At 49.7% G+C, this 57671-nt stretch carries 46 protein-coding genes (2 of these 46 running past the window's edge); 18 read left to right on the top strand and 28 right to left on the bottom strand.

Translation table 11 applies throughout. The features are described from left to right. Both ccsA and Enr17x_RS03360 read left to right on the top strand, forming a co-directional pair. Positions 1-2689, top strand: partial view of a cytochrome c biogenesis protein gene (gene ccsA, locus Enr17x_RS03365; protein WP_198000945.1) — the 3' portion only. 1031 nt of this gene lie to the left of the window's left edge; only the last 2689 of its 3720 coding nucleotides appear in the window; its start codon lies off the left edge, out of view; the stop codon is at positions 2687-2689. Between the two features lie 258 nt (positions 2690-2947). Next, on the top strand, positions 2948-5770 hold the full coding sequence (locus Enr17x_RS03360; protein ID WP_198000944.1) for a beta strand repeat-containing protein: 2823 nt from the start codon (positions 2948-2950) through the stop codon (positions 5768-5770). 143 nt (positions 5771-5913) lie between these two features. On the opposite strand, the gene Enr17x_RS03355 is transcribed toward Enr17x_RS03360, so the two are convergent. The 3 genes from Enr17x_RS03355 to glnA form a co-directional block, all read right to left on the bottom strand. After that, positions 5914-7266 (bottom strand): carbon-nitrogen hydrolase family protein, encoded by a 1353-nt coding sequence (locus Enr17x_RS03355; protein ID WP_145305860.1) that lies wholly within the window; start codon positions 7264-7266, stop codon positions 5914-5916. 254 nt (positions 7267-7520) lie between these two features. Then, positions 7521-7985, bottom strand: coding sequence for a BLUF domain-containing protein (locus Enr17x_RS03350; RefSeq protein WP_145305857.1), 465 nt, complete (start codon positions 7983-7985; stop codon positions 7521-7523). A 317-nt stretch (positions 7986-8302) separates the two neighbouring features. After that, positions 8303-9715, bottom strand: coding sequence for a type I glutamate--ammonia ligase (gene glnA / locus Enr17x_RS03345; protein WP_145305855.1), 1413 nt, complete (start codon positions 9713-9715; stop codon positions 8303-8305). 405 nt (positions 9716-10120) lie between these two features. On the opposite strand from glnA, the gene Enr17x_RS03340 reads away from it, so the two are divergent. The 5 genes from Enr17x_RS03340 (at position 10121) to Enr17x_RS03320 (ending at position 15871) form a co-directional block, all read left to right on the top strand. Further along, on the top strand, positions 10121-11098 hold the full coding sequence (locus Enr17x_RS03340) for a DUF1559 domain-containing protein (protein ID WP_145305853.1): 978 nt from the start codon (positions 10121-10123) through the stop codon (positions 11096-11098). 122 nt (positions 11099-11220) lie between these two features. Further along, complete coding sequence (locus tag Enr17x_RS03335) at positions 11221-11691, top strand: carboxypeptidase-like regulatory domain-containing protein (protein WP_145305851.1); 471 nt, start codon at positions 11221-11223, stop codon at positions 11689-11691. A gap of 771 nt (positions 11692-12462) precedes the next feature. Beyond that, complete coding sequence (locus tag Enr17x_RS03330; protein ID WP_145305849.1) at positions 12463-13383, top strand: DUF1559 domain-containing protein; 921 nt, start codon at positions 12463-12465, stop codon at positions 13381-13383. 93 nt (positions 13384-13476) lie between these two features. Beyond that, positions 13477-13896 carry a carboxypeptidase-like regulatory domain-containing protein gene (locus Enr17x_RS03325; RefSeq protein ID WP_145305847.1) on the top strand — a complete coding sequence of 140 codons (420 nt, stop codon included), beginning with the start codon at positions 13477-13479 and terminating at the stop codon, positions 13894-13896. Between the two features lie 298 nt (positions 13897-14194). Beyond that, positions 14195-15871, top strand: coding sequence for an alkaline phosphatase (locus Enr17x_RS03320; RefSeq protein WP_145305845.1), 1677 nt, complete (start codon positions 14195-14197; stop codon positions 15869-15871). An 11-nt stretch (positions 15872-15882) separates the two neighbouring features. Here Enr17x_RS03320 and Enr17x_RS03315 read toward each other — a convergent pair whose 3' ends face one another. Genes Enr17x_RS03315 through Enr17x_RS03300 form a run of 4 tightly spaced genes read right to left on the bottom strand, consistent with a single transcriptional unit; the run spans position 15883 to position 20769 of the window. Beyond that, positions 15883-18135: a penicillin-binding transpeptidase domain-containing protein gene (locus Enr17x_RS03315; RefSeq protein ID WP_145305844.1), complete on the bottom strand. Its 2253-nt coding sequence runs from the start codon at positions 18133-18135 to the stop codon at positions 15883-15885. Between the two features lie 45 nt (positions 18136-18180). Then, positions 18181-18720 carry a rod shape-determining protein MreD gene (gene mreD / locus Enr17x_RS03310; protein ID WP_145305842.1) on the bottom strand — a complete coding sequence of 180 codons (540 nt, stop codon included), beginning with the start codon at positions 18718-18720 and terminating at the stop codon, positions 18181-18183. Positions 18721-18735: 15 nt separating this feature from the next. Further along, entirely contained in the window at positions 18736-19701 is a 966-nt protein-coding gene (locus Enr17x_RS03305; protein WP_145305840.1) for a rod shape-determining protein MreC, read from the bottom strand. Positions 19702-19719: 18 nt separating this feature from the next. Then, positions 19720-20769, bottom strand: a complete 1050-nt coding sequence (locus Enr17x_RS03300; protein ID WP_145305838.1) for a rod shape-determining protein — start codon at positions 20767-20769, stop codon at positions 19720-19722. Positions 20770-21055: 286 nt separating this feature from the next. Here Enr17x_RS03300 and Enr17x_RS03295 point away from each other — a divergent pair, with 286 nt between their 5' ends. Then, a complete protein-coding gene (locus tag Enr17x_RS03295) occupies positions 21056-21691 on the top strand; it encodes a CPBP family intramembrane glutamic endopeptidase (RefSeq protein WP_145305836.1) in 636 nt (211 codons plus the stop codon). Positions 21692-21710: 19 nt separating this feature from the next. Here Enr17x_RS03295 and Enr17x_RS03290 read toward each other — a convergent pair whose 3' ends face one another. The 3 genes from Enr17x_RS03290 to tyrS form a co-directional block, all read right to left on the bottom strand. Then, positions 21711-22886, bottom strand: a complete 1176-nt coding sequence (locus tag Enr17x_RS03290) for a TlpA family protein disulfide reductase (RefSeq protein WP_145305834.1) — start codon at positions 22884-22886, stop codon at positions 21711-21713. Positions 22887-23068: 182 nt separating this feature from the next. Further along, positions 23069-24154, bottom strand: a complete 1086-nt coding sequence (locus tag Enr17x_RS03285; protein ID WP_145305832.1) for a Gfo/Idh/MocA family protein — start codon at positions 24152-24154, stop codon at positions 23069-23071. 194 nt (positions 24155-24348) lie between these two features. Continuing rightward, complete coding sequence (gene tyrS, locus Enr17x_RS03280; RefSeq protein ID WP_145305830.1) at positions 24349-25572, bottom strand: tyrosine--tRNA ligase; 1224 nt, start codon at positions 25570-25572, stop codon at positions 24349-24351. A 369-nt stretch (positions 25573-25941) separates the two neighbouring features. Between tyrS and Enr17x_RS03275 the strand changes: the two genes are divergently transcribed. Then, positions 25942-26787, top strand: coding sequence for a SirB1 family protein (locus tag Enr17x_RS03275; protein WP_145305828.1), 846 nt, complete (start codon positions 25942-25944; stop codon positions 26785-26787). A gap of 33 nt (positions 26788-26820) precedes the next feature. On the opposite strand, the gene Enr17x_RS03270 is transcribed toward Enr17x_RS03275, so the two are convergent. Both Enr17x_RS03270 and Enr17x_RS03265 read right to left on the bottom strand, forming a co-directional pair. Continuing rightward, complete coding sequence (locus tag Enr17x_RS03270) at positions 26821-27324, bottom strand: hypothetical protein (RefSeq protein WP_145305826.1); 504 nt, start codon at positions 27322-27324, stop codon at positions 26821-26823. 393 nt (positions 27325-27717) lie between these two features. Beyond that, a complete protein-coding gene (locus Enr17x_RS03265) occupies positions 27718-29478 on the bottom strand; it encodes a tetratricopeptide repeat protein (RefSeq protein WP_145305825.1) in 1761 nt (586 codons plus the stop codon). Positions 29479-29626: 148 nt separating this feature from the next. Between Enr17x_RS03265 and Enr17x_RS03260 the strand changes: the two genes are divergently transcribed. Both Enr17x_RS03260 and Enr17x_RS03255 read left to right on the top strand, forming a co-directional pair. Then, positions 29627-30463: a sugar phosphate isomerase/epimerase family protein gene (locus tag Enr17x_RS03260; protein WP_145305823.1), complete on the top strand. Its 837-nt coding sequence runs from the start codon at positions 29627-29629 to the stop codon at positions 30461-30463. Positions 30464-30473: 10 nt separating this feature from the next. After that, entirely contained in the window at positions 30474-30980 is a 507-nt protein-coding gene (locus tag Enr17x_RS03255; RefSeq protein WP_145305821.1) for a DinB family protein, read from the top strand. Positions 30981-30999: 19 nt separating this feature from the next. Here the strand turns inward: Enr17x_RS03255 and Enr17x_RS03250 are convergent, their stop codons facing one another. Next, a complete protein-coding gene (locus tag Enr17x_RS03250; protein ID WP_145305819.1) occupies positions 31000-36225 on the bottom strand; it encodes a PVC-type heme-binding CxxCH protein in 5226 nt (1741 codons plus the stop codon). Positions 36226-36301: 76 nt separating this feature from the next. Further along, the gene (locus tag Enr17x_RS03245; protein WP_145305817.1) at positions 36302-37417 is read right to left on the bottom strand and encodes a Gfo/Idh/MocA family protein; all 1116 of its coding nucleotides are present in this window, start codon (positions 37415-37417) and stop codon (positions 36302-36304) included. A gap of 269 nt (positions 37418-37686) precedes the next feature. Between Enr17x_RS03245 and Enr17x_RS03240 the strand changes: the two genes are divergently transcribed. From Enr17x_RS03240 to Enr17x_RS03230, 3 genes are all read left to right on the top strand, one after another. Beyond that, entirely contained in the window at positions 37687-38847 is a 1161-nt protein-coding gene (locus tag Enr17x_RS03240; RefSeq protein ID WP_145305815.1) for a XylR family transcriptional regulator, read from the top strand. Between the two features lie 129 nt (positions 38848-38976). Next, the gene (locus tag Enr17x_RS03235; RefSeq protein WP_145305813.1) at positions 38977-39315 is read left to right on the top strand and encodes a hypothetical protein; all 339 of its coding nucleotides are present in this window, start codon (positions 38977-38979) and stop codon (positions 39313-39315) included. 117 nt (positions 39316-39432) lie between these two features. Continuing rightward, positions 39433-40662: an acyltransferase family protein gene (locus tag Enr17x_RS03230; protein ID WP_145305811.1), complete on the top strand. Its 1230-nt coding sequence runs from the start codon at positions 39433-39435 to the stop codon at positions 40660-40662. 8 nt (positions 40663-40670) lie between these two features. On the opposite strand, the gene Enr17x_RS03225 is transcribed toward Enr17x_RS03230, so the two are convergent. The 3 genes from Enr17x_RS03225 to purM form a co-directional block, all read right to left on the bottom strand. Beyond that, on the bottom strand, positions 40671-41915 hold the full coding sequence (locus Enr17x_RS03225) for a methyl-accepting chemotaxis protein (RefSeq protein ID WP_145305808.1): 1245 nt from the start codon (positions 41913-41915) through the stop codon (positions 40671-40673). A gap of 67 nt (positions 41916-41982) precedes the next feature. Beyond that, positions 41983-42501 carry a PAS domain-containing protein gene (locus Enr17x_RS03220; protein ID WP_145305806.1) on the bottom strand — a complete coding sequence of 173 codons (519 nt, stop codon included), beginning with the start codon at positions 42499-42501 and terminating at the stop codon, positions 41983-41985. Positions 42502-42963: 462 nt separating this feature from the next. Then, a complete protein-coding gene (gene purM / locus Enr17x_RS03215) occupies positions 42964-44040 on the bottom strand; it encodes a phosphoribosylformylglycinamidine cyclo-ligase (RefSeq protein WP_145305804.1) in 1077 nt (358 codons plus the stop codon). A gap of 298 nt (positions 44041-44338) precedes the next feature. Here purM and Enr17x_RS03210 point away from each other — a divergent pair, with 298 nt between their 5' ends. Beyond that, positions 44339-45211, top strand: coding sequence for a fumarylacetoacetate hydrolase family protein (locus Enr17x_RS03210; RefSeq protein ID WP_145305803.1), 873 nt, complete (start codon positions 44339-44341; stop codon positions 45209-45211). A gap of 10 nt (positions 45212-45221) precedes the next feature. Here Enr17x_RS03210 and Enr17x_RS03205 read toward each other — a convergent pair whose 3' ends face one another. After that, positions 45222-45419, bottom strand: coding sequence for a cold-shock protein (locus Enr17x_RS03205; protein WP_145228069.1), 198 nt, complete (start codon positions 45417-45419; stop codon positions 45222-45224). 659 nt (positions 45420-46078) lie between these two features. On the opposite strand from Enr17x_RS03205, the gene Enr17x_RS03200 reads away from it, so the two are divergent. The 3 genes from Enr17x_RS03200 (at position 46079) to bfr (ending at position 48116) form a co-directional block, all read left to right on the top strand. Continuing rightward, on the top strand, positions 46079-46297 hold the full coding sequence (locus tag Enr17x_RS03200; RefSeq protein ID WP_145305801.1) for a hypothetical protein: 219 nt from the start codon (positions 46079-46081) through the stop codon (positions 46295-46297). Between the two features lie 316 nt (positions 46298-46613). Continuing rightward, entirely contained in the window at positions 46614-47414 is an 801-nt protein-coding gene (locus Enr17x_RS03195; protein WP_232100932.1) for a 3-keto-disaccharide hydrolase, read from the top strand. Between the two features lie 231 nt (positions 47415-47645). Beyond that, a complete protein-coding gene (gene bfr / locus Enr17x_RS03190) occupies positions 47646-48116 on the top strand; it encodes a bacterioferritin (RefSeq protein ID WP_145210602.1) in 471 nt (156 codons plus the stop codon). Positions 48117-48123: 7 nt separating this feature from the next. On the opposite strand, the gene Enr17x_RS03185 is transcribed toward bfr, so the two are convergent. From Enr17x_RS03185 to tuf, 10 genes are all read right to left on the bottom strand, one after another. Beyond that, the gene (locus Enr17x_RS03185; protein WP_145305798.1) at positions 48124-48417 is read right to left on the bottom strand and encodes a (2Fe-2S)-binding protein; all 294 of its coding nucleotides are present in this window, start codon (positions 48415-48417) and stop codon (positions 48124-48126) included. A gap of 397 nt (positions 48418-48814) precedes the next feature. After that, a complete protein-coding gene (locus Enr17x_RS03180; RefSeq protein ID WP_145305796.1) occupies positions 48815-49528 on the bottom strand; it encodes a response regulator in 714 nt (237 codons plus the stop codon). A 32-nt stretch (positions 49529-49560) separates the two neighbouring features. Continuing rightward, a complete protein-coding gene (gene phoU / locus Enr17x_RS03175) occupies positions 49561-50232 on the bottom strand; it encodes a phosphate signaling complex protein PhoU (RefSeq protein WP_145305794.1) in 672 nt (223 codons plus the stop codon). Positions 50233-50236: 4 nt separating this feature from the next. Then, positions 50237-51127: a phosphate ABC transporter ATP-binding protein PstB gene (gene pstB, locus Enr17x_RS03170; protein ID WP_315853036.1), complete on the bottom strand. Its 891-nt coding sequence runs from the start codon at positions 51125-51127 to the stop codon at positions 50237-50239. A gap of 95 nt (positions 51128-51222) precedes the next feature. After that, the gene (gene pstA / locus Enr17x_RS03165) at positions 51223-52104 is read right to left on the bottom strand and encodes a phosphate ABC transporter permease PstA (RefSeq protein WP_145305792.1); all 882 of its coding nucleotides are present in this window, start codon (positions 52102-52104) and stop codon (positions 51223-51225) included. Continuing rightward, complete coding sequence (pstC, locus tag Enr17x_RS03160; RefSeq protein ID WP_232100931.1) at positions 52101-53096, bottom strand: phosphate ABC transporter permease subunit PstC; 996 nt, start codon at positions 53094-53096, stop codon at positions 52101-52103. The genes pstA and pstC overlap by 4 nt, the downstream gene beginning before the upstream one ends. Next, complete coding sequence (locus Enr17x_RS03155) at positions 53093-54088, bottom strand: PstS family phosphate ABC transporter substrate-binding protein (protein ID WP_145305789.1); 996 nt, start codon at positions 54086-54088, stop codon at positions 53093-53095. The genes pstC and Enr17x_RS03155 overlap by 4 nt, the downstream gene beginning before the upstream one ends. A 257-nt stretch (positions 54089-54345) precedes the next feature. Further along, positions 54346-56124, bottom strand: coding sequence for a HAMP domain-containing sensor histidine kinase (locus Enr17x_RS03150; RefSeq protein ID WP_145305787.1), 1779 nt, complete (start codon positions 56122-56124; stop codon positions 54346-54348). Between the two features lie 395 nt (positions 56125-56519). Continuing rightward, positions 56520-56900: a hypothetical protein gene (locus tag Enr17x_RS03145; RefSeq protein WP_145305785.1), complete on the bottom strand. Its 381-nt coding sequence runs from the start codon at positions 56898-56900 to the stop codon at positions 56520-56522. Positions 56901-56950: 50 nt separating this feature from the next. Further along, positions 56951-57671 carry the 3' portion of an elongation factor Tu gene (gene tuf / locus Enr17x_RS03140; protein ID WP_145305783.1) on the bottom strand. 461 nt of this gene lie beyond the right edge of the window, so only the last 721 of its 1182 coding nucleotides appear in the window; its start codon lies off the right edge, out of view; it ends in the stop codon at positions 56951-56953.

The raw sequence follows: 57671 nt of genomic DNA, 5'->3' as shown, positions 1-57671 counted from the left end.
CCCTTTCAACTACGAACTGGTAAAATATTACCCGAACGCTTCCATCCGTAAGGTTTCCTCCTTAACGCCCGAAGAGAAAAAGCTTGCCGAAAACCTGGCGACCGATGGCATCGGCAAGGACTGGATTGCCTTACCCGCCCGCAGTGCGACAGGCACCGACACCGGCGGCGCCGTCGATACCCCCGCCGCTTACATCAAAATCATTGATAAAAAAACAGACGACTCCCTGGGTGTTTATCTCGTCAGTCTCGAGATGGCATTACAGGAAATCGGCGAACAGGTCGAGGTCGATGGGAAACCATACCAGCTCTACCTGCGTTTTAAACGAACTTACAAGCCCTACAGTGTCAAGCTCATCGACGTTCGCAAAGACGACTATGCTGGTACCACTACCGTGATGAACTATTCATCTGATATTCATCTGGTCGATCCCACCACTAACGTCGACCGGGACATCAAAATCTGGATGAACAATCCGCTCCGTTACAGCGGCGAAACATTCTATCAAAGCGGCTATCACGCCGACCCGCGTACCGGCAAGGAATTGACGACCCTGTCGGTTGTCACAAACATGGGCTGGATGATTCCTTACGTCTCCTGCATGATTGTCGCTGTCGGCATGTTGTACCATTTCATGATTACCCTGCTCCGATTTCTGGGGAGGCGTGAAAAACAGAGAATTGAGCCCGCTGCGGTTTCTGAGGTCTCACTTCCCGATGAGTCAGTTGATGCTGCCTCGCAGACCAAACAACGGTTAATCGCGAATCTGAATACCTATCTGATTCCCGCCTTGATCCTGGTCATCTTTGGCGGCTATCTGATGAGTAAAGCCCGCATCCCTAAAACACCGTCGAATCAAATGCACCTGTATGAATTCGGTGAACTCCCGATTTTGTACCAGGGACGCGCCAAGCCCATCGATACCCTGGCCCGCAACAGCCTGCGGATCATTTCCGGTCGACAGGATTTTGAAGTGGAATATGATGCAGATGGCAAAATTGTCACCACTGCAGAAAAAGAGGAAGCAGCAGAAGAGGAAGCGAAAGCAGCAAAAGAATCCAAAGACAAAAAAGACAATTCAGATGCTAAAGTAGCTAAGAAGAAAAAAACGAAGACAAAAAAATATCCTGCGATCAAATGGCTGCTGGATACGATTGCCAAACCGCAAGAAGCTTATTCATACAATGTGTTTCGTATTGAAAATCCCGATCTGCTCCATACACTCGGACTCAAAAAACGACCGGGCTTCCGCTACTCCCTGGAAGACTTTATCGAAAAGCTTCCGGAACTCACGAAACAGGCAGAACTGGCACGCCAGGCGGGGCAGGGAAAAGCCAGCTTGTATCAATCACGGGTCCTGGATCTGGAAAAGAAAATCGGCATCGTCGACTTACTCATCCAGTCATTTACCCCTCCCAATATTCGCGCGGAATCGGCCCGCGAAGACTTAATTGAAGCCATCCGCCGTCATGGCATGCTCGACCGCCGCAACCCTCCCCGCGTCATTCCGCCGGGAGGTGCAGCCGAAGAAGAAGCCGAATGGCAAACCTATTCCTATGCCTGGACCCGCGATCTGGTCAAAGCCAGTTTTTCCAAGGACAAAGAAAACGAAGCCACCCAGGCCTGGACTAAAATTCTGGTCGCCTATTCGCAAGGCAATACCGAAGAGTTCAATAAAGAAGTCCGCAACTATCAAACCTGGTTGAAAAAACATCAGGCCGATCTGACAGATGTGAGTCTATCCAAAATTGATTACGAAGCATTCTTCAATCACTTTGAGCCGTTTTACTATTGCTCGGTTCTCTACCTGATTGCCTTCATTCTGGTCTGTGTTTCATTTCTGATCGGAGAGAAAACGTTAGGGAGCGCCGCCTTCTGGCTGATCGTCCTTACTTTTGTTGTACATACCTTTGCTCTGATTTCTCGAATCTATATCTCGGGACGTCCTCCGGTCACCAACCTCTACTCCTCGGCCGTCTTTATTGGCTGGGGCGCTGTGCTGGCGGGCATCGTGATCGAACGCATGAACCGGATGGGCATCGGTAACCTGCTGGCTGGAGTTTCCGGTTTTTCCACCTTGCTCATCGCCCACATGCTGGCCGGTGATGGTGATACGATGGCCGTGCTGCAGGCGGTTCTCGATACCCAGTTCTGGCTCGCCACTCACGTGGTCTGTATTACGCTTGGATACGCCGCCACCTTTGTCGCGGGACTGCTCGGCCTGTTTTACATTCTGTGGGGAACGTGTACTCCACGCATGACCGCGAATGCCGGCAAAGAGATCATTCGCATGCTGTACGGCGTGCTCTGCTTTGCCATTTTCCTGAGCTTTGTGGGTACGGTACTCGGCGGTCTCTGGGCCGACGATTCCTGGGGCCGTTTCTGGGGCTGGGACCCGAAAGAAAACGGGGCACTGATTATCGTTCTCTGGAACGCATTGGTTCTGCACGCTCGCTGGGGAGGCATGGTCAAAGATCGGGGTCTGGCAATTCTTTCGATCGGCGGAAACATCGTCACCAGCTGGTCCTGGTTTGGCGTCAATGAACTCGGCGTAGGACTGCACTCCTATGGATTTACAGAAGGAGTCCTGATGGCATTGGGCCTGTTTATGCTGTCACAGCTGGCCGTGATGGCGATCGCGATGATACCTCAAAACCAGTGGTGGAGCTTTAAGAACCGTGACGCCTGATGGAAGGTGAAAGCTGCAAAGTATTACGTTTGCTGCAGTTCTTTAAGTCAAATGAGATTTGCGACAACCCAAGCATACCCTTATGTTCAGGTGCCAGGGAAGAATAACCTCACACACAGCAGGCAGAAAAGTCACCCCATTTTATTCGACTAGAACTACTGATACGATTGGTGGCTCTTATCGAGAGAACCGCTTTAGCCCTGCATTCCGTTCTGACGAAAGATCTTATAACTTTACGTCTTCTACGGAATGGATTCCATGAAACGCTTCTATCTGGCTTTACTGATTGCCTTTTGCGTACCGGGTACGCTGCTCGCCCAGCCTGTTGACCCGGCCTATGAAGAGCCTGGTTTTGAGAATGAAAACTACGGCGGCGATGTTTCAGCGCTCTTTGGCGATTCCGCCTGGTTCGGCCGCTATCGGCCTCACTTCGGTTACCGCTACGAAGCGGGTGACACGATCGGACGCATCGGCGGACTCTCCTCCTTTGATGCCTTCTTCCCACTGCTGGAAGGGGAAGACAGCGACTGGCTGACCTTCATCGATGCGCGGTTGCTTCTAGGGGACGACAATCATAATCTGGGTTCGAATGTCGGTGTTGGCGCCCGCCAGTTTATTCCCGAAATTCAGCGCACGATCGGGGCTTACATTTACTACGACACCCGCGACGCAGGTTATGCGACCTTCGATCAGGTTTCCGGGGGGGTTGAAACCCTGGGTGATATCTGGGACGCCCGTCTTAACTGGTATGTCCCGACGGGGCAAACCCGCAATCAATATGCTACCACTCATACCAGCGGTGGTGGCTACTCATTCGTCGGGCATTATCTGACGGGCGGCACGTTTACCCGTTACTACCAGGCTGCGATGAAAGGCCTTGATATGGAAGCGGGAGCCAAATTCTATACCAACGATTTCATGGACCTTCGCGCCTACGCGGGATGGTATCACTTTCAGGCCAAAGGCAGTAAACAGGCCTGGGGCTGGAAATCGCGCATCGAAAGCCGGATATCAGATGTCGTTTCGCTCAATCTCAGTGTGCAGAATGACCGCGTGTTCGACACCACCGTCAACTTTGCTGTCGGCATCCAGTGGCCCAGCATTACGGGTTTACGAGGAGGCCCTCGTGCAGACCTGAAAGCCTGGGATCGACTCGGTGAAACTCCCGAACGACTCCGCAGTATCGTTGTCGACAATCAGGAAATCCAGGACCCGAATGGCGGCCTTGTCATTGATCCTACCACGGGACTGCCCTTTTACTTTATGCACGTAGCGACCGGCGGCAATAGTGACGGTTCTTACGAAGACCCGTATGCGACACTCGCCGCCGCCTTTGCTGATCCGCGGACACAACAGGGGAATGTGGTTGTCTATGATCACCGCAACGGCATGGAAACAGGCGACTTTACACTCGCAGGCAATACACAGGTCCTTTCAGCAGGACCGACACAGTTCATCACTTCCACTATCGGACCGATCCAACTGCCCGACTCCAATACCGGCGTGAATCCACAAATCACGGGTAGCTTCACGCTGAATAACCGCAGTGTACTTTCCGGCTTTGATATCACCACAACCGGTGCCGGTTCTTCAATTCTCGCTAACGGCGTCGGTAACCTGATGGTCTCTAATAATACGATTAATCATACCGGAGCCGGTACCGCCATCAGCCTGACAAATTTAACAGGCCCCGCCTCCTTCAGCCAGACACCTCTCACAAAATCAGGTGGCCTGGGTGTGTTGATTTCCGGGGGTAGCGGGAACGTGACCTTTACCAACAGTTCGATTACAAATACCAACGGCGATGGCATCGATATCCAGAATGCCGGCGGGACGATTCAATTTGGTCAGGTCACAACGACCAATGGCACAACATCTGTCAATGTCAGCAACAGCACAGCGAATATTACCATTAACAATCTGAGCAGCACCAATGCCGCCGCTGATTCGGTTCTGATCAATAACCTGACGGGTAGCTTTACTCTCAACGGGGGAACGCTCACGAATAGTGGCGCGACCGGCGTGACAGCAACCAATTCACAAAATATTACGATCCAAAACGTGACCATCGACACGCCCACGACGGAAGGTATCTTCGCTCAGAACGTGACGAATTTTAATTTCTCGTCCAATACAATCGACGATTCCGGCATTGACGCGATCGCGGTTCTGAATGGCTCCGGCAACGGTACGATCAGCGGAAACACCATCCGCAGTATTCTGACCGCCTTCGACGACGCCATCGATGTCGAAATTGGTGGAGATGCGACACTCGACATCGACAATAACATCATTAGCAGTGTGCTCGCGCTGGCCGGTACGGGAATCGAAGTCTCGACCACCGCCGGTAATGTGACAACACGTATTCGAGGCAACCAGATTAACAGCATCCTGAATGCCTTTGGCGACGGGATTACTTTCACAGGCGACTCGACCGGCGCCATGACCACAACCATTACCGGCAATACGATCCAAAATACGGCTGGCGTCTTCGGCAACGGAATTGGTGTTGTCTATAACAACGGTTCCGCCACCACGACCATCGCGATGAACACCATCGACTCGGACGACTTGGTCAACCTGTTCGGCTCAGGAGTTTATCTCAATCTGAATACGACCGGGGTGACAGATACCACGATCAATCAAAACACCATTTCTGATGATAACCTGGCCGCCTTGTTTAACGATGGTATCGCCATTGACATTGACCGCGGGACCGACCACGACGTCTTCATCACAAGCAACTCGATTGCCCAGACCGGCGGTATCTTCGACGATGGAATTGAAATCCTGATGAATGGTGGGGTCGGTGCTAATGCCAGAATCCGGGTCAATTCGAATACACTAAACGGTAGTGCCGGCATCGGTGGCAGAGGACTGGATGTCGCGGTCTTCTCACCTGATTTACTCTGCCTGGAGGTCATGGGTAATAATTCCAGTACCGCACTCGACTTCTTTGCAGCCGTCGGGGGAACTATCAATGTGGAAGATCTGCCTAATCTCTCCGTCGATAATAATGGAGCCACCATCAACCTGCTGGGCGGCGGAACCATCCAGAATATCGCCGACTGCTTCCCGTAAACCCGCTAATAAATCGCATCGGTTGAGTTGTAGTCAATTCAACGCGATTTACTCAGTAGGAATCACTCAACGGGTTCCATCCCAGACGGCAATACAGAGTTGAATCCCGCCAAGTGGGCAGACACGCGGGTACTGCCTCTACGCTACGGTTTCGTATCGACAACCGGACGATGACGTTCGATCTGCGACTTAAAATCTCCCAGGCTCTGCCAATAGAAGGGTTGATTCAAGTCGACTTCGGTGATGGCAACGGTTCCCCAGTCCTTCGCCTGCGCCAGCGGCTTGCCATCCTGACCATAAATCGCAGAGATCATCCAGTTGGCCGACGTGTCTGTGTAAGTACTGCTTATAACATAAACGTGGTTTTCACAGGCACGCGCTGCACCCAGCATCGGGTTACAGCCCCAGACCGGCCAGGCAATTACCTCAGCACCGTTTTTACTCAATTCGCGAGCCACCTCGGGAAAGAAGCCGTCGTAGCAAATCATCATGCCGACTTTTCCAAAGCGGGTCTCAAACACCGGATACTCGTGCCCCGGCGTCACGCCTCCTTCAATCTCACCGCGCGGCAGTGTCACTTTGCGATACTTACCGACAATGTCTCCGTCAGGACCAATCAACACTGCCACGTTGTAAACCAGATGCTCTGCCCGTTCGTAAAGTCCGACTACGATATACAGGTCATGTTTCTTTGCCAATTGACCGAAGTACTTTGTGGAAGGACCGGGAATCGGCTCCGCACACTCCGCATAAGGCAGCTTGGTTCCGTAGACTGTAATGGACTCGGGCAACACGACCAGATCGGCTTTCTGCTTGGCTGCCTGCGCAATCAACTTCGCAAACTGGGCCGGCTTGTCACTTGGTTTGTTCCCTTCCCGGGGCCGATGATGGATCGTCGCCAGGCGTACAATGCGCGGCTTGATATCATCGGTTTGCTTGAAGCTGATATTGCTCCACTGAATTTGTGAATGCGGCGGTCCCCAGCGAAAATGTAACTCGATCTGAACCTGCGCCGCCTCTGAAGGAGCACGGTAGACGCCCGCGACCTCCGTCCAGCCAGACTTGGTTTCCTGATCGCCTGGAAATTCCGGTTCTGCCCGCGGACGCTCACCAGGGCGATAAGAGGCAAATGATGGTTTATCCCGCGTTACACGTTTCCCGTTTTGATCAAGCCAGATCAATCGGGCTGTCCCGGCGCGACGAACCAGATCAATGCCTTTCGTTTTTCGTTGCGCTAGGAACGCGTAAGTCTTCCCCCCTTTGACAGGGAACGTCTTTTGAATGTGTCCCATCAAGCCTTCTCGCTTATCTGCCTGAATGAGAAAGGCCCCCTGTTGATTCGGGCCACCATCCGCATCCCATGAAATTTCTGGACGCAGTTCTTCACGAGGTGTCATCGCACGCCACCCATCGTGCAATTTTGGATCACCTGCGTAACCAACTTGAGAGGAGAGTAGAATCACTATCAAATAGAAAATGCCGCGTGCATTTTTCATGAAGACGCCTCCGGGAAACAATGTGAGTTTCTGAAGCGGTTATCAACTAACGGGACAATAACCGGCAAGCAATTATTGTAGCACCGCAGACATGACAAGGCATCTGAAAACTCAGTTTTGATTCAGATTCATTGGAAGCACGCAAACGCCATCAACGGCAGATCTGCAGAGAGGGCCAGGCGTAAACCCCAGGCGTTGACAAACAGCCGCCATATTTCCATCCCGAGATAAAGCAGGCAATGGTTGCTCTCTGCTTAAACAATCTCAATCAAGTCTTCAGGCTGTTCGGTTGACTTCTCTTTCAGTTCGATAAAGATTTTCAAAGCGTATTTCGCCAAACTTCGCTTTTCGCTTACTGAAGTCAACTCGTGAAGCGATTTCATGCACTTTTTCAGTTTATAGAAATCGAACTCCGTTGAATCTTCCAGATTATACAGGCCCATCCTCCAATGGGGAAAAAGGCGTTCCTGAATCGGATAGGAAATGATCCGGTTAACGCGGCAGTGTCGCTTATCTTTTTGAATCCGGGCAAACACGGACTCAACATCGTTGTAGCTCCCCTCTAGAACCTGAAAAAAATGACCGCGATCATAGACCAGAATCCCAGTGATCCCCTGCTGAGGATTGTTTCGACAGGCAGACTTCAAGATCTGTTTCAACCCAACCTTTGACATCGGAGCAAGACTCTTACTGACATAGATAAGTTGGTATAGCTTCATTTTGTGTGAACCAGAGAAACCAATGTGATACAAGAATGGGAACCTTCAAATTCCAATTCATCTATCATTGCTTATCGGTTCGATGGGGAGGGAAATACATTAATATCGGTGGAGATTAATCAGTTTAAAGCGAAATGGTCTTCTGCTGTCCTGAGCGAATTCTCCCTGAGAAACCACCTGTCTACCAAGGAAATCCACCTAGGCAATAGAGTGTTTGTGATTTTCAGATCAGCTCATTCCGGAAAATGGCTTTTTGAATTGAATGCGTCTACGCACTCCGACACTGAGCACAAACGACGGCTGCCTGCATCCACGATTTAAATATCGTAATACATGGCGAATTCATAAGGATGGGGACGCTCGCGCAAGGCGGCGACTTCCTGACTGGTTTTATACCAGATCCAGGTATCGATCACATCTTCAGTAAACACATCGCCGACCAGCAAAAACTTATGGTCGTCGCGCAATGCCTGTAACGCATCCTCTAACGAACCAGGTACAGCAGGCAGCTCGGCCAGTTCATCCGGCTTCAGATCATAGATATCTTTTTCCAGAGGATGACCGGGATCGATTTTATTTTGAATCCCATCCAGCATCGCCATCAACACAGCCGACATGGCCAGATAGGGATTCGAAGAGGAATCGGGACAACGGAATTCAAATCGTTTGTTTTCAGGATGCGGACTGTGGACCGGGATACGAATCGCCGCTGAACGATTCCGGTAACTGTAAGTCAAATTGATTGGCGCCTCATACCCGGCAATCAGACGTTTGTAACTGTTAGTAGTCGGACAGCAGAATGCAAACAAAGCCGCCGAATGCTTAAGGATGCCCCCCATGGCATACATGCCCATTTCGCTGAGCCCGCCATAACGGGAACCGGCAAACAATGGCTTGCCTTCTTTCCAGAGGGACATATGCAAATGCAAACCGGAGCCATTATCATTCCAGAGAGGCTTGGGCATAAACGTTGCTGTTTTACCATGCTTCGCAGCGACGTTTTTGACGATGTACTTATAGCGTAACAGGTTGTCAGCCGTCTTTAACAGTGGCGCATATTTCATATCGATTTCACATTGACCACCGGTTGCCACTTCGTGGTGCTGTGCCTCGACGTCGACGCCACAATCCATGAGTGACAGCATCATCTCCGTCCGGACTTCCTGTAACGTATCAGCAGGAGGAACGGGGAAATACCCCTCCTTATAGCGAATTTTATATCCCGCATTGGAACCGCTCCCCGCCTTGCCCCGGTTCCATTGTCCCTCGATACTGTCGACATGATAGTAGCATTCGTGCTCGTTCTGATCGAATCGAACATCATCAAAAATAAAGAACTCGGCTTCGGGACCAAAATTAGCGACATCCGCGATTTTTGTAGACCGCATGTAGCTTTCTGCTTTTCGGGCAACATTGCGCGGATCTTTGGCATAGTCTTCCCGGGTAATGGGATCTTGTATATTACAGGTCATTACCAGCGTATTCGACATAAAGGGGTCGACAAATGCTGTCTCGGGCTGGGGAACGACCAGCATGTCACTTTCGTTTATCGCCTTCCAGCCGCGCATCGAAGAGCCGTCAAATCCGAAACCATCTTCGAAACTCTTTTCTACTAATATCTTAGCAGGAATAGTGAAATGTTTTTGTGTACCGGGAAAATCCATAAACCGCAGGTCAATGGCTTGGATTTCACGTTCACGACAGAGGGCGAGCACTTCCCGAGGGGTCATCTTATTTTCCTGATTTAAGGATGTCATTCATCGAAGATTCTAGCTGAATACAGAATATCTTAATAATGCAAAACATATACCATTTCAGAAAATTGCTCAATTATCAGGCAATATTATTCATACATTCAGGTAGCTTAAATGCACAGAAAAGGCACTGGGAGGTAAAAATCACTTGGAATGGTTCGATAAAATAACTCATCCTGAAGGTCGTTTATATTTGCTTTTTATGCATAAATTATGATAGCGTGTTAGTTAGAGTCAGTTCATCAGTCATCTCTAATGCTAGTAAAACTAAGCAAGCACTCTTAACAGTTTCTCTATTCCCAAGAAGTTTAAGTTTCCTGAAAGGTATTTTACTTATAGAGTCAGGCAATATATTATATATAATTCTTAAGGAGAAAGTTCATGAAATCATTCCAGCGCTCGGTACGAAAAAGTGGTTTTACTCTAATTGAGTTACTCGTGGTGATTGCGATCATCGCCATCTTGATTGCGTTACTTCTACCCGCCGTTCAACAGGCACGTGAAGCAGCCCGACGATCAAACTGCAAAAACAACCTCAAGCAAATCGGCCTTGCCCACCACAACTATCATGATAACTATAAGTGCTTTCCTCTCGGTGGAAGAAGAGATGTGGCAGGCGGCTGGGGACCATCCTGGTGGGTTGGTGTCCTGCCTTATATGGACCAGGCACCTCTCTATAATAAATTAAATCTGGAAGTGCTTCATTCCGGTTATGTTGGAAACGGAGCGGTTGCCAATCGCGTCACAGTTCCTCTGATGGTCTGCCCTTCCAGCCCAATGACAACGTTCACACATGATACAGGCGGCGGCTGGACCCTCCGACCTCACTATGTCGGAATTTCAGGGGCCACCAATGGGAATGGATTCACCAATGCATCCATTCACAACGAATATGCCTATACCGGATGTTGTACTTCCGTGACTGCCGGTGGCATCAAAGCACGCGGCGGAGTGTTGCTTCAGAATCGATGTATTTCGATCAAAGACATTATTGATGGTACGACAAACGTCATCGTGGTCAGTGAATGCTCTAATTTCTTCCGTGATGCTTCCGATAACCCGATTCAGGTCAACAGTAACCATGGCTGGATGATGGGAACGGCTGATGGTGGTGAAACCGGACAAAACCGGACCTTCAACCTGACAACCATTCGTTATCCCCCCAATACGATTGATAACAGCCTGCCGGGAACCGGAAACAATGATGGCCCCAACAACGGCATCTACTCTCCTCATGTCGGCGGCGTGCATGCATTACTGGGTGATGGCTCTGTTCGATTCCTCAGTGAAAATATCGATATGCTGACGTTACGACGTTTAGCAACGCGTGACGATGGACAGCCAATCGGCGAATTCTAATCATAATCTTGCAGGCGGACCATCTATGTCCGCCTGCAATTTTTTCATGCGTTATGACTCACTTCTTTGATTTCTCATTCAAACCGCATTGGTCTACATACACCGAAAAGATAAGGGAAGAAATGCACAATTTATTCATGATGAATCAACCAAAACAGGTTTTCATGAGTGGCCTGATCGTAGCTGTCATGTGTCTTGTTGGCTGTGGTGGTGGAAGCAATCTGCCCAAGGGAGAAACGGGAACGGTAACAGGAAAAGTCACCTTTAATGGAAAACCGGTCCCGGAAGGCGCATCCATTGTCTTCCTGCACAAAGACAAAGGCATTACTGCCTCAAGTGTGATTGCCGCTGATGGATCATACGCACTTCGTATGCGGCGTGAGCCTGCAATCCTGACTGGCAAATATCAAATTGGCATTACACCGCCAACTGTTGAATTAACACCAGAAGAGGCGCAAGCGGTCAATGAAGGTAAAGAGCTTCCCCCCAAAGAATGGCCCGAGATTCCTGAAAAATATCGGAATCCTGAATCGAGCGGTGTGCTCTACACAGTCAATGCGGGTGAAAACACATTCGACTTGGATATGAAATAGACCACCCATCAAACGTAAATCACCAGACTGAGTCAGTCAGTGTGATCCCCCAAGGGATCTGTTGCGTGCATTCTCGCTGTGAAACATTACAGTGAAGCATTGAGGGCTTATCCCAATGCTTCACACTTTTCTTTCCCCCGTTGCCGGTAATAAACGAAATGCCTTGCAGCGTTTACGACCTCTGCCTTGCCTCTCTCCCTTTCCTGCAAGTTGACGGAGCTCACCGCGCCAACCTCACTCACTTCATATCTGAAATAAACGTGAGTGTTCTCAAAATTTCACACGTTTAGCAAACTGTGATACCTGCAGCATTCTGCCGATCAACATCACCCCAGGAGCAACATCGGCATTGAGACCAATCCCATTTCATTCAATGTGCAAGCGCGTTCCAAAAACGGTTCTAGAGGTTTCTGACTGATCCCCCCGAAAATTTGACATCGAGTCTTGACCAATTGCTTTAAAGGCAAATGATATAAGATTGACTTTCTTACTTACTCCGAAAATAGAAATTCAGAAAACCGTACATTTATCAACTGAATTCATTGGCAGCATAAACCAAACTACGGTAAACTTGATCAAAACATCAACAAATCAACATAGTTCAACACATTGATACGTGGGACTTTTTTAGTCCCTGAACTGAATCGCAAATCTATTTCAGTTCCACTTCAGATTGCTTTTCGACAGCAGTCAGTTCGTCATCTCGATGGTGAACTATACTCGCTTTTTGTCCTTAATTTATTCTTAATGACCAAGGAGAGAAACGTGCCAATGAGTCAATTTTCGAGACGCGCTTTTACGTTAATTGAACTACTGGTGGTCATCGCCATCATCGCAATTCTTATCGCTCTACTACTCCCCGCCGTACAACAGGCCCGTGAGGCAGCCCGCCGCAGCACCTGTAAAAACAACATGAAACAGATCGGACTGGGACTGCATAATTATCATGAGACTCACAGTATGTTTCCCATGAGCTACAAGCATAGAGATGATGGTTATAACGCGACGCAGCGAGGCATGAGCTGGATTTCCTACATACTCCCCTTTATCGATCAGGCGAATGTTTATAATAAAATCAATCACGGGCAATATCTGACTGATCCTACCAATACGGAAGTCTCACGAACAATTCTCACAGTGATGCTCTGCCCAACTGACCCAGGAGTGGAGAATGGCCTTTTAACAGGCCGCGCGAATGTGAATGACACGAGAGCAGTCACCAGCTACAAGGCGGTTGCCGGAAATAATTGGGCCTGGGGACCATTTACGCATTCCGATCCAAAAGGACGGAACCCCGGAAGTACAAATGGACTGGATTTTGGAAATGGATTTATGTGCCGGAATGGAGATGCCACGGGCAAGGTCAACACGACCAAAGTGCGCGATGTCACTGATGGACTAAGCACCACTTTTGTTGTGGGAGAAGCCCTTCCCAGAGAATGCAATCATTCCTGGTGGTACTGGTTCAATGGAAGTACGGCAACATGTTCTGTCCCTTTGAATCATTATGTTCATAACACTTATACTCCAAGCAACTGGCCCTACAATTATTCCTTTGCCAGTCAGCATGTCGGGGGTGCTCATTTCTTAATGGGAGATGGCGCTGTCCGTTTTGTCAGTGAAAACATCGATACCGGAACCTATCGCGCCCTGGCGTCTATTCAAGGTGGCGAAACGCTTGGCGAATTCTAAGCCGATAAGGAATGTTCTGTTGTATCTGATTTAATATTCAATGCAGCCTGTTTGGTGCAAATTAAACAGGCTGCATTTTCTCAAGGGTCTGACATGCGAAATTATAGTTTGTTACTGTTACCTCTAATCACGTTACTCATTTCTGGTTGTGGCGGTGGTCCTGACGACGCTCCTAAGACAGTAGAAGTCACCGGAACGGTCACTATGAAAGGCAATCCGGTCGCAGACGCCACCATCGTCTTCATTCCCAAATCAGGTCCGTCTGCAGTTGGCTCTACAGATGCGTCCGGGAAATACTCTCTCAAAACAGGAAAGGAACCAGGGGCCATTCCGGGATCACACGTCGTCACAATTACTTCTGGGGGCGAAATCCCCATGCCGGGAACAGAAGCAGCCAAAAAAGATCAATCGAAACCGGAGATTCCTCCCGAATATGGAGACCCCAAAAAATCGGGGCTCACTGCTGACGTTAAAGCCACGGGTGAGAATGTCATCGACTTCAAGCTGAATTAAGTCAGCTGATTGAATTCATTTTCAGTGAGCCAAAATCCTGGCCGGCGCATGCGTTGGACCAGGATTTTTTTATCGATAGACGCCAGCAAAAACACCATTTTCTCGCATGTACTCTGCTCTGTTTCGATCTGTTTTCAACATATTTCAGCAAAAAAGCTCAAAGCATATCACAAACTTTTAAACTTAACACAGGCTTCACATCGGGACTATTTACAAACCCCAGTTGATTCTGCCTATAATGGAGCCTGACCTTCCTGTTTACCTCCCATTACTGATGACTAAATTCTTAGAGGATCAAATGAACCGCGCTGTTTCTTCCAGCCTGTTAGCGCTGATATTACTGGCAATCGTGACACCTGTTTCAGCAGAAAAACCGAGCCAGGATCATATCCGAAACATCCAGGCCGCTGCGATCAAAAACAAGAAAAGCCCCGTCGCACACTGGGGCTTCGATCCTGAAAACTACACCCAGTGGTCCACACATTCGTTACGTCTGATTCCTGTATATACATTCGGCACTAAAGGGAATCCTCAAGGAATCGATCTGAATTCCTATTCCGGCAAGAACAGCCCTTATCGCAACAAAAAATCATTGGAAACCATTTACGGTTTCCTGCCGGAGAACAGTTTGAATCCGGAAGCCGAATATCTGGACCAGACCAATCTCTATGATCTACAGCAGGCGGCACTCAAAGCAGGTAAGAAAAACATCATCCTGTTTGTCTTTGACGGCATGGACTGGCAAACCACGAAAGCAGCCGCCCTGTATTACACAGGTAAAGACAATTACCAAAGCGGACGCGGCACCGGATTCCACTTCCAGGACTACCCGGCCGCAGGCACGACCCAGTTTGGTTACATGGTGACAGCACCGCACAATGCTGGCTCAAACGTCGACGTCAATCAACAACATGTGACGAATCCCGGAGGCAAAATTCGTGGCGGTTATAACGCCAAAAAAGGCGGCCCCAACCCATGGACCCCCGGTAACGATAAAAAATATTTAATTGGGAGCGCGAGTAATAATTACGGCGAACATGCTTATCCCGATTCCGCGAACACCGCCACCTCGATGACGGCAGGAATCAAATCTTATAACAACGCCATCAACGTCGATCCCACGGGCGCACCTGTCACAACCATCGCCCATCAGGCACAACAAAAAGGCTACTCGGTCGGCGTTGTCACCAGCGTTCCCATTACGCACGCCACTCCTGCAGCCGCCTACGCGCATAACGTCAGCCGCAATGATTATCAGGATCTGGCCCGCGATCTGGTGGGGCAAACTTCGATTTCGCATCCCGCAGACCCGCTCCCAGGTCTCGACGTCGTCCTCGGTGGTGGCTTTGGAACCATTGAAAAACCGACAGGGGCCAAATCACATGGAAAAAATTTCGCCCCCGGCTGGAAATACATTACCGAAGAAACGTTGAAAAAAGCAGACGTCAAAAACGGAGGCAAATATACGGTCGCCGTACGGACTCCCAATGTCAAAGGCAACGAGGGACTGAAACAGGCAACCGAAGAGGCCGTCAAGAATCACACCCGGCTGCTGGGCGTTTATGGAGTCCCCAAGTATTCTGCTCATCTCCCGTTCCAGACCGCCAACGGTGACTACCAACCTGCTGTGGGATTAAAAAACAGCGCCGAAGTTTATTCCGAAGCAGATCAACTGGAAAATCCTACTCTGGCAGAAATGACCGATTCCGCGCTGCAAGTGCTCGGTCAAAACAAACAAGGCTTCTGGCTGCTGGTCGAAGCAGGCGACGTCGACTGGGCTAACCACGATAACAATCTGGACAACTCGATTGGGGCTGTCAAAAGTGGAGATGCCGCGTTCAAAGTAATTACGGACTGGGTCGAGAAAAACAGCAACTGGGACGAAACCATCGTGATTCTCACCGCCGATCACGGCCACTATCTGCACATCGATCAACCGCAGACCTTGATCCCTCCGAAGCAGGAAAAGAAATAGATCTGAGAGACTCAGTTTGCCTGCAGTTTGCCGGCTGTGGGAGCCAACAAGCCGGCATCCAACATTAGCCGAACCAGTTTTTGCGCCACGGGACCCGCTACGCGACTGCCTGAGCCGCCGTGTTCAATCACCACCGCAAAGGCGTACTTCGGTCGCTCTGCAGGTACAAAACCCGCAAACCAGGCATGGTCATTTTTTCCGCCACCGGTTTCCGCCGTTCCCGTCTTACCGGCAATGCTGATTTCTTTCATCCTCACGGTTTTGTAACCTGTTCCGCGTGGATGAGCGACCACATCGATTAACCCTTCACGAACCCGCTCCAATGTCCCGGGATGAATGCCACTTACATAGCGACGCGGATGTGAAATCATCTGCCGCGTGGTCGTGGATGATTCTGCGGAAGGCACAATACTGTGCCCCAGATGTGGCACAATCAGTTCTCCGTCATTCGCCACCACCGCCATCAGGCGGGCAATCTGTAACGGAGTTACCGTCAAACGCGACTGACCAATGGCGATTCCCAGCGTATCGCCGGGATACCAGGGCGAACTCCCTTTTTTCTTTTTGGTGGAAGGATCAGGCAAGTGCCCGCCTCGTTCGCCTGGAATGTCGATGCCCGTCGGTTTGCCAAAGCCCAGTTGACTGGCCCAATGACAAATCAGTTCCGGTCCCATTGTACGGGCGGCCTGAAAGAAATACACGTTACACGATTGGCATAACGCCTGCGTCAAATTAATATCGTTGTGCCCAACACCATAGTGCCGATAAATATAATCGCGGTGCCGATCAGGACGATCCAGATAGCCGCGACAGGCATAATATTCATCCGGATCAATCTTGCCACTTTCCAGCAGTGCGATTGAAGTCAGCGTCTTGAATGTCGAACCGGGAGGCAGCATCATCTGAGTCGCCCGCGGAAACAAGGGACGCTTGGGATTATTCAGCACAGCCTGCCACTCTTCAGGCGAAGGACTCAGTAACAGGTTTAAATCGTAGCGCGGTGCAGACGCGGTCGCGACAATCGCACCAGTTCGCACATCCAATACCACCACACAACCGCCCGAGGAAACATCAAGCGTAGTCTCCGTTTTCTCATCTGCCGGCCGTTGTAAATCGGCCAAAGTCTGATCCAGCAACTCCTGAGTCTGCCCCTGAATCTGTGTATTCAAAGTCAGTACAACATCATCGCCCGACTTGGGCTCGCGAATTACCTCGGTACGAATGATCTCTCCCTGCCGATTTTTGACGACCCGTTTCAACCCGCGCAACCCACGTAAATAACGGTCGTATGTTCGCTCAACCCCCATCTTGCCGATCCGATCTCCCTCACGGTAATCGAGCGGATCTCCTTCCGGGAACCGTTGCTTACGAGCAGCCAGCATCTTTTCATCAATGCGATGACGAATGCCGATTTCATGCGGGGCGATCGTCTTCTGCGGATATTCACGCAATGTCGCGATTTGAATATTGATTCCTGGAAATCGCTCCGGATGTGCCGAAATGGCCAACGCAATTTCGCGTGGGATACCTGATGTAATCGTGTGATAATCAAGTTCCTCGCGCACCACGATCCGATCGCGTTGCGGACGACGGGGAGGCCGCGTCAGTGTCTCTTTCAAAAAGTTCCAGAATGAAGTCAGGCGATCTTGGGCATCGGCCGTATTAGATTCCGTAGACGTGTTCACAGATTGCGATGTCATTTGTTTGCTCAACGCACGCTGATTTACGCTTTCAATGATTGTCTCCACCCGTTGTTGAATTTGCTGGCGCGACTCTGTTAACTCATCTGAGGTCGAATGCATCACCAGTGCCAACTCATCCCAGAGTTGCTGACGGCGCGCCAGCACCTGTTCTTTGGCAGCGTCGACCTTATCTTGTTTACGACGATCGACGGGTTCCAGAAGCATCAATGCCTGCTGTTTTAACCAGCGTTTGTTTGGCGGTTCTTCCAGCCAGCGATAATGCGCCTGCAGATCAAAACGCTCGACATCCATCGCTAATACACGGCCATCAATGGATACAATCCGCCCATCGCGACTGGGAATTATTTCAAACGATTCGGTCGTGCGACCAAATTGAGAATAAAAATGCTCTGCATTCATCAACTGAATAAACAGCAGACGCCCACTCACCGCCAAAAACGGAGCAATCAGGATCAAACCCAGCAGGAAGACCCGCACGCCGGGTAGACGATCCACCTGAAACGACTGCCCTCTTGCATCGTTTTCTGAACTCAGATGATCATTACCGGGCCGATTTCGCATGGGAATAAAAAGTTACTCTGAGGAAGATCTGGAAGGGAAACACAATCAGTGGGAGTAGCGGCTTTCATACCCGGTCCCCTGATGCAGATTCTGCTCAAAATCAAAGGGAACCAGCCGCAGAACGAGTTTGAACGAGATGAGAAGAGTAAGCCCTGCCACCGCTGTATACAGGGCATTGCCTGCTGCCTGCTGTATCAATGTCGTCAGCTCGGGTAAGACGTTCGTTTCGAGGTGATTCAAGATTTGAAACAAACTATCAAAGGTAAATGCAAATACCGCCATTAGCACAAAGCGACTGAACAGCGAACGGATCTGAAAATGAATCTGGATACGGTACGCCAGCCAGATTAACCCCGTCAGTAATAAAATGCCCGTACCCGGAATCGCCGCATCGAAGGTTTCACAGATGAGTCCGGTCACAATCGCCCAGACAAACCCCCGCGCATCACGGTACCAGAACAAAGCAAAGCACAATACCAACAGCAGCAGGTTGGGATGACTCCCTGCAATGGTTGCACTGGGCACAAAGCTGATTTGAACGATCAACATGAGATAACCAAAGATCAATAAACTGAAAAATTTCACGGGTTCGTTCCTTCCTCAGTTCGTTAACATTCGTCGCGGGTTCACAATCTGCCGGAGTACACTCACCTGTTTGACATCCGAAAGTGTGACCGCCGGCTCAACGATAATTTTCCAGTAAGGGGCGCCTCGGGGAAGTTCGGCTTCAATCACACGGCCGTAATACATCGGCTGCCCCAAAGTCGATTGCATATTCAGTGGCAGTTCCCGATCGACTTCTCCCGTATACACTTCCTGTCCCACCTGAATTGATTCGGTGGGAGGAATCTGCATTAACTGGCATTTCCCTTCCCCCAGACCAACGAGAATTCCATCAGTGCCCCACTGCAGTCCCTGGTCCGTCTTGCGGGCAATCCGCGCCGATCCGCGATACTTCACCGACGTGATCGGGATCAGACTGCTCGTCCAGCGTCCGACTTCGCTGATTTTTCCAATCACCGTCTTACCGGCGTAGAGTGAATATCCGACTTTCACCCCCTGCATCGCCCCTTGATCAATCAACGGCAAATCGGACTGCAGCACGAACGAAGACTCCAGGACTCCCTGCACACGCCCTTGATTCAGTAGTTGCCCCTCTCTTAACAGGGCGATTGATGATTCTCCTAAAATATGAGCAGAGATCAGATCAGGCACCAGCAGACGTTCGCCCGCCTGCGATTGATAGTCGGGAGCCCCTGTTTGCTTCAGTTGCTCAAGTTCTTCAGACAACTGCAGTGTCTGTAACTCAAGCCGCCGGTTTGCCTGCTCCGCTTCCGACAATTTCGCTTCGAGCTGTTGAACCAGAGACGCTTGCTGTGTTTCTTTCGCAGCAGGAAACTCCCAGTCTTTGATCTGTTGAACCAGAACCAGCCCCGGTTTGGCAGCATCACGAACCAGATTGTAGACGCGGCTCGAATAAGCAGACGGCACCAGATACAGGCCGATCCCGGTCAGTATCGACAGCAATACCAGCTTGATCTCCGATGAGCGCGTCTCGCGTTTCATAAACTACGGCCCGTCCCTTTAAAAGTCGCCTTCACCATTATCGAAGGCGTGTCGCCACTGACTCAGGTGTTCCAGGCAAATCGCAGTTCCCCGCGCCACAGTCCGCAACGGATCTTCATCTACGCGTACCGGAATTCCCAATTGCTCGGTCATGTAATGATCAAGCCCCCGCAGCAAAGAGCCGCCGCCAGTCAGCACCATTCCGTTATCCGCCAGATCCGCCACCAGCTCCGGCTTACATTGTTCAATGGTCTGCTTACAACAATTCAAAATTGCTTCCAAAGGTCCGTGCAGCGCGTCCCGAAGTTCTTCGCTGGTCACGATGGCTTTCCGGGGAATACTGCTGATGATATCCAGGCCTTTGACTTCGCCCGTCAATTCCTGCTCCAGCGGATACGCGCTTCCCAGTTCCAATTTGAGTTCTTCTGCTGTCTGCACGCCCATCCGCAATGAAAAATGCTGTTTCATATATTCCACAATGGCTTCATCGCATTTATCGCCGCCAATCCGAACCGAATTGCTGACGACGGTATCGCCCAGACTCATGATGGCAACTTCACTGGTCCCGCCACCAATGTCACAGACCATACTGGCCATCGGTTCGGAAATCGGTAAACCGGCACCAATTCCGGCCGCCTTCGATTCTTCAATCAGATAGACACGTCCCGCGCCTGCGCGTTCCGCGCTATTGAAGACAGCGCGTTTTTCTACCGGTGTAATACTGCCTGGTACCGCAATCACCACACGTGGTCTCAGTCCGCGCGAATGATGGCGGGCCTTGTGAATGAAATAACGCAGCATCGACTCGCAGAGTTCGAAGTCGGTGATCACACCCTCTTTGAGAGGACGGACGGCAATGATGCTGTCGGGTGTGCGGCCCAGCATCTGCTTAGCCAGTTTTCCGACTGCAGTTCCTTTTCCCAGAATCTTCCGGCTTCCCTTATGCAGCGCCACCACCGAGGGTTCGTCCAGCGCAATCCCCTCGCCCTGGATCGCGACGATGGTATTCGCCGTTCCCAGATCGATCGCCAAGTCAGGGCAGAGCCATTGACGTAAACGGTGCAGCATCCTTGCACTACCGCTTCATGAAGAAAAGAGTAAACTGCGGAAACAGAAACCAGCGGCAATCTCAGACACTGACTGCTGAGAAGCCTGCTATTCACAAAACATCCTGTTAAGATTGGGAAAATGTATTCGAGATGGTGAGTTTCTGCAAGATGCAGTTTTGAAACAGTAGCCCACCAGATAAAACAGGAAAACCTGGCAACCCTGGTTAGGCCTGCCAGATTTGGATTCCCCCCATTCAGTGCTATAATTAAGAAAATTCCATTGATAGAGAGTGAACTGCCCCCTCATGTATGATTCGGATGATGAAGAAGAAATTGAAGACACGATCGCACAAGAACAACAATTCTTCATCCTCGGCGGCTCCCTGTTCTCAATCGGTTTCATCGTCATTGCCTTTGGCGTAGGCTGGGTCCTGGGAGTCGATCCGCTGCAAAACCTGAACTGGAGCTGGCCTGACCTCGGCATCGGAGTCGCAGCAGCGGTGCCGATGTTCCTCTTTTTTCTGTTCGCCGTCCGCACGCGCATTGCTGCATTTCAAAAGATCAAACAGTTCCTGCTGGATGAGCTCGGCCCGCGGATTGAACACGGCTCGATTCTGGAACTGTTCATTCTCTGCATTTTTATCGGCTTGGGAGAAGAGATGCTGTTTCGCGGCGTCCTGCAGTCATGGGCGACTCAATACGGCGTTGTCTTCGCCATCGTCTTCACGAACATGTTATTTGGGATTGTCCACTCCATCACACGTCTGTACGTCATCGTCGCCACGCTGATGGGCGTTTACTTGAGCCTGCTGCTCGTCTTTTTCTCACCCCAGAACCTGCTGATCCCGATCACCACGCACACCATCTACGACTTCCTCTGCTTTATCACCATCATGCGTCTCTACCGACAGCAGGTGATCGCCGCGCATCCTGAAGGCTAGACCGGCAGAGCGCAGCCTCTTATTTTACTTCCAGAAGTGATCTCAGTTTCTCACGGCCTGCTTTTTCCCTCAAGTCCACTTTCCCGATAACGTTGCCATTACGATCAATCACGATGGAACTCGGAAAGCCATTGATTCCGTAATTGACACTCATTTTCGAATTCGCAACCGGCTCTCCCCCCGGAGAGTAGGGTAATTTTCGCAGGCGGGTGAGTGCAACCGGGAACGTAATCTCTCTCCCCTTCCAGATATTCTTTCGTATCTTGGTTAGCTTCTCATCCATCGCTTTGATCGAAGTCACCTCGTCATCTTCACCATACGGTGTGTGGATGCCGATAATCGCCAGGTCTTCATTTGCAAACTCGTCTTGTAATTTGAAGAGTTCCGGAATCCCGGAGTAAACGCAAGGACCGCACCACCAGCCCCAGAACTCCAGAATAACGACTTTGCCGCGTAACTCTGATAGCTTAACCGGCGGTCCATTTTTCCATTCCACGACATCGACTATTTCTGGAGCGGGCTTGCCTTCAAGCATAATCCACTTTTTAGCATCAGCATCAGCTGTTCCTGCATCGAATTCTGTTTGCCCCAGCTTGATCACGATTGATTTTTCAACCGGACTAATATGCGCCCCATGGCCCACAATCGTAAACGCTCCTGGTGGCAGAAAGAAATGAAGTGTCGAATCCGGCCCATTACACCATTGGCACATCAGATTCTCCGAAGCACTGACTCCCCGAATCCGGCCGAGCTTTTTCCCTTTCGATTTCAGCTGGCTACATTTGATCTGCCAGGTCACATGACATTCGGGATACATCTTCAGGACCAATGGCGACTGTTTGTCCTGAATGAGATCCGTACGCTTGACGGCAACAAGTCCCCGCCCGGCATGGCGTGCATAGACCATACCGCGATATTTGTCTGGATTGAAAAATTGAAGCATTCCATTGGAATCCGATTCAAGCTCGAAATGCCCAAAATTCCAGTCGGCGACATGCGCGGCATTAAAGCCTTTGAAAATAGAAAACATCCCCGTCTGTGCGCCCGCAACTGGTTTGCCCTGTTCGTCGACCAACTGCACTGTCAGAAACGGTTTGGCTTCGGATTTCGCCTCTTTGTTCTCATCGTCTGCATGCAGGATGCCTGTAAAAAATAACCCGGTGACCAACATGAAATACTTGAAGCCGAGTCGCATAGCATTCTCCCCAAAGTGTCCCGTTGGTATTGAAACCCTCTCTTCAGACAGTCATTCAAGCAACTTTTGTCTATCATATCAATTTTTTTACAAATCCCATCGTACCAGAGAAGAGAACCCATAAAAAAACAGGACGAGCATGAAGAGCTCGTCCTGTTTTCGGTTTGACGTCTGTTTCAGTTTTACTTTTTCTTTGAGGTCTTCGGGATTTTTGGATCTCGTTTCAAAGGGAGTGAAACCTGCTTTCCGGTCCAGGAAGACTGGTAAATCGCCAGAATGATTTCCACACTCTTACGACCATCGTTACCGTCAACCAGAGGTTTCTTGCCCGTTTTGATCGACTTGATTAAGTCTTTCAACTGTTCCATATGTCCTGCATAGGAAATCGCCGAGGGGTCACTCGCGCCGCCGGTGTTGCCGCTCTTTTTTGCCAACTCGGTACGAATTTTCTCGTCGCGGGTATTCTCTTTCGCGAACTCCCAGTGCAAGACATCGTCCTGCTCGATAATCACAGTTCCCTCGGTACCGGAGATTTCTGTTTTCTTGAGCAGACCAGGATAGACGCTGGTTGTCGCTTCAATCACACCAAGTGCACCATTTTTGAAGCGAATCGTCGCAACGCCTGTGTCTTCCACTTCGATGCGTTTATGTGCCAATGTGCCGGTCATACCGTTCACATCGGCGACGTCACCCATGAACCAGTATAACAGGTCGACGTTATGGATCGCCTGATTCATATAAGCGCCGCCCCCATCCAATTGCCAGGTGCCACGCCATCCGCCGCTGTCGTAATATTCTTGAGTTCGCCACCATTTGACGTAGGTATCACCCAACGTCAGTTTGCCGAAGCGACCTTTCTCGATCGCTTTTTTCAATTCTTTATTCGCGGCTCCGAAGCGGGACGGCATGATGGTTGCCAGTTTGACTTTATTTTTCTTGCAGGCGTCGATAATCGCATCGCAACGCTTCAGCGTAATCTCCAGCGGCTTTTCGACAACCACGTGCTTGCCGGCATTGGCTGCGGCGACTGCCGGGTCCATATGCGCACCGCTGGGAGTGCAGATACTGACGACGTCCACTGCGGGATCTGCCAGCATTTCATCTAAATCATGATAGGCCGTGCAACCATTCGCTTCTGCAAATTTATCAGCCGATCCTGCAAATCGATCAAAGCAGGCGACCAGCTTGGCGCCCCGAATCTCTTCGAGGGCCTTTGCATGAAAATTCGAAATCATGCCACAGCCGACAATTCCAAAACCTGTTGCCATAACTGTTGCTTCCTGTAGTGCGTCAATAAAAGTGAATGTCTCTCCCGATATTAAACATGGGATCCGAGAACATAAAGTATCTTAACAAAGCAGCTCAACCAACGTTTTACGAAGAATTGTCGGCGAATGCAATGCGCGCGGAATCATTTCCCCTGTTTGCCCCCTAAACCGGGCAGGCACAGCACAAAACAATCTTAATCTACCAGTTCGACCTGACAGAATCGTTTTTTACCCACCCACAGCAGAAGCCCGTTTTCGACCGGAATTGCCTGATCATGGGTTTCGATTTTTTGTTTCTCTTCGCCCATCTTGGCTCCACCCTGTTGGATCGAACGCCGGGCATTACTGGTCGAATCACACAACCCCGCCTGTTTCAATAAATTCGCCGCTGGCAATGTCCCATCATCATTTAATTCCGACTTTGAAATCTGCGCGACCGGAATCTCAGAAGGCATCCCGCCCGAACCGATCTCTCGCTGCCAGCGTTCGGCCGCTTCGTCAGCAGCACTGGCATCGTGGTACTCGGTGATAATCGTTTTCGCCAGTCGAACCTTGGCCTCTTTGGGGTGCCCTTGCAGAATGGTCTTCACATCCTCAAGAGGAAAATCCGTTAAGAGTTCGTAAAACATCGGCATACTGTCATCCGAAAGCTGCATGAATTTTTTCATCTTCTCATAGGGAGCTTCGCTGATACCGATGTAATTCCCCAGGCTCTTGCCCATCCGGCGTACACCATCGGTGCCGACCAGGATCGGTGACATCACACTCACCTGCTGCTTCAGCCCTTGATCTTTCTGCAGATCGCGGGCCAGCATGAATGAGTAGAGCTGCTCAGTGCCCCCCAGTTCAATGTCTGCTTTAATTTCAACCGAATCCCAGGCCTGCATGATCGGGTACAGACATTCGTGCAGATAAATGGCCGCTTCTTCACGATATCGCTTGGAAAAATCATCACGGGTCAACAACTGCGCGATGGTGACTTTGCTGCAGAGCTCCAAAATTTCGGCAAAATTCATTTTGCTGAACCAGTCGCCGTTGCGAACAACCTCGGCATGTTCCAGATCTATGACTTTGCCAACCTGATTGAGATAATCAATCGCATTTGCTTCCACCTGCTCGGCGGTGAGACGCGCCCGGGTTTCGTCCCGGCCACTGGGATCTCCTACGAGGGCTGTGTAATTTCCGATAATAATGACGGCCTGATGCCCCAGTTCCTGAAACTGGCGCATCTTTCTCATGGGAACTGTATGTCCTAGATGGAGGTCTATCCCTGTGGGGTCAATCCCGTATTTCACCCGCAGAGGGGTTTCGGTGTCCCGACTCCATTTCAATTTTTCCGCCAGTTCCTGTTCAGGAACGATCTTCTCAACACCACGACGGATGACAGCCAATTGCTCTTCCACAGGCAAAAATTGCATTGAACGTACCAGACTCTTCTCGTATATAAATGGTTCTGAAAAAGGGGTTTCGCCCATTTTGTCGACTCATGCCACGAGCGTCAATCTATGCAGCCGACTCGAAGTTGTTAATTTGGCAACGATTTGAACAATCAATGTCCGTCCTGAGAAGCCCTGGTTGATGCGAACAGTAAATCATGCTGTAGAGCAAATCGATGACGTAATCTTGTGGTATTTACAAAATGCCGGAAATTTCCCCTGTACACAGAAATAATGACATTGATACAACTCCTTTAAATCAGTTACAAGAATCGTATTATAAACGCGCCTCTGATTGATTTTACTTCCGACACGCCCTCCCCTTGACCTCGAAACTAAGCCTGTCTTTCAATGGACATCTCACACATTTTACAATTCAAACAGGATCAGGAATTTTCAAAACTCCTGCACCATGATAATTACATCGATCTGACGATCGCCGCCCTCGAACTGGCCCGCGATGATCAGCCTGACCTGCAGTTTGAACCCACTCTGATCTGGATTCGCTCACGGGCCTGCGAACTTTCCGGCCGTGTTGCACTGGCTAACGATGATCGAACACTTGTGCAAAATTTTGTCGACTGCCTGGCAAAACAGTATGGACTCAAGGGGAACGCTACCTGCTATCATCAGCCGGAAGGCAGCTACCTGAACCATGTCCTCGAAACAAAACAGGGACTGCCAATTTCACTTTCCCTCATTTATATGGCAGTAGGAAAAGAACTGGGGATTGAGATTCATGGAGTCGCTGCGCCCATCCAGTTCCTTGTGCGATACGAAACTCATGCGGGTCCCTTATTCGTTGATCCTTATGCCAAAGGAGCCATCTATAACGAACAGGAGTGCGTCGAGCGATTGGCTGAACTGGGAGATTTTCCCCACAACCAGCTTCTCAGGCTCTTAAAGCCAGCCAGTCATCGGGAAATAATCGTTCGCATACTGATTAATCTCAAACGCATCCACGAAGAACGCCAGGATTATCAGAAAGCCTGGAATGTACAACGACGTCTGTTTGCACTCAGCCCGCTGTCGAACAAACACAAAAAAGATCTGGCAGCGCTGAGTTTTAAAACCAAACAACTGAGTCTGGCTGTGGAACTGCTTGAAAGCTGCTTGAAGAGCTGTCCCATTTCCGAACAGGACGATATCAAACTGATGCTGCAAAAAGTTCATGCAGAACTGGCGAAATGGAACTGATATCGGACAAATTGAATTCAGTCTATCAACTGCTTAACCGACCTTCAGTTTCGTCTGATACAGGAATTTGCCCCCACTCTGAAACGTCTGATTTTCAGAAAAGCGACTCCAGGCCAGACGGACAACGAGAAATTCCTTCACCGATTTTTTCAAATCAAAGGTTACGGCAACTTCACGTGAATAGATGGGGGAATGATGTGAAAAGGAAATCCCCTCGATCGAAAGGTTGCGGCCTTCCACAACTTCGATATCGGATTCCAGTTTTCGGGTTTTGGAATTGACCATCGCCAGACCAATCGAACGCTCCAGAGGAATGCGATGCCATTTACGGCTACTGATGGTAGCAGGCTCCAGATACCAGCTGGCGACAATCGTATCGGCCAGTTTATTCAACTCGGGAATCCGTCGCAAACAGGGGAATTTTTTTGTTTCGCGCAAGAACGCTTCGCGTTTGTCAAATTTAAACCCTGGTGCTCTGACCTCTTCCAGATCGCGTGTCGTGACTTCTCTCTCGCATGCACTTAAGATTTGCCCCATGGAACTTGCTCTTTTTAAACGTACTAAAATAGAAAACTGATCGAAGCTGCCAGGAATTCATAAAGTGAAATCCTAACATCTTTGCAGAATAGCGATGACTCAAGAAATGCTGCCGGGGAGTTTCAGGGAAAGAGATAACTTAAATTTAGCCTCAAAAGAATTCATCGTCAAATTACGATACGAAGTGACTCCCGAGTGGCCAGTATGACATCAGATACAATCACCCCAAACGGAATAACCGATTACTTCTCATCGCAGTTTCAGACAAAATGCAAACACGAAAGCCCAGGCCAGATAATGCCTTAGATTGATAGGGGGAACTTGCTGAACAGAAGCAGAGGTTTAGTCCTCCTTTTAAGATTCAAGCAGAATTGCCGGCACAAAACCGATGACTCATGCCTCCAGAGCCGCTTTCACTTCTAAAATCGCAGGCTCCCATTCTCCCAGGTCTGCCTGACGAAACAATCGGGCCGTTGGGTACCAGGGACTGTCTGTTCGGTCGAGCAACCACCGCCATTCAGGAAGCTGAGAGACCAGAATCCAGACCGGGACACCTAAACAACCTGCCAGATGTGCTACCGCCGTATCGCTGGTAATCACAAGGTCCAAATTTTGAATCAAAGCCGCGACCTCCGTAAAGTTACCAGTTTCTGCCTCGTACTCTGCTCCTGGTTGCAATAGATTCCAAGATGTCTGTAAAGGTGCAATCTGATCCAGTCCGTTGACCTGCTGCAGACTGACAAGTTGTATGCCCGGGACTTTACCCAGGGGCAAAAACGTCTCTAATGGTATCGAGCGAAACTCATCCTTGGGAAAATTGAGATTGCCGCTCCAGTTCAAACCGATCTTCTTGCCTTCATATTCAGACAGGACGTCATGCCAATATTGCCGCCGTTCAGCTGGGGGAACAAAAAAGGGCACATCGACGGGGATGGTTTCCTGACTGGTTTCCAGATAACGGGGAATGCTTAGTAACGCCGACTGATAGTCGTATTCGGGAATTTCATTTCCCTCAATCAGAATCTGGTCAATCTCGGGAATCGATTGCAGCAGCGCCGCCAGTTCGGTCTGACAGAGCAACAGAACCTGCGCGGCTCCCTGCCGCTTCAATTCAATTGCAAACCGCACAAACAAAAACGTGTCTCCAAATCCCTGTTCGCACCAGAGGAAAATCGATTTGCCGGCTAAAGGCTCTCCCTGCCAACTTGGTCCCGCATAAACCACGCGCGGTGCCGGGCCAATATCGGCGCGCCGTTCATAGCCCCGCCAGCCTGCTGCCAGATCTCCATCCAGCATATAAGTGGTCGCCAGATTGAACTCGGCCATCGCAAAATCGGGACGCAGGCTAATCGCTTTCTTGAAATTCTCGCAGGCTCCTGCAATATCATGCTTCAATTTGAGCGCATTTCCCAGATTGTTATATCCTTCGGGCTGGACGGGCGCCACTTGAATCGAACGTTCCGCAGACTGAATGGCCGCTTGGATATTTCCCATCGATTCATACACGTAACTCAAACTCACCAGAATCTGATAATGTTCCGGATGCGTCTTTAACATCGACTCATATAATTGAATCGCGTCGTGATACTGTCGTTGCAATACCAGCACGTATGCCAGTTTCATCGCCAGATTAAAATCATCAGGATGTATTCCCAACAGTTCTCGATAGATTGCTCCCGCCTCAGCCCAGTCGCCTGCCAACTTGAGCACATCAGCCAGCTTCTGATAGGTTTCCAGATTCTCTTTGTTTAAGTCGTATGATTTCCGATAGCACTTCGCTGCTTCCGTAAATAAACTGCGGCTTTCCAACAATGACCCCAGGTTGAAATAAGCACGTTCATAGTGAGGATTAATCCGCAGTGCCTGCTCAAACGACTGGCCCGACTCCTGCCACTTGCCGGCAGCATGGTAGGCAACGCCTAAATTATTGTGCACGTCTGGCAACTCAGGCTGTAACTGGGTCACTTTGAGAAAATTGGTAATGCTCTGATCCAGTTCCCCACGTTGCAATTGCAACGTCCCCAGATAATACATGGCTTCCCAATGCTGGGCATCAGACTTCAGCACGCTCAGGTAGATCTGTTCTGCCTGATCCAGTTCGCCCGATTGATGGTGCGATAATGCCGTTTTCAGTTGTTCCTGGGTCTCAACCATGAGAAAACCTCTTCCATGCCTCTAAAGAGGCAGCCCGGATCAGGGACTTTGGCCAAGTGGCTTTGAATTTGATGCTGGGTCAAAGTAACATTCTAATAGCAGTACTGCAATAACTGTTTGAAGTTCCTTGTTAGAGAAAGTAAAACGCATGGCCGCTCTTGTCTCCTGTTTGACAAATTCCTATGGTCGCTTTGGTCCCATCGCTGCAATCGAACACATCCATGATGCCGGGCTGTCCCACCTGGAACTGAATATCAAAAACCATGGTGTTCCTTCGTTCTTCAAAGAAACGCCCCTGCTCACCAATGCGTCCACAGCCGACAACGTGGAGCAAGTGAAAGACCTCCTGAAAAAACATCACGTCAAACTTTCCAGCTGTAACATTACCAGTGGAAATCCGCTCGACCCCGAGATTGTCTCAATCACAAAACAGAAACTCGACCTGGCACATCTGCTGGGAGTCAAACTGGTCGTTGGCGGTGCCGGAGAAATTGAGCAGGAATCACAGAGAGAGGATCTCTACAAAAACTTGCGTGAGATCGGAGATTATTCCGCCTCGAAAGGAATCACTTACTGCTTCGAAACCCACCCGGGAATTTGCGTGAATGCAGCCGGCATGCTTCGCGCGATGCAGGATCTGGATCATCCCCACTTAAGGCTTAACTTTGATACGGGCAACATCAACTATTACAACAAACATGCCAACGTTCTGGAATCGCTGCATGAAGTGGTCCACTATGTGAAACACGTCCATCTGAAAGATTCCTACTGCAAATACAAAGACTGGAATTTCACGACACTCGGCGAAGCGGGGGGCGTCGATTTTCTCAAAGTCCGTTTCATTCTGGAAGATCATAATTTTGAAGGCCCCTACAGCCTGGAGATCGAAGGCATCGAAGGGGAGCCTGAACTCACACTGGAAGAACATCACAATCGCGTGAAACAGAGCGTGCTGTATTTAAGAGAGTGCGGTTTCTTTGAGTAAGGAAGGTTCCATGCTTGAATACATTAAGACCAGCATTACAGGACAGTTTGAAGCGGCGCTCAGTATGTTGAATGAATGCATTCAGAGTTGCCCGCCTGATCGCTGGGAAAATCGCATAGCCAACATGGAATTCGGACATGTTGCCTATCATACGCTCTGTTACGTAGACCTGTACCTCTCTCCCGACAACGACAGTTTTCAGCTGAGAGAGTTTCACAACGAGTTCAATGAGAACTGGTTTAAACCGAAAACGAATCACCCCATCACACAGGCACTCGTTTCCGACTATTTGCAGGCCTGTCTTCAGAAAATGCGTGAGACGATTGCCGCAGAGAATGAAGCGTCGCTCAAACAGTCTGCCGGTTTCTACTGGCTGTCCCAACTCACGCGGGGAGAACTGCACATCTACAATCTACGACACGTGCAGCATCACGCAGGACAACTCAGTGCCTATCTGCGGCGCATCAATGTCGATACCAGGTGGAATTCCACAGGCTGGTCCCCCACAGCACCCTGAGAACCAGCCTGCTCGTTCGTTAATCGGCAATCGGCCCGAGTTGTAATTCCAGATCTTTGAACCGCACTTCCATCGGGCCGCCGGAATGAATCTGGAATGCGATGATTCCCGCTTTCGCCCCTTGCGGATCATTCAGGTCGGTACAGAGCTTTCCATTGATATAGGTCCGAATCCGAGGACCAACGGCGACAATCCGATACTCGTTCCATTCCCCTTCCTGCACATGTTCCTCACCTGATTTCTCAAACAGCAGGCCGCGACCATGTTCTTCGTACAGCTTGCCCCACCAGCCTTTGCCGACGTCCGCCTGATACCCTTTGACGTGCCCGCCCGATTCCAGACTGCTGCGGAACTGAATTCCACTGTTGCCTGCATTCGGAGTCAGTTTGACTTTGGCCTTCAACTCAAAATCGCCGACACGCAGATCACTCACCAGAAACTCGTTCCGCTTGATGCCCGGTGAACGACCCACAATCTCGCCATTTTCAACAGACCAGAGCTGGCTGTCCCCCGTCCAGCCCGTCAGATTCTGACCGTTAAAGAACAGTTTCAAATTATCTTTGGTCGCCTGCATCGGCACCTGTTGCGAACTCGCCAGATAAGCAACCAGCGATCGCACTTCAACCCGGCTCAACTGCTTCCACAAATTGTCGGGCATCATCGATTTATCACTCAGGCTCATTTCATCGATTTCATCACGGGGAATGATCACCGTTTCATTGGCAGTCGCGACCGTCACCGCATTCTTATCTTCTTTCTTGATGATCCCGGTTACAATCCGCCCGGACTCTGTCACAATCACCACCGGCTGATAATCCTTCGCCATCACGGCACTCGGATCAATCACATTGGATAACAGATAATCCATGTTGGCCCGGTTGGAACCAGTTAGTTCCGGACCAATCGATTCACCCGTTCCAAATAACTTATGACACTGCTGGCAGGTCTTCGCAAACACAGCCCGTCCTAAATGCAGATCAGGCGTTGGATGCGGTCGTGAAAGCATGTTTTTATAGCTGGCGATCAGTTTTTTCTTATCCGCCGCCGACTCGCGCACGATGCCCCAGACCTTACCAATTTTCTCGTTCAGACTTTTATCTTTCAGGTTACCTAACTGACGAATAATTTCCGCCGACAGATCTTTCGATGGAATCTCTTTCGCTTCCACAGCCGCCACGAGCTGATGTGCATAATCGGATCGACTGGCGAGCGTATTGAGTGCATCCCGCTTTTCGTTCAAATCGAACTGCGGATAGCGTTTCAGAATCGCAGGCGCTGTTTCTGCATCCGCATAACCGGCCAGACCCCGCAGTGCTTCGCGGCGTAAATTCTTTTCATCCAAAAGACCAATTAAAATCGGGACCAGTTGAGGGTCTTGTGCTCCCAGCAGAGAAGCCAAAGCCGCCTTGCGGCCTGCCAAATCACTCTTTTGGTCCACTGCGATTTCTCTCAAACGTTGCATCGCCGCTGGATCGCCAAAAGTCACGGCCAATGATAATGACCGTGATCGGACCAAAGGGTCCTGACTATTGATCAACTTCTTACCGACCGCTGTCCACGGTTCAGGCATTGGAAATTTACGGCGTCCACGCAGAGCGCTGTTAATTGAATCCAGAAAGACTCTCTGGCGGTCGGCTGTCTTTGCCTCTCCCAGTTGTTGAACCAGGAATGCAACCGCCTCTTCTGTTCCGATGTCGGCAATCCGCCGTAATGTATAAGATTCAATTAACGGAATCCGGGAGTTTTTCGCCAATGCAAATGACCGCTGCATATTATGCGGTGCCAGAGGCTCAATCGCATACCAGTATAGTAGAGGCAGATTGTGATCGCTCTGATCTTCTGCATGGCTGACCAGCCCCGTCAAAATGTCCCAACGCTGATCCAGGGGCAATCGATTCGCGGCGGAACCCAGATACAACCGCACGACGGGAGAAGGATCTTTCACCGCAAGCTCTGCCAACTGTGACAGAACCGCACTGGAAGGAGTTCCGGTTTCAAGTGCCAGCTGAATCGCCCAGCCTCGCATAAATTCATTCGGATCTTTCAGTGCCTGCAGAACTTTCTGTTCCGAGAGGCCGCCCGTCACATGCAGCGTCCACAACGCACGCAACCTTCGTGTTACATCATCATTGTTGAATGCCATCTCAGCCAACTGAGCGTGGACTTCCGGGTCTGCCCCCCGTTCCTGGAGAATGCGACGCGACTGTCGGACATACCAGTCATTCTTGTGTAACTGCAGCTTGACCAGTTCATCGCTGGAAAGTTTCTGCAGATCCACTTGAGCCGGTTTCGCATTTTTATAAGCCACCCGGAAGATCCGTCCGTTTGAACGATCGTGTTTTTGGAATTCTCGATGATGACACTGATTCGTATCGTACCAGTCAATAAAATAAACCTGCCCGTCAGGTCCCGTTCGCAGGTACAGAATTTGTGACGAACGGTCATTCGCTAACAGAAAGTCGGGGGCGAAATTCCCTTCATAGCCCGATCCCTTGCGTGCCAATACATCCTGATTCAATCGGGCACCATGAATATTATTCATGAATAACTGATTGCGATATTTTTCCGGCCAGCTGCCACCGAGATAAATCATGGCACCTGCATGGGCGTGTCCACCACCGACCAGATCGGAAGCCACGCGGTCAGACTGGTTCCATTGACCGCCGGTCCAGTGCCGGTGCTTGGCGATGGTCTTGATGTCGTTATAGGTATAAGGATTAAAGTGCTGCCCCGCCTGTCTGCGATAGCGGGCATTCTGTACCACATGAAACAGGTGCGGAATCACACAACAAGTCAGAAAACATTGTCCCTGATCATTAAAGTCAACGCCCCAGGGATTACTGGTTCCGTGCGCAAAAACTTCGAACACATGACGTGTGGGATGATACCGCCAGATACCGGCGTTGATCGGCTGCCGCTGATCATCGGGAGTTCCCGGCTTGCCAACCCGAGAATGAGTAAACACGCCGTGACAACCATAGAGCCAGCCATCAGGCCCCCAGATAAAGGAATTCAATGTCTCGTGCGTATCTTCGTAATGCCAGCCATCCAGTAAAACCTGTGGCTCGGCATCCGGCTTGTCATCGCCGTTTTTATCAGGAATGAATAACAGATACGGCGCCTGACCCACCCAGACACCACCAAAGCCGACTTCCAGGCCGCTGACCAGATTCAGCTTGTCTTTGAAAATTTTTCGAGTCTCAAATTTGCCGTCGGCGTCTTTGTCTTCAAAAATTAGAATCCGATCTTTGCCTTTCCCCTCCGGCTGCTTGCTCGGATACGCATAGGACTCCGCCACCCACAGACGCCCGCGATCATCAATGGTCATCGCGATCGGTTGCTGCACATCGGGCTCGGCGGCAATCAGATTGACTGAAAACCCTTCCGGTACCGTCATTACCTCGGCGGCTTTCTTTCCGGGGAGACCATCGTATTTCTGAGTATGCGTCTTGGGAGGCGCACCACTGTTGACAACCGCTAATCGCGCAGGCTTCTTGTCATGAAAACGAAAATGGTCGAAATTGATATGCCCCCAGCCACCCCGATGTTGATCGACCAGACGAATAAAAATTTCCTTCCCCTGGTACTTGGAAAGATCGACCAGCACCTGATGCATCCGCTCATTGTTGCGGCCGCTGGCTTTCGTAATCACCTTATTGGTCGCTTGATCCACAATTTCAACACGCGTGGAATCATCTGCCCCGCCACCCACATAAAAGGAAGCATAAGGATGATTCACTTTAATCGAAGCCGACGTCAACGTTCCCATCGGCTTGTCTTCCAGGAATTCATACGTTCCGACCCAGAACTGCCCCTGGTGATTGCTCCGCATATCACTCCGGCGGGCATGCACCGTATCCCCTTTGGCAGGTTGCCCCTGAAATGCAATCCCATCGGAAATCCAGTCATTCAGATTGCCCAGTTCGAAATCCACATTCACGCGTTTGCCTTTGGAATTCGTAGCGTAAAACTCGCCTGGTTTCAATTCATTTTTCGTGGAGACCTTCGGAGGCACATACTTTTTAGGCTGAGCCTTCTCCCAGGTTTCCTTGTCAACTTTCTGTTGCTTATGGACCAGCAGATAGGTGCCTGATTTATTTCCCACTACCAGATCAGGCAGTTTGTCTCCCGTGACATCACCGGCAACCACCTGCGTTCCGACGCCCGATTTGTCATTGATGAGAAAAGGGAGAAAATCAACACCGTCTTTGTTACGGACAATTTTAAACCAGTAATTGACAGACGGATCTTTCGCACCGGGATCATGTCCCTGATGCGCCCAGAAGCGTTTTCCGGTCACGATATCTTTAATGCCATCGCCGTCCATATCGATCAGATCAACGGCGTGCAATTGAGAAAACACGACGCCATATTTATTCTCTTCAGGACGACTCCCCATAATGACATGTTCAACAAACGTGATCTCATCATCCTGCTTTTGATTCTCAAACCAGGAGAGTCCATACGCGTGGGCCGCTTTGCTGGTGATCACATCCTGATCGCCGTCCCCGTCCACATCGTAGGCATACATCTGGGCGCCGCCGGCTCCGGTGAATTTGAAAGGATGTCGAACCCAGAAGCCCGGCTTCTTAAAATCAGCCGGTTGCTCCCACCAGCCATTTTTTTCAAGGATGTCGGCCCTTCCATCGCCGTTCACATCCCCCACACCAAAACCGTGTGTAAAGCGACCGTACTTCAGGTTGGGAGAAATGGGATGAAACTGCCAGGGCTTTGTCGGATCTTTCCCAGGCCCCGCGTATCCCAGCTGACCTGCCGTATGAAACACCAGCTCCGGTTCGCCGTCTCCTGTCAGATCGATATAGGTCGGCGACTCATTATCGACCACCGAATGGGCCAGATGCTTCTTCCAGTGTCCCGGTTTCCCCTGTGGATTCGCATACCAGAATGCCGCCTTACCGGGAAAACCGATGATCACGATATCCTGCCAGTTGTCCTTATTGACATCATGTACGTAAGCGAAAAAGTTATCGGAATATCCATTCACATTCCATTCTTTGACCGGATAGAATTCGTGCTTCGTTTCGAATTTGGGTCCTGCATACCAGTAGGGCCCCGCGATCACATCCTGATGACCATCGTTGTTTAAATCACCGAAGGTTGCGCCCTCGGAATAGAATTTGGTCCCCAGTTGCATCCGGTCAAACTGATGAACGGTATAATCCTCAGCAGCACAAAGAGGCGCTACACATGCTAGTAGCATCAAAAACAGGGAGTAACGAGCCATAACCATTCCCCTCGGTAATATGTTTGAATTGGGTCGATCAGATCAAGTGAAAGAACTTCGTATTTCAAGACGCCGCTTATTCCAGCGTAAACTCAGGCAGTTTTTTCAGTTCCCCCCCCGCCACCGCGGATTCATGTGCCAGAATGCCGACGCTGGTCCAGTTGGCTGACAAAGGAGCGTTCGGCCAGGGTTCACTGTCTATTACCAGTGATTTCAGAAACGCATTCACCAGATGCGGATGCGAACCTCCGTGCCCTGCCCCTTGTAAGAAGGAAAGATGGTCGGCATCGTGAATTGCCCGCGTAAATTTCTGAATTTCCGGTGGCAATAAATGAGCATAGTCGGGCACTTCCACACGCTCCGGAATTTCAGGTTCTGGCTTCTTGGCGGTATGCAGAACCGGGTTTTCCCCTTCAATTAAAGGCCACTCAAACGATTTTTTCGTGCCATACACGTCGACCGATTCCCGATACTGTCGTGCTGTGTCAAACAGGAACCGCCAAATGTGAGCCGCGATATCAGAATCTTTGATTTTGATATGACAGGTTTCAACCGCAAACTTGTTGCCCGACTTCTCGGCGATGTCGTCATTCACTGTACCGGAACCAAAACAGCTGACATACTCGGCGCGACCATTGACCATCCCTAACACAGGGCTCACCACATGCGTCGCGTAGTGCATCGGAATCATACGTTCCCAGTATTCCGGCCAACCTTCCATGTCTTGCGGGTGACTGGCTTGCATGTATTGAATCTTGCCAAGTTCCCCTTTGTCATACATCTCCTTGATGAATAAAAACTCGCGGCTGTAAACCACGGTCTCCATCATCATGTATTTCAAACCGGTCTCTTTGACCGTGTTCACAATCTGCTCGCACTCTTCCACGGTCGTCGCCATCGGCACCGTACAGGCAACATGCTTTCCCGCTTTCAACGCTTTGATCGACTGAGGCGCATGATCGGGAATCGGCGTATTAATGTGGACGGCATCCACATCCGGATCAGCCAGCAATTCATCGTAAGACGTATAACGTTTCTCTATATTAAATGTATTGCCGATTTTATTCAGATGCTCCTCGGACCGCTGACAGATGGCATACATATTGGCGTTGGGATGTGCCTGGTAAATGGGAATGAATTCTGCCCCGAAACCGAGCCCGACAAGCGCGACATTGATTTTTTTCTCACTCATGACTTTCCTTCTACGCTGCGAATATCCCTGTTGTTTGTTGCGATCCCGAATTCACCAGTGGATCAAAGTTCATTTATTCATTGTAAAACGTCTCATATCAAGTACCATGTAAACTTGCGCATAATAAATTGAGGTTTTTCACCGAAATGGAATTCGCGATTCGCTATCTATACAGGCAGGAATGATGTCTCCGCCTGAATACGTTCTCTCATCCCCTTAAGAATATTACATTTACGTCAACAAAACACGGAACATTCCACAAACAGACCATGAAACAACGCCCCTCGATCGCACTCCTGATAGAATCGTCGAATTCCTACGCACGGGGGTTATTACGCGGCGTGATGTCCTATATCCACGAACATCATCCCTGGTCGATTTATCTGCCCGAACATGGCAGAGGCTCCGTGCCCGTCAACTGGCTCAACAGCTGGCACGGCGACGGAATTATCGCCCGCATTGAAAATGAAAAAATCGCCGAAGCCGTCGTCAACAGTGGCGTGCCCGCCGTGGATGTGAGTGCCGCCCGCCTCGCGCCGTCTCTACCCTGGGTCGAAACCGATGATCGCGCGATTGCCTCCCTGGCGGCGCAACACTTAGTCGAACGTGGCTTCCAGCATTATGCCTTTTGTGGTGACGACCGTTTCAACTGGTCCCGCTGGCGCGAAGACCATTTTCAATCCTGTATCAAAGACGCAGGCTTCACCTGTCATATTTATCCTCAAGCAAAGGGACGCAAAAAAACGATCCCCTGGGAACAGGAACAGAAACGGCTTTCTGAATGGATTCGTCAGCTCCCCAAACCAGTTGGCATCATGGCCTGTTATGACATCAAAGCGCAACAGCTGCTCGACGTTTGTCGTACCATCAATGTTTCTGTCCCCGAAGAAGTCGCCATCATCGGGGTCGATAACGACGAGATCCTCTGCAATCTTTCCGAACCACCTCTCTCCAGTGTCATTCCCAATACACGACTCACCGGTTACGAAGCAGCCGCCCTCTTAGACCGAATGATCGCCGGCCAGACTGTCTCTTCAGAATGCCATCTTATCAAACCGCTGGGTATCGAAACGCGTCAATCCACCGACATCCAGGCCATTGATGACAAATTCATTTCCGACGCCGTCTGCTTTATCCGTCAGTATGCCTGTGATGGCATCAATGTGCAGGATGTACTCAAATCGGTTCCCCTCTCCCGTCGCGTACTTGAGAGCCGCTTTCAAAAATTTATCGGCCGCTCTCCTCACGAAGAAATCATGCGAATTCGTCTCGATCGAGTTAAACAACTACTTGAAGAGACCGATCTCTCTCTGATCGAAATTGCAGAACGGACCGGATTTCGCCATCCCGAATATCTGAATGTCGCGTTTAAAAAACAGACCGGTATCACCCCCGGCACATTCCGTCGCGAGCAGAAACAGACTCGTTGAACTGCGTTCTTAAAAAATTCCAGATCCGCGCGTGATCTTTCCCCACTTCTCCCGCCTGAATCAGAGAACCGGTCGCACAACCGGTGCGCCGTCCCTCAAATTTCAGCATTCAGATGAGAGGTCACTACGATGCAACAACTTCATGACCCCCGCTTTAAACGATTCCACCTTCTGGCTTACTCTCTATTCTGGGGCGGAGAATTTCTAATCATGTTACTGGCCTATCTCGCAAAACAGGTTTTGAACATCAACCCACATGGAATGGATCTCCTGATGATAGGACCCATGTTCGTGGGAGCAGTTCTATTATTGATTGGAAACTTTCATCTGAATCTCATCGGGAATAGAATCACCGATCTGATCCTGGGCCTGATCAGTGCTATCATTCAGGCAAGTGTCAATTTTGGAGTCTGGCTCGTCATCTGGTTCATCTTTCTCACCGAAGTTCTTGACATTATTATCTGTTGAGGGATCAGCAAATTCAGAACTACTCTGTTTCAATTCGTCCAGCAAACCGTATATTAGTAGAGATTAATACCAGCTCTCTTCGCTTTTTCCTTAATCTCTGCGAATCGACGGAACAACATGACAGACACCGCTTCCCCTGCACCGGCTGAGAAGATCAGGAAACGTATTGTCTCCCTGGACCAGTTTCGCGGTTACACGGTCGCCGGCATGTTTCTTGTCAACTACATGGGTTTCTTTGTTGTCTGCCCGGTCGTGCTGAAGCATCACAATACCTACTGCAGTTATGCTGACACGATCATGCCGCACTTTATGTTCGCGGTCGGCTTTGCCTTTCGGCTGACCTTTGGACGACGGGTGCAAACCGAAGGCGCTGTCTCAGCATATATGCGCGTGGTCCGACGATTACTGGGACTGGTACTCGTCTCCTTAATCATCTATCGCGTTTCTCCGATTGCCAAAACATGGAGCGAACTCCAGTCCATCGGCATGTGGGATGCCATCTCAGGTCCGCTCAAACGAAACTGGTTTCAAACGCTGATGCACATCGCGGTCACCTCACTCTGGATCGTACCCGTCATTCGCACGCGGGCCAGTATCCGGATTGCATATATGGTTTTCTCTGCGGCTGCGCATGTGGTGCTGTCTTATTACTTTTACTTTACCTGGGTCAATTCCCCGCCGAACGGCATCGATGGCGGACCACTCGGTTTTCTGACCTGGAGCATTCCCGCTATCATCGGCACCCTCGCCTGCGACTGGATCGTGGAAGCGGAAGGTTTGCCGCGCATCAAACCATTTCTGTTCTGGTCGGCGGTATTGATGCTGCTGGGCTGGGGCATTTCATGCGGCACACGCTTTTATGATGTTCCGGTCGCAGATCAGACCAATCCAGAGATACAAACACACAAGCTCGCCCCCCACCCTGTGATTCCCGATGCAGCACAAATCAAAGCCAAACAGGGAGAACCATTCACGGCGTATCTGGCTGAACCGCCATTCGTCAAACCTCCGGCACAAGAGCAACGACAATGGAACTACTGGATGATGAGTCAGCGGGCAGGCACCATATCCTACCTGGTCTTTTCTGCGGGCCTGTCTCTGTTTGTTTATCTGCTGTTCCATCTGGCCTGCGATCGAGGCAACTGGCATCTGCCCCTGTTTCGAACACTGGGTACGAACGCGCTGGTCGCTTATATTCTACACGACCTCGTGATGGAATCCGTTAAGCCGTTTGCAACAAAAGACTGCCCCGCATGGTATGCCTGGGGCAGCTTCATTCTGTTCTTCTGGATTACCTGGCTGCTGGTTCGCCATCTGGAAAAGAACAACATCCACTTGAAGCTCTGAACCAATTCTTAACTCGAACGAATCGTCGCCAGAAACTGATTAACCGCGCTGTTCAAACTTTCGGACTGCTGGGAAATATCGTTTGCTGCAGCTAACAGATCGCGCGTCGAGTGACTGGTCTCATCGGCCGTCACAGCAACCCGCTGGATACTTTCCTTCGTTTGCACTGTCTTCTCGGCTGCGTCTTCCACGTTCTGGTGAATGGTCGCGATGGACTCGCTTTGTTCTGAAATCGATGAGGAAATCGATTCACTGATTTCATCCACTTTGCGAATCGTATTGCTCACAGTGGAAATGTTCGAAACCGCGTCATTCACCACATCTTGAATGATACGAATCTGATCGGTAATCTGATTCGTGGCTTTCGCAGTATCCTGCGCCAGATTTTTCACCTCAGACGCGACCACAGCAAAACCGGCTCCCGCCTCACCCGCACGGGCTGCTTCAATCGTGGCATTCAATGCCAGCAGGTTTGTCTGCTTGGCGATGTCGGCAATCATTTTCGCTACCGAACCAATGTCATTGGTCGCTTCCACCAACCCGGACATAAATTCTTTGGCATGCTCACTTTCATTGACCGCTTGCTGGACAATTTCTGTTGACTCTTTGACGCGGGAATCAATTTGCTGAATCGACTGATTTAGCTGCACCGTGGATTCCGCTACGACATCCACGTTCTGGCTGGTTTGATTCACAAACTCGACAGAATCTGATGTTTCCCGGCTGGCTCTTTCCGTTACTGCTGTCAGTGATTGTACCGTGGCATGCAGTTGTGTGGCTGCTGCGGAAACAATTGTGGAAATCCCCTGGACTTGTTTTTCAAAATCATCCGCCATTTCCAGACGCTTGCTCTCTGCCTCTTCGATCTCTTCCGACTGGTGCTTCATTTTCTCACCAGCAGAATTAATCACTTCGGAAGCCTGCTTGAAACTTCCCCGCATCCCTTTCAACAGAACCTTGCGATAAAACTTTCCATTGGCTGCAGCTGTCAATGATGCTTTTGACTCTCTCACAAATGCATCGGTATAATCCAGGAGACTATTCACAGAACGAATCGCACGCTCCATGTCGCCATCAATGTCAACGTTCAATAGCCGTGCTTCCAGATTTCCCCGCGCAGCAGCTTCACAGACATCCGCTAATTTTTTGATCCAGTGCCGATAACGCTCCAACTCAACGCGTTCCTCTGCAGAGATTGAATCACTTGGCTTGCTGTCTGCAGTATTCGGTTTCGCTGTTTCCAGTTCTAACATCTGTCACCTTTGTTATTTCAAACTGAAAGTTTCGGTTTGATAAATCGATTAACGCGGTCTAAGTCTCCTAGAGGGCAAACACATATTCGTCGTATTGAATTCCCGCTTCTTCCAATTGGGATACCAGAGCAGCTGTTGCCTGCTGCATTCCCATACGCCAGTCAGAGCTGGAATCTTCAATGCGTTTGAGGGATTGATAAAGCGCTTCTACTTTTGAAACAGCCGTCCGGTCGGGAACGCGTCGGCTGGAATGATATCCAATGATCTTCCCGGAATAGTCAAAGCTGGGGGTCACATGTGCCAGCACCCAGTAATGGTCACCGTTTTTACAAAGATTAACGACATACGCAAAAATCTCATTTCCTGATTCGATGGTATCCCAGAGCAATTTGAACACGCAACGCGGCATATCCGGATGCCGAATCAAATTGTGAGGCTTTCCCAGCAACTCTTCTTCAGTGTAACCAGCGACTTCAATAAACGTGTGATTTGCATAGGTAATCAGGCCCTTCAAATCCGTTTTACTGACAATGATGTCGTCATCGTCAAACGTTCTCTCAAAACCGGTGGGAGCGGGGCGTTCCATTTGATTCTTTTCCTGCATTTCAAAAAAAGCATTCGATGAGCCAAAACGGGGAGCAACAGCTCAAAAGGCACATAGGTACAGACATCAAGATATCGATATCACTTAATAGTTTTCGAACCAAACCATGCCCGGTGATTACAAAAGAAAATGCTTAGAGTCATTTGAGCTTAAAAAATCTGGGAATTGCCGTTTCAGATGAATGAAATCGCCCCCAAAACCAGCAAAAAGGATACAAATGTAAACCCATCATGCAATTTACTGCCACCTGCCTGAGAACTTGATCGCGCACCACGAATTTCGGAGATTTCAGTAAACGACAAAGCGTTTACGAGGCACCGTAAAGACGTTCCGGACGAAGGGAAAAAGACTCTATCGCTGAAATAGAAGCACAGGCAAAGCGACCTGGTTTTAAGAGGGAAACGACAGCAGGACAGAACTTTAGAACAGGGTCGAAAGTGACTCTCAGACCAGAGTCACTTCTTTATCCCCCTCAGTCACTTTACCGAGCACGTGTGCAGGGCACTGGATGGATTGCAGTTTCTCCTGGACTTCACTGGCTTGTTCCGCTCGCACGATGGCAACCATCCCGATTCCCATGTTGAAGACGCGGAACATCTCATCTTCGTCAATATTGCCCAGAGCTTGTAACCACTTAAAGGCTGCAGGCACCTCCCAGGATGACTTTTTCATCTCGATACGTCGGTTCGGCGGCAGAATGCGTTCGACGTTTTCAACCAGCCCTCCACCGGTGATATGGGCCAGACCGCTAAAGATGATTTGATCAGGATAATTTTGGGAAATCGTTTCGATCGCGCCGGCGTAGATGCGAGTTGGCTCTAATAACAGACTTCCGACAGTTCGCTGGTTCAGTTCTTCAATCGGATCATCAATTCCCAGACCCGCCATTTCAAACACAACCTTACGAATCAGGCTGTAACCATTAGAATGAAATCCACTCGACTCCAGCCCCAGCACAACATCACCGGCCTGAATCGCATGGCCATCCAGGATCTGATTCCGCTCGACCACACCAACGCAAAACCCGGCCATGTCAAAGTCGCCATCGCCGTATAAATCAGGCATAATGGCGGTCTCTCCTCCCAGCAGAGCAGCCTTGGAGAGGACACAGCCTTTCGTGACACCTTCCATCAACTCAACCAGTCGTTCCGGATCATCTTTTCCCAGCGCGATGTAATCCAGAAAGAACAGTGGTTCCGCTCCCAGGCACAGGCAATCATTCACGCACATCGCAACCAGGTCGATGCCGATTGTATTATAGGATTCCGCTTCAATTGCCACCTTGATCTTGGTTCCCACACCATCAGTTCCGGAAACCATGACCGGATCTTCATAATTCCGTGCAGCTGCTCCTGATCCCGGATTATTCAAACGAAACAGTCCGGCAAAACCTCCCGGTAAATCCATCACACGCGATTTTTGAGCAGCATGCGTTTTCGCTACTAAAGGATGAATGGAAGACATCGCTTTCTGATAGAGATCCAGATCAACGCCGGCATCTTTATAAGTCGCTTTGGTCATGAGGTCATCCGAATTTGAAAGAATGGAACCAGAAATCGTTCGATCGCGCGCCTCGTTTCAGAACAGGCGGCTAACTGCCCACAGCATAACATTCCCTGGTTAAGAAGAAAATCAACCATCTTGGTTATTTGAAAGCCCAATCGGGAAAACCTGCGCAAATACCAATTCTTCATAAATCTCACAGATATGATCCTGACGTTCACTACATCCACAACTGACTGCAGCATAAGATTCCTGCAATTCAATAGATGCTTGTTTATGTTTTACACTCATATCTGCGCTGAGGAGAAACCCTGCAATGAAGTTAGCTACTTTGCAAACAGAACAAGGCACCACAGTTGTCTCTGTTGTTGACCAGTCAAACGAACTGACATTTTTCGATCTGCGTTCCTTCGACGAGAGCCTGCCACGATCGCTCAAAGGCATTCTCAGTCTGGAAGATGGACTGGAACGTGCCAGAAAAGCCGCCGCGCAGGCAGAAGAAACGAATCAACAAGTGACAGGAACTCTGTTGGCACCAATTCCCCAACCAGGAAAAGTACTCTGCATAGGCTTAAACTATCGGGACCATGCAGAAGAGACAGGAATGCCTTTTCCCGATGAGCCCGTCTGTTTCAGCAAGTTCTCCAGCGCAGTCACCGGACCAGAGCATCCGATCCGCATCCCGGCTATCGCCAAAGAAGTTGATTATGAAGCAGAGTTGGTGGCTGTCATCGGTAAGACCTGCCGCAACGTCAGCCAGGCAGACGCTCCTCAACACATCGCAGGCTACATGAACGGCCACGATGTTTCGGCGCGCGACTGGCAAATAGGCCGACCGGGCGGACAGTGGCTGTTAGGAAAAACAGCGGACACGTTCGCTCCGACTGGCCCTTACCTGGTAACGGCAGATGAAATTAATGACGCCAACAACCTACCCATCAAATTGACTTTGAACGGAGAGGTATTGCAGAATTCCAGCACCGATAAATTCATCTTTACCATCGAAGAGGTAATCCAGTTCGTGTCTCAATTCATGACACTCGAACCAGGCGATATCATCTTTACCGGCACACCTCCTGGAGTTGGAATGGCTCGCAAACCACCTGTGTACCTTAAGCCTGGAGACCAAGCCGTAGTTGAAATACAGGGGCTGGGAGTATTACAAAATCCGGTCGAGATGTGGAATTGAAATGTGTTGTCTACTCGGAAGTAGTAACTCGAACTGCACGCAGGCCTCGATCACTCTTCTCGGTTTCAAACTCGACAGTTTGACCTTCAACCAGTTGATCGAATGTGATGCCATCCAGTGAAGAGAGATGAAAAAAGATATCCTGTTGACCATCGTTGATGAAGCCAAACCCTTTTTCAGTAATTTTTTTGATTGTTCCAGTGGCCATAAAGCCCATCCTCTAACTTAAAAGTCGCTCGACAATAAAACGGAGTCTATTGTCACTCTGTAACTGATCACCATGATAAGCAAATTGGCCCTCACATGATGACACTCTGAAAAAAATACGCACAGCGTATTATAACGCAAAAATAAGGAAATAATCGCAGGTAAAAAGAAAAGCCAACAGTCGCCAAAAACAGGTTTCTAAATCGACTTGATTCCCTTAACCTGAGATAAGTGTGACAAACACTTATTGAATTAGCAAACTGTTATATCAAAGTTTCTCATAAAAATTTTGAGAATTCTAAAAAATGCTTTTCGGCACATTCTCCCATAAATCCCGGGTTTCTCAAAATTTAATCTTGACCTTTGCCACTTTTTTTGGCACCCCACCTAAACAGGATTTTCACCCCGAACAAACCATACAACGACATCCACCCCAGCCTGCGCGATCGACACAACTGCCAGCGCGAATACAGTATTATCACTCCCTAAAAAGAAAAACCTCTTCACTTCTGACGATTTCAAACTGAATTATGACTTTAAAACCTGCATGACGCTTGAAATCTACAGTGCTGCATTTTTTAATGCTCTTAGACTCCTGTCGAAATACAGGAAACAAGTGACTCATTTTTTTTACAACAACGATTCGGAAGGGACACTACCATGTCTTTCACAAAATTAAGCCGGCTCTGCGCCCTGCTTCTGACTGTCAGTCTTTCAGCCTGGACCGTAGGTTGCGGCACCCCCGCTTCAAACACTCCAGAAAAACCCGCTGCAGATGCTCCCGCAGCAGATGCACCTGCCGAAGCAGGATCATCAACCGGTGACGCCGGCGCAGAAGTACCAGAAGGTGGCGAAGAGCCAGCTAAAAAAGCTGAGTAAGCTTCCTGGTATGTAGACTGATTTGAAAAACGCCCGTTCTTAAAAACGGGCGTTTTTTATTTAAGTCAACGAGGCCTGAACTGAACCAGCGACAAGCACTCCCTTACCTGCCACACCACAGATATCCCATTCCAATTCGCGAAAGATCATTTAATAAAACCGTGCTATTTCCTGAACGATGAATTATAATGAACTCACTTTCTCTTGAGAGGACACTATTTCCTTTCATCTTCTGTGCCATTACTTTCTCCTGCAAAGAATCATCGAGAGTCTTGGGACTCCCCGGTTCATACTTCAATGTCAAAGGAACACTTTTGTGAAATCAGCATCCGTCCTGCTACTTTGTTCGTGTCTGTTTCTGAATCTCTGCCTGCAGGATGCACTGTCAGCAGAAAAAACCAAAGCACAAGGTAAATGGATCACCTTGTTCAACGGAAAAGATCTCGACGACTGGACCGTCAAAATTCGCGGCTACGATGCAGGAGACAATTTCGGCAACACGTTTCGCGTAGAAGATGGTCTTCTGAAAGTCGGCTACGACCAATACGATGAGTTCGCCGAAAAGTTCGGGCACCTGTTCTATAAAGACTCCTTTTCCAATTACATCATCCGCGTTGAATATCGCTTCACAGGAGAACAATCAAAGGGCGGTCCCGGCTGGGCATTTCGTAACAGCGGAATCATGGTCCATGGACAAAGCCCCGAAAGCATGTCAAAAGATCAGAAGTTTCCCGTTTCTATTGAAGTCCAGTTACTGGGAGGCAAAGGCACCGGAAAACGCCCCACAGCAAACCTGTGTACTCCAGGCACACATGTCGTAATGGACGGAAAACTGTTTAAGCCACACTGCATCAACTCCAGCTCCAAAACATATCATGGCGACCAGTGGGTAACCGCCGAGGTCGAAGTGCGTGGAAACAAAATCATCAAACACATCATCGATGGGGAAACCGTACTCTCATATACGAAACCACAACTGGACGATCAGGATGCAGACGCCAAAAAGCTCATCGAAAAGGGATCACCAATCATGTTGGACAAAGGAACGATTTCCCTCCAGTCCGAAAGCCATCCGATCGAATTTCGCAAAGTAGAACTCATGAAGCTGGCACCTTGATCAGGTCAGCTGCTGCTATTGAGAATCGGTTTCAAAGAACGGACGCCTGGACTCTGGAACGGGAGAGATCTTGTTTCAATACAGGAAAATAGGCGATTTTGATCAGTTTCAGTCTGGAACAAATCCATCGATTTACGAATACTACCTGTAGTATATCAGACTGAAATTGATCTTGTCCGGCTCTATTAAACGTCGGCAGAACTAAGCAACTACGAAAGAAAGCAAAACCAAATGAAGGGTAGCCAGAAAATCATCGATGCCTTGAACGATGGACTCACTATCGAACTGACGGCAATCAACCTGTATTTCATCTCATCAAAGATGTGCAAAGACTGGGGCTTCGACAAACTGGCCAAGCATTTCTACGATGAATCCATTGAAGAAATGAAACACGCAGAGCAAGTCATTGACCGGATCCTCTACCTGGATGGCGTCCCGGAAATTGCCCGTTATGATGTGATTCAAGTCGGAAAAACCGCAGAAGAACAAATCCGCAACAGCCTCGCTTTGGAAACCAAAGGGGTCGCCACCTATAACGGAGCTATCGAACTCTGCCATCAGGAAAAAGACGCCGGCAGCCGGGAATTGATGGACCAGATGGTTGTAGAATCCGAAGAAAGCATTGACTGGTGTGAATCACAGCTTGAACTGATTACCCAGGTCGGTATCCAGAACTACCTCGCTGAGCAGATCAGAGAGTAAGTTCTGCTTAACCAAGCGAACCGGTAGCGGCACAGAGACAACGCCGCTTGGATTGACCGCAATCATCGCACAATCCAGCCAGCAAGTCTTTAATGCGACAGTGGCAAGCGGTGCAACCTTTTCCAGCACCGCAGCCACGCGTTACTTCATGAACTGATTCTGCACTGGAATCAGTGATGCACTGTTGCACTTCTTCTGGTGTCACTTTCAAACAGTGACACAGAAAACGGCGACGCGGAGCAACTTCAGTAGTCTGAACTGCAGAAGCGTGCTCTAACTTGCTCTCAGTAACAGTTGACATATCTCGTTATACCCAAGCGTCTGTTGCATCCAATGTGACAGACGCTTTTTTATTCAGAGTGTATCGCGTGGTAATAATAACAGGGTTCCACAGGTGGGAAACGCTTTAACCCTGTTTTCAGGTTTGACCTCACGGCAAGTCGAGTATGAGACTCAGTCTCAACTAGAACTAGTATATCGGTATTTGCAGAACTGTCAACTACTCGGAAAAAAGATTTTTCACCTCGTCAGGGTTAACCCGAACAAAACAGCGCACATCCAAACACCATATCGATCAAATTCGTGCCGCCCATGAGGCAAATGCCTGCAAAGCATCAGGAGCCCCTAATCCCTCTCACCAGATACGAAAACAGGCCCGCTAAAGGCAGGCCTGAGACATTCTGGAACGCATGCAGACTTTATGTGGTCTGCTTCTTAAATGCCGTATCAGGATCACGAAACCGATACCCGACACCACGTACGGTCTCGATCAACTCGGAGTGCTTATCCAGCTTTTGACGTAATGCCCGAATATGCACGTCAATCGTTCGCTCCAGAACCAATGCGTCATCCCCCAGAGCAGCATCAATCAGCTCCGCTCGAGAAAACACCCGCCCCGGCTGACGAACCAGAGCTTCGAGTAATTCGAACTCACTCCGCGTCAGTGAAATCGGCACATCATCGATCATCACACGATGCCGTCTGCGGTCGATCATCACTCCCTGGCTGACAATCGTATCTGTTGCCTCGCCGTTACTCTCACGGCGTCTGAGCAATGCTTTAATTCGTTCCAGCAGAATTTTCACACTAAAAGGCTTCGTCACATAATCATCCGCGCCCAGCGTAAACCCGACCACCTGATCTGTCTCTTCCGATTTTGCCGTCAGCATCAGAATCAGTACGTTGCAGGTTACAGGGTCAGACCGGAGCCTGCGACAAACTTCCAGGCCATCCATTTGCGGAAGCATCAGGTCCAGAATAATCAGATCCGGAGTTTTAAGTTGTGCCTGACGCAGCCCATCCATCCCATCCAAGGCTACAACCGCATCGTATTTCTCCTGTCGCAGATTGTATGCGAGAACTTCAGAGAGAGAACGATCATCTTCAATCACAAGAATGCGTTTCTTTGACATATCTTTTTCTTACACCATCTAAACAAAATAAATCAGGAAGAAAATGTTTCTTTATGACGGTGACGAACAATTTCGCCTTCCGTCAGATAAATCACATCTTCCGCAATATTGGTTGTATGGTCGGCAATACGTTCGATGTGACGCGCTGAAGAAAAGAAATGTAGTGCCGGCTTTATTAATTCTGCATCGGTTTGCATTAACAGATAAATCTCATTGATAATCTCACGATTATATCCGTCAACGATGTCATCCCGCTTACAGACATCACGCGCTTTTTCAGTATCAAAATCCACAAAAGCATCAATGGCATCACGCAGCATGGAAACCGTGACTTTGGTCATGGACTCCAGCGAGGAAGGGATGCGAAAATTCGGGTAATGCGACAATCCAATCGTCCGCTCTGCAATATTCACTGCCAGGTCAGCGATGCGTTCCAGATCGTTGTTGATCTTCAGCACAGTAGCCGTTTCACGCAAATCGACAGCCACCGGCTGATGCAGCGCCAGAATCTTCAGGCAGTCTTCTTCAATTTTGACTTCGCTTTCATTGATAGCACGTTCTTTTTCAATGACTTCGTTCGCAAGATCAACCTGCACCTCATACAGTGCACGGCTGGCTTTGGAAATCATCTCTTCCACCAGTGAAGACTGAGTGATGATTTCTCTTTCAAGCGATTCCATATCGCGCTGTAAATGTTTCGTCATTGGCTTACCCAAACCTGCCGGTAATATAGTCCTCGGTCTGCTGCTTTTTGGAATTCGTAAAGAGCTCTTCCGTCGCCCCTGACTCCACCAGCAAACCTTGATAGAAAAACGCAGCCTGATCCGACACGCGTGCCGCCTGCTGCATATTATGCGTCACAATGACAATGGTATACTCTTCTTTAAGCTCAAAAATTAAATCTTCAATGCGGGCCGTCGAAGCGGGGTCCAAAGCAGACGCCGGCTCATCCATCAGCAAAATATCGGGATCATTGGCGAGCGCACGGGCAATACACAATCGTTGCTGCTGGCCGCCAGATAAATTCAGCGCTGATTCGCTCAAACGATCTTTTACTTCGTCCCACAGAGCCGACCGTTGCAGCGATTGTTCGACAATCTCGTACAACACTTTTTTCTTGCGGATCCCGGCAATCTTGGGACCAAAGGCCACATTATCAAAAATCGACTTAGGAAACGGCGTTGATTTCTGGAACACCATCCCGATCCGTTTTCGCAATGTGACAATATCGGTTCGAGGAGAGTAAATATCCTGACCTTCCAGTAAGATATCACCCTCAACCCGTGTTCCTTCAATCATATCGTTCATCCGGTTCAGGCAACGCAAAAACGTTGACTTTCCACAACCAGACGGACCAATAAACGCAGTCACACAACGCTCGGGAATCGAAAGCGAAATGTCCGTTAACGCACGATTGTCCGAATAATAGAATGACAAATCTCGCACGCTGATTTTTTCAGTCGCCTGCGCTAATTCGTCTGGAGTCCGCATGCTCTTTCCATCAGGAATCGAAGGACGAACGAGTGGAGCTTTTGAATAATCGGAAGTCGCCTTATCGGATGGTTGCATATCTTTTTTAACCGAGGGTGTAGAAGCCATGGATTGAAAATCCTTGCTGAGTCCAATTATAGTTACTTTTAATCAATTCTGTGTGCCTGTTTTTCGTTTTTTTTCTGCTACTCAAAACGCAGGTCCTACCAGCGGATTCTTTTCCCATATTTATGTCGCACAAATACGGCAATCGCATTCATACTCACTAATAAAACCAGCAGTACCAGAATGCCGGCAGCCGCCAGATGATGAAAATCTTCCTGAGGACGTGCGGTCCAGTTGAAGATCTGAATCGGCAACGAGGTGAATTCATCAGAAAGTTTCTCCGGAACAAAAGGCACGTAAGCCATTGCGCCGACAACAATTAAAGGAGCTGCTTCACCTAATGCGCGAGACAGGGCCAGGATCACGCCCGTCATAATTCCCGGTAATGAAGCCGGTAATACCTGATACCAGACTGTCTGCCAGCGTGTGGCCCCTAAGGCGTAGGCAGAGCGGCGAATCGAATCAGGCACGGACCTCAGCGCTTCCTGGGAAGCCAGAATGATAATCGGCAGCACCACCAGTGTCAGAGTCAACGCACCAGAGAGGATACTTCGATCGAAGGCCAAAGCCCGCACGAACAACCCCAGCCCTAAAATCCCATATACGATCGAAGGCACACCTGCCAGGTTGGAAATATTTAATTGAATCAGTTTCCGCCAGCGGTTTTTAGGAGCATATTCTTCCAGATAGACGGCTGCGCCCACTCCTAAGGGAACGGAAAACAATGCCGTCAAACCGATCAGCCAGATACTTCCATATAACGCAGTCTTGATTCCCGCCTTGTGAGGAAATCGGGAAGGCAGTCGCTCGAGAAAGTCCCAACTCAACCAGCCTTTTCCCTGGACAATGATATTCCAGATCAAAACCAGCAACATCAATACGCAGGTCATCGTCGCCAGAAAACAGAACGCCATAAACAGGAAGTTGGGCACTCTGCCACGCGGCTTGGTTGTGTAGAGGTCAATATTACTTTGGTTCATTCGTATGCTTCTCCTACGCGGGAGAGAATGTATTGTGCGATAATATTCATGGCCATCGTGGAAATGAACAGGGTCAAACCGACGGCAAAAATCGTGCGATATTCCACAGTACCTGTCGGAGTGTCTCCCTGGCTCACTTGTACGATATAGGCGGTCATCGTTTGGATGCTCTCCAGCGGATTGAGCGTCAACTTGGGAGTCGCACCAGCGGCCAATGTCACCGCCATCGTTTCGCCAATCGCGCGGGAAATGGCTAACAGAAAGCTGGCAATGATTCCCGATAACGCAGCCGGCACAACCACGCGTACCGTCACTTCAAATTTATTCGCGCCTAACGCAAATGCGGCCCCTCTCAAAGATAAGGGAACAGACTGCAAAATATCTTCGCTTAAGGAAATGATCATCGGCAGAATCATAATCCCCACAACAATACAAGCACTCGCAGCATTAAACACGCCCGCACTGGGGAATAGATACTGAATGATCGGAGACACAAAGACAATCGCCAGGTATCCGTAAACAACGGAAGGGATGCCTGCCAGAATTTCCAGCATCGGTTTCACAATATCACGAAAACGGGGAGACGCATACTCGCTGAGATAAATGGCCGTTCCCAGACCAATCGGAACGGCTACAATCGCTGCTCCCCCGGCAACCAGCATCGTTCCACACATCAAAGGCAGAATCCCGAAATGTTGTGGCTTCAAGAGAGGCGTCCATCTCGTGCCCGTCAGGAACTCGATAATCGACACATCAAAGAAGAACTGTACCGACTCATACAGCAGGACAATCACAATGCCCACTGTTACCAGCACCGAAATGCTGGCACATATAAACAGGCTGAAATGAATCAAACCCTCATAGAACGGGCGCAGCCTGACCAACAGACCATCTCCCCGCTCCAAAGAGGTAGAGCGAGGCAGCTTCATTGCAGCTGCCTCGCCAAGTTCCATCTCAATCGATTGTTCTTCTTTTGAACGTTCGTCTGTCACTTCGACAATGCTCCCTTAAGGGCTTCATCATTTGCTTTAGCAACTTCATCAGAGACCGGCACATAACCGACGTCTTTGGCAAGTTGTGCTGCGTTTTTCAGATAAAACTTCACAAACGCTGCTACCTCAGGTCGCTCTAATGCTGACTTTCGCACATAGATAAACAGAGGACGGGACAACGGGGCATAAGAGTTGTCACGTACGGTTTCCAAAGAAGGCTTTGTGCAACCTTTGCCACCATCGACAGCCAGCAGTTTCAGCTTATCTTTGTTTTCATCGTAGTAAGCATATCCAAAGTAGCCGATGGCATATTCATCTGATTGAATGCCGGTTACCAGAACATTGTCGTCTTCACTGGCGGTGTAATCAGAGCGGCTGGCTTTTTCTTCACCCACAATTGCTTCGGTGAAGTAGTCAAAGGTTCCGGAATCAGTACCAGGTCCGTACAACTTAATGTCTTTGGCGGGCCATTTGGGATTCAGGTCTTTCCACTGTTTCACGCCACTTTCAGGACGCCACAGTTCCTTGAGCTGACCGACGGTCAAACAATCACACCAGTTATTCTTAGGATTGGCAATCACAGCCAGACCATCAAAGGCAACTGACAACTCGATAAACTCGATTCCTTTTTCTTTGCAGGCGGCAGCTTCTTTTTCTTTCATCCCACGTGAAGCATCGCAGATATCAATTTCGCCGGCGATGAATTTTTTCATCCCGCCACCAGTACCCGAAATCCCCACAATGGGATGCACATCGGGCTGCACAGTTCGGAATTCTTCGGCAACGGCTTCGCTGATGGGATAAACCGTACTTGACCCATCAATTTGTACCTTGCCGGACAGCTTTTCGCCGCCTTCAGATTCGCTCCCAGCTTCTTTGGCAGCAGGTCCATTTCCGCTGTCACTGTTTCCATTACAGCCAACACCAATCAGGGAAACCCCAACAGCCAGGCACATCAGCCCGCATACTTTCCCGATGTTTGTCTTGATCATTTCGTGCGTCTCTCCCAATGCGATATGTGGTAAAACTAGATTGTTCTTCGTGCAAATTAAGGTGCCAGAAAACAGACCCGCCAAAACCAGACAACGGATGGCAGCCCTGCCTCGAACGTGCATTACCATATCCGCAAATTGTTAAGATAATATTAAGATACCGTGAAGTACTTAATCTTTCCCGAACATGGGGCGCAGAGAAAACAGTTCCCGCAAAGCGTTTTATAATAAAGACTTACGAAACCCGCTATTAAGAATTAGCCACGAGGAAGCCGCACAGAAAACGTGCTTCCTTCACCGACTTTGCTGGTCACACTGATCGTTCCCTGAAAGGACTGAACGAGATGCTTCACAATCGAGAGCCCCAGCCCGGTGCCACCCAGCTCGCGCGAGCGGGCTTTGTCGACGCGGAAGAATCGCTCGAACAGACGGGCCTGATATTTTTCTGCAATCCCGATCCCTGTATCCTGCACCTGGAGCAGGACCATGCCTGTATCATCCAGCTCCCAGCGAATCGTAATCCGCCCCTGATCGGGAGTGTATTTGATCGCATTATTAATCAAATTCCCCAGAATCTGATGCAGCCCCTCTTCATCCGCTTTGACTTTGATATCGGGCGTTTTTTCTTCAATCAAAAATTCGATGTGTTTCGACTCGGCAACCTTCTGCTGGTCGACCAGGCACGCTTCCACAAACGGCCGCAACTCAATGCTGATGATATCAAACACCTGATTCCCGGATTCGATACTCGCCAGACTGATCAGATCCAGAATCAACTGATGCAGACGGTCGGCTTGTTCTTCAATCCGCATCAAAAACGTCTTGTTGATCTCCGGGTCGTCCATCGCCCCGCGAATCAGCGTTTCCGTATACGCTTTGATCGAACTCAAAGGCGTTTTCAATTCGTGCGATACATTCGCCACAAATTCCTGCCTGAGCGACTCCAACCGGCGCAACTCAGTCATGTCAAACAACACGATCACCAGGCCAGGACAGGGAGTTCCGGGGAGCGGCGTCGTCGTCACCCCCAAAATGCGATCGCTGGTACTCTCCAGCTCGACTTCCATCCGCTGGGGTTCCAAAGTACTCAAGACCTCTGTCACTGACTTTTGCAATTGGTGATTGCGAACCGATTCAAACAGCGGCTTCCCCTCCGCTTCTTCCGGAGAGAAAAACAGCAAGCGACCGGCGGATTCGTTGGCAAACAAGACATGCTGCCGCTCATTCGTCGCGATCACTCCTTCGACCATTCCTTCCAGAACAGTGCTCAATCGGTCCCCACTGGCCTGCAACTGCCTGACGCGTTCGGCCATCTCCTGGCTCATATGATTGAACGACTGTGCCAGAATACCCAGTTCATCGTGCTGCGGAAAATAGAGCTTTTGCTCATAATCCCCGCCGGCAATCGCCTCGGCGGCATTGGTCAGAATCGTCAGGGGACGAATCATCCGGGCCACAACCCAATAGGTCAGCAGCATCACCGTAAAGCTGACCAGCAAAGCAATGCTCCAGATCAGCTTCTCAATCGAAGAAATTTCCTGCTGGATTTTCGCCATGGTGATGGCCACCCGCACCACTCCTTCGGGCTTCCCCTCTTCCTTGAACAGCAGAGCGTAATACAACATCGGTTCACTCAACGTCGGACTGAGCCGTTTTGAACTCCCCTCGCCGGTCGACATCGCCTGAATAACTTCAACCCGATTTTTATGATTCTCCATCTCCCGGACCAGCTTCAGAGTCTCCTGATCCGAGTCGGCGATCACCACCCCGTCCATGTCAATCAGAGTCAATCGCGTGCCGGTTTTCTCACCCAGTTTTTTCACTTTTTCCTGCAGTTGCTCAGAAAGTCCCTGCTCGAAAATACCGTCCAGGCTGCTCCGCATGATGATCGCTGAATCGTGCAGACGCTGCTTAATCTGTTCTTCAACCTGATCCTGCTGGCGTCCTGAAACAATCAAAACAAAAACGATCGCAGACGCAATATTTAAACCGGCATATACCAGAAACAGTTTCCAGAACAGTCGCGAAGACCACATCGTTACATCCACCTTGATGACTACCAGAGCATTCCGTGAGACCAAATTGATCAAGGCGGCTCTGAAAACGTGATATCAAACCCGTATGCGGGCTAAAAAGAATTCGCCTATTGTGATGCTGATGCCCGTCTGTCCGCAAGGGCTGAACTGCATTTTCATTCAGAGTTCACGGGAACCGATCCAAAAATACGTTCGCGAATCCACTTCACTCACATCATAAAAGAAATATTCTTAAACAACACGAGCAGATGCGCACCCTGTCAAATGCACGTCGCTATTCTCTAACAAAAAAATCTGCTGGATCGTGCCTCGTCTCAGACAACCACCATTTCACCCCTGAAAAACAGACCTTTATTTCCGATTGACTCACAGCCGCCGCTCCCTAACATGCGGAGTTAGCGTCGCGCGCGCGAGCAAACACGATTTTCACCAGAAACTAAGTTCAGCCTGCCTGAAATAAGCATCGCTTTAACTCTTGCCCTGCCTGATGTTACAAGAACCCCGTTTTCAATCGCCTCTTCCATCAACGTCTCAATTGTATCGTTTTGATACCGCTTCATTGCACTCTCATCCGCTTTCATCGACTTGAATTCCATTTCATCTGTGAATCTCCACTTGATTCCCGCGTGCCCTTCAGCATCATTGAGTGATGTCAGCCAGCCACAACATTTGTCGGCGAGCGCACTCACACTCTTACTGGCAGCACGCGCAGCCAAACCGTAAAAGGAATTGTATGCGATAACAGGCAATGGCACTAACTGAAGATCCGGCAGCAACGAATTGAATACGCCCCTGATCCGAGTGTTCAGATCAGGGGCGTGTCTTCTCAGGCAATCACTTTTGTGACCACACCTGAACCAACGGTCTTACCTCCTTCGCGGACGGCAAACCGATCTCCCTCAGCCAGTGCAACCGGGTGCGTGAGCGAAACACTCAGAGTCACACCGTCGCCGGGCAAAGCCATATCGACGTCTCCCAGAACCATTGCGGTCCCGGTGACGTTGGTCGTGCGGAAGAAAAACTGCGGCGTATATCCGTTAAAGAACGGCGTATGACGACCACCCTCTTCTTTCTTCAACACATACACTTCCGCTTCAAAATCCCGGTACGGTGTCACCGAACCCGCAACCGCCAGCACCTGGCCTCGCGACACTTCGTCGTATCCGGTCTTGCGCAACAGGCAGCCGACATTGTCACCAGCACGACCGGTCTCAACCAGCGCACTGAACGATTCGACTTGTGTCACCGTATCAACACGCGTCTCATCACTCAGACCGAGGATCTCTACCGATTCACCAGCACGGATCTCTCCCTGTTCGATTTTACCAGTCACAACCGTGCCACGCCCTGAGATCGAAAATACATTTTCAATCGACATCAAGAACGGCTTATCGGTCATCCGCACAGGATCAGGGATAGAACGATCCAGTGCATTCAGAAGTTGATGAATACACCGTGCCGCTCCCTCATCCGCCGGATGGTCATGCGCCTGTTTTGCAGATCCACGAATGAAGGGAACATCGTCTCCGGGAAAGCCGTACTGTGTC

The sequence above is a fragment of the Gimesia fumaroli genome, from assembly GCF_007754425.1.
Taxonomy (GTDB): Bacteria; Planctomycetota; Planctomycetia; order Planctomycetales; family Planctomycetaceae; genus Gimesia; species Gimesia fumaroli.
This window is presented reverse-complemented; position numbering and strand designations above follow the sequence as displayed.

Excerpts from the sequence above, each read along its gene's own strand:
- Enr17x_RS03360 (WP_198000944.1), top strand. The coding sequence starts at position 2,948 with ATGAAACGCTTCTATCTGGCTTTACTGATTGCCTTTTGCGTACCGGGT.
- Enr17x_RS03355 (WP_145305860.1), bottom strand. The coding sequence starts at position 7,266 with ATGAAAAATGCACGCGGCATTTTCTATTTGATAGTGATTCTACTCTCC.
- Enr17x_RS03350 (WP_145305857.1), bottom strand. The coding sequence starts at position 7,985 with ATGAAGCTATACCAACTTATCTATGTCAGTAAGAGTCTTGCTCCGATG.
- glnA (WP_145305855.1), bottom strand. The coding sequence starts at position 9,715 with ATGACCCCTCGGGAAGTGCTCGCCCTCTGTCGTGAACGTGAAATCCAA.
- Enr17x_RS03340 (WP_145305853.1), top strand. The coding sequence starts at position 10,121 with ATGAAATCATTCCAGCGCTCGGTACGAAAAAGTGGTTTTACTCTAATT.
- Enr17x_RS03335 (WP_145305851.1), top strand. The coding sequence starts at position 11,221 with ATGCACAATTTATTCATGATGAATCAACCAAAACAGGTTTTCATGAGT.
- Enr17x_RS03330 (WP_145305849.1), top strand. The coding sequence starts at position 12,463 with ATGAGTCAATTTTCGAGACGCGCTTTTACGTTAATTGAACTACTGGTG.
- Enr17x_RS03325 (WP_145305847.1), top strand. The coding sequence starts at position 13,477 with ATGCGAAATTATAGTTTGTTACTGTTACCTCTAATCACGTTACTCATT.
- Enr17x_RS03320 (WP_145305845.1), top strand. The coding sequence starts at position 14,195 with ATGAACCGCGCTGTTTCTTCCAGCCTGTTAGCGCTGATATTACTGGCA.
- Enr17x_RS03315 (WP_145305844.1), bottom strand. The coding sequence starts at position 18,135 with ATGCGAAATCGGCCCGGTAATGATCATCTGAGTTCAGAAAACGATGCA.
- Enr17x_RS03305 (WP_145305840.1), bottom strand. The coding sequence starts at position 19,701 with ATGAAACGCGAGACGCGCTCATCGGAGATCAAGCTGGTATTGCTGTCG.
- Enr17x_RS03300 (WP_145305838.1), bottom strand. The coding sequence starts at position 20,769 with ATGCTGCACCGTTTACGTCAATGGCTCTGCCCTGACTTGGCGATCGAT.
- Enr17x_RS03295 (WP_145305836.1), top strand. The coding sequence starts at position 21,056 with ATGTATGATTCGGATGATGAAGAAGAAATTGAAGACACGATCGCACAA.
- Enr17x_RS03290 (WP_145305834.1), bottom strand. The coding sequence starts at position 22,886 with ATGCGACTCGGCTTCAAGTATTTCATGTTGGTCACCGGGTTATTTTTT.
- Enr17x_RS03285 (WP_145305832.1), bottom strand. The coding sequence starts at position 24,154 with ATGGCAACAGGTTTTGGAATTGTCGGCTGTGGCATGATTTCGAATTTT.
- tyrS (WP_145305830.1), bottom strand. The coding sequence starts at position 25,572 with ATGCAATTTTTGCCTGTGGAAGAGCAATTGGCTGTCATCCGTCGTGGT.
- Enr17x_RS03275 (WP_145305828.1), top strand. The coding sequence starts at position 25,942 with ATGGACATCTCACACATTTTACAATTCAAACAGGATCAGGAATTTTCA.
- Enr17x_RS03270 (WP_145305826.1), bottom strand. The coding sequence starts at position 27,324 with ATGGGGCAAATCTTAAGTGCATGCGAGAGAGAAGTCACGACACGCGAT.
- Enr17x_RS03265 (WP_145305825.1), bottom strand. The coding sequence starts at position 29,478 with ATGGTTGAGACCCAGGAACAACTGAAAACGGCATTATCGCACCATCAA.
- Enr17x_RS03260 (WP_145305823.1), top strand. The coding sequence starts at position 29,627 with ATGGCCGCTCTTGTCTCCTGTTTGACAAATTCCTATGGTCGCTTTGGT.
- Enr17x_RS03255 (WP_145305821.1), top strand. The coding sequence starts at position 30,474 with ATGCTTGAATACATTAAGACCAGCATTACAGGACAGTTTGAAGCGGCG.
- Enr17x_RS03250 (WP_145305819.1), bottom strand. The coding sequence starts at position 36,225 with ATGGCTCGTTACTCCCTGTTTTTGATGCTACTAGCATGTGTAGCGCCT.
- Enr17x_RS03245 (WP_145305817.1), bottom strand. The coding sequence starts at position 37,417 with ATGAGTGAGAAAAAAATCAATGTCGCGCTTGTCGGGCTCGGTTTCGGG.
- Enr17x_RS03240 (WP_145305815.1), top strand. The coding sequence starts at position 37,687 with ATGAAACAACGCCCCTCGATCGCACTCCTGATAGAATCGTCGAATTCC.
- Enr17x_RS03235 (WP_145305813.1), top strand. The coding sequence starts at position 38,977 with ATGCAACAACTTCATGACCCCCGCTTTAAACGATTCCACCTTCTGGCT.
- Enr17x_RS03230 (WP_145305811.1), top strand. The coding sequence starts at position 39,433 with ATGACAGACACCGCTTCCCCTGCACCGGCTGAGAAGATCAGGAAACGT.
- Enr17x_RS03225 (WP_145305808.1), bottom strand. The coding sequence starts at position 41,915 with ATGTTAGAACTGGAAACAGCGAAACCGAATACTGCAGACAGCAAGCCA.
- Enr17x_RS03220 (WP_145305806.1), bottom strand. The coding sequence starts at position 42,501 with ATGGAACGCCCCGCTCCCACCGGTTTTGAGAGAACGTTTGACGATGAC.
- purM (WP_145305804.1), bottom strand. The coding sequence starts at position 44,040 with ATGACCAAAGCGACTTATAAAGATGCCGGCGTTGATCTGGATCTCTAT.
- Enr17x_RS03210 (WP_145305803.1), top strand. The coding sequence starts at position 44,339 with ATGAAGTTAGCTACTTTGCAAACAGAACAAGGCACCACAGTTGTCTCT.
- Enr17x_RS03205 (WP_145228069.1), bottom strand. The coding sequence starts at position 45,419 with ATGGCCACTGGAACAATCAAAAAAATTACTGAAAAAGGGTTTGGCTTC.
- Enr17x_RS03200 (WP_145305801.1), top strand. The coding sequence starts at position 46,079 with ATGTCTTTCACAAAATTAAGCCGGCTCTGCGCCCTGCTTCTGACTGTC.
- bfr (WP_145210602.1), top strand. The coding sequence starts at position 47,646 with ATGAAGGGTAGCCAGAAAATCATCGATGCCTTGAACGATGGACTCACT.
- Enr17x_RS03185 (WP_145305798.1), bottom strand. The coding sequence starts at position 48,417 with ATGTCAACTGTTACTGAGAGCAAGTTAGAGCACGCTTCTGCAGTTCAG.
- Enr17x_RS03180 (WP_145305796.1), bottom strand. The coding sequence starts at position 49,528 with ATGTCAAAGAAACGCATTCTTGTGATTGAAGATGATCGTTCTCTCTCT.
- phoU (WP_145305794.1), bottom strand. The coding sequence starts at position 50,232 with ATGACGAAACATTTACAGCGCGATATGGAATCGCTTGAAAGAGAAATC.
- pstB (WP_315853036.1), bottom strand. The coding sequence starts at position 51,127 with ATGGCTTCTACACCCTCGGTTAAAAAAGATATGCAACCATCCGATAAG.
- pstA (WP_145305792.1), bottom strand. The coding sequence starts at position 52,104 with ATGAACCAAAGTAATATTGACCTCTACACAACCAAGCCGCGTGGCAGA.
- Enr17x_RS03155 (WP_145305789.1), bottom strand. The coding sequence starts at position 54,088 with ATGATCAAGACAAACATCGGGAAAGTATGCGGGCTGATGTGCCTGGCT.
- Enr17x_RS03150 (WP_145305787.1), bottom strand. The coding sequence starts at position 56,124 with ATGTGGTCTTCGCGACTGTTCTGGAAACTGTTTCTGGTATATGCCGGT.